This is a genomic window from Microcystis sp. 49638_E5, assembly GCF_021300285.1.
GTDB lineage: Bacteria > Cyanobacteriota > Cyanobacteriia > Cyanobacteriales > Microcystaceae > Microcystis > Microcystis aeruginosa_C.
Genome location: NZ_JAJTDH010000011.1, coordinates 56268 through 97773 on the forward strand (window position 1 = coordinate 56268; position 41506 = coordinate 97773).

37 protein-coding genes and 3 pseudogenes (1 of these 40 running past the window's edge) are annotated in these 41506 nt (G+C 40.9%); 18 read left to right on the top strand and 22 right to left on the bottom strand.

Going from position 1 to position 41506, the window contains the following annotated elements:
- Positions 1-241 carry the 3' portion of a putative toxin-antitoxin system toxin component, PIN family gene (locus LW728_RS05145; protein WP_287765536.1) on the top strand. Its footprint begins 119 nt before the window's first position, so only the last 241 of its 360 coding nucleotides appear in the window; its start codon lies off the left edge, out of view; the stop codon is at positions 239-241.
- A 408-nt stretch (positions 242-649) separates the two neighbouring features.
- Here the strand turns inward: LW728_RS05145 and LW728_RS05150 are convergent, their stop codons facing one another.
- A complete protein-coding gene (locus LW728_RS05150) occupies positions 650-3025 on the bottom strand; it encodes an ATP-binding response regulator (protein ID WP_287765538.1) in 2376 nt (791 codons plus the stop codon).
- A gap of 384 nt (positions 3026-3409) precedes the next feature.
- Here LW728_RS05150 and LW728_RS05155 point away from each other — a divergent pair, with 384 nt between their 5' ends.
- From LW728_RS05155 to kaiC, 3 genes are all read left to right on the top strand, one after another.
- On the top strand, positions 3410-4339 hold the full coding sequence (locus LW728_RS05155) for a circadian clock protein KaiA (protein ID WP_287765540.1): 930 nt from the start codon (positions 3410-3412) through the stop codon (positions 4337-4339).
- A 56-nt stretch (positions 4340-4395) separates the two neighbouring features.
- A complete protein-coding gene (gene kaiB, locus LW728_RS05160; RefSeq protein ID WP_002800410.1) occupies positions 4396-4710 on the top strand; it encodes a circadian clock protein KaiB in 315 nt (104 codons plus the stop codon).
- Between the two features lie 193 nt (positions 4711-4903).
- On the top strand, positions 4904-6466 hold the full coding sequence (gene kaiC, locus LW728_RS05165) for a circadian clock protein KaiC (protein ID WP_002800411.1): 1563 nt from the start codon (positions 4904-4906) through the stop codon (positions 6464-6466).
- A 408-nt stretch (positions 6467-6874) separates the two neighbouring features.
- On the opposite strand, the gene LW728_RS05170 is transcribed toward kaiC, so the two are convergent.
- From LW728_RS05170 to LW728_RS05195, 6 genes are all read right to left on the bottom strand, one after another.
- Positions 6875-7870 (bottom strand): lysylphosphatidylglycerol synthase transmembrane domain-containing protein, encoded by a 996-nt coding sequence (locus LW728_RS05170; protein WP_287765542.1) that lies wholly within the window; start codon positions 7868-7870, stop codon positions 6875-6877.
- 247 nt (positions 7871-8117) lie between these two features.
- A complete protein-coding gene (locus tag LW728_RS05175; protein WP_287765544.1) occupies positions 8118-9218 on the bottom strand; it encodes a sulfotransferase family protein in 1101 nt (366 codons plus the stop codon).
- Positions 9219-9223: 5 nt separating this feature from the next.
- Positions 9224-10612, bottom strand: coding sequence for an aspartate aminotransferase family protein (locus tag LW728_RS05180; protein WP_002800414.1), 1389 nt, complete (start codon positions 10610-10612; stop codon positions 9224-9226).
- Positions 10613-11038: 426 nt separating this feature from the next.
- A complete protein-coding gene (locus tag LW728_RS05185; protein ID WP_002800416.1) occupies positions 11039-11272 on the bottom strand; it encodes a photosystem I reaction center subunit IV in 234 nt (77 codons plus the stop codon).
- A 79-nt stretch (positions 11273-11351) separates the two neighbouring features.
- Positions 11352-11981: a DUF6391 domain-containing protein gene (locus tag LW728_RS05190; RefSeq protein WP_287665962.1), complete on the bottom strand. Its 630-nt coding sequence runs from the start codon at positions 11979-11981 to the stop codon at positions 11352-11354.
- A 442-nt stretch (positions 11982-12423) separates the two neighbouring features.
- Entirely contained in the window at positions 12424-13125 is a 702-nt protein-coding gene (locus LW728_RS05195; RefSeq protein ID WP_287765546.1) for a 16S rRNA (uracil(1498)-N(3))-methyltransferase, read from the bottom strand.
- A gap of 268 nt (positions 13126-13393) precedes the next feature.
- Here LW728_RS05195 and LW728_RS05200 point away from each other — a divergent pair, with 268 nt between their 5' ends.
- The 5 genes from LW728_RS05200 to LW728_RS05220 all read left to right on the top strand — a co-directional run bounded on the left by LW728_RS05200 (position 13394) and on the right by LW728_RS05220 (position 18378).
- Positions 13394-13720 carry a hypothetical protein gene (locus LW728_RS05200; RefSeq protein ID WP_002734273.1) on the top strand — a complete coding sequence of 109 codons (327 nt, stop codon included), beginning with the start codon at positions 13394-13396 and terminating at the stop codon, positions 13718-13720.
- A 1-nt stretch (position 13721) separates the two neighbouring features.
- The gene (locus LW728_RS05205; RefSeq protein ID WP_287765548.1) at positions 13722-15773 is read left to right on the top strand and encodes a DEAD/DEAH box helicase family protein; all 2052 of its coding nucleotides are present in this window, start codon (positions 13722-13724) and stop codon (positions 15771-15773) included.
- Between the two features lie 80 nt (positions 15774-15853).
- Complete coding sequence (locus LW728_RS05210) at positions 15854-16021, top strand: hypothetical protein (protein WP_192846025.1); 168 nt, start codon at positions 15854-15856, stop codon at positions 16019-16021.
- Between the two features lie 9 nt (positions 16022-16030).
- Positions 16031-17971 carry an AAA family ATPase gene (locus tag LW728_RS05215; protein WP_287765550.1) on the top strand — a complete coding sequence of 647 codons (1941 nt, stop codon included), beginning with the start codon at positions 16031-16033 and terminating at the stop codon, positions 17969-17971.
- Positions 17971-18378, top strand: coding sequence for a hypothetical protein (locus LW728_RS05220; protein ID WP_004160914.1), 408 nt, complete (start codon positions 17971-17973; stop codon positions 18376-18378). The genes LW728_RS05215 and LW728_RS05220 overlap by 1 nt, the downstream gene beginning before the upstream one ends.
- A gap of 42 nt (positions 18379-18420) precedes the next feature.
- Here LW728_RS05220 and LW728_RS05225 read toward each other — a convergent pair whose 3' ends face one another.
- From LW728_RS05225 to secA, 11 genes are all read right to left on the bottom strand, one after another.
- A complete protein-coding gene (locus tag LW728_RS05225) occupies positions 18421-18672 on the bottom strand; it encodes a hypothetical protein (protein WP_002800425.1) in 252 nt (83 codons plus the stop codon).
- A 4-nt stretch (positions 18673-18676) separates the two neighbouring features.
- Positions 18677-19435, bottom strand: a complete 759-nt coding sequence (locus LW728_RS05230) for a hypothetical protein (RefSeq protein WP_287765552.1) — start codon at positions 19433-19435, stop codon at positions 18677-18679.
- A 30-nt stretch (positions 19436-19465) separates the two neighbouring features.
- On the bottom strand, positions 19466-19858 hold the full coding sequence (locus LW728_RS05235; RefSeq protein ID WP_287665976.1) for a Mo-dependent nitrogenase C-terminal domain-containing protein: 393 nt from the start codon (positions 19856-19858) through the stop codon (positions 19466-19468).
- A 670-nt stretch (positions 19859-20528) separates the two neighbouring features.
- Positions 20529-22286: an arginine--tRNA ligase gene (argS, locus tag LW728_RS05240; protein ID WP_287765554.1), complete on the bottom strand. Its 1758-nt coding sequence runs from the start codon at positions 22284-22286 to the stop codon at positions 20529-20531.
- Positions 22287-22378: 92 nt separating this feature from the next.
- Positions 22379-22765, bottom strand: coding sequence for a type II toxin-antitoxin system VapC family toxin (locus LW728_RS05245; protein WP_043997655.1), 387 nt, complete (start codon positions 22763-22765; stop codon positions 22379-22381).
- Entirely contained in the window at positions 22765-22992 is a 228-nt protein-coding gene (gene vapB, locus LW728_RS05250) for a type II toxin-antitoxin system VapB family antitoxin (RefSeq protein WP_002800430.1), read from the bottom strand. Before vapB ends, LW728_RS05245 begins: the two co-directional genes overlap by 1 nt.
- A 41-nt stretch (positions 22993-23033) precedes the next feature.
- Positions 23034-23513 carry a 2-C-methyl-D-erythritol 2,4-cyclodiphosphate synthase gene (ispF, locus tag LW728_RS05255; protein WP_002800432.1) on the bottom strand — a complete coding sequence of 160 codons (480 nt, stop codon included), beginning with the start codon at positions 23511-23513 and terminating at the stop codon, positions 23034-23036.
- A 548-nt stretch (positions 23514-24061) separates the two neighbouring features.
- Positions 24062-24673 (bottom strand): DUF4276 family protein, encoded by a 612-nt coding sequence (locus LW728_RS05260; protein ID WP_002799501.1) that lies wholly within the window; start codon positions 24671-24673, stop codon positions 24062-24064.
- Between the two features lie 24 nt (positions 24674-24697).
- The gene (locus LW728_RS05265) at positions 24698-25885 is read right to left on the bottom strand and encodes an AAA family ATPase (RefSeq protein WP_287665984.1); all 1188 of its coding nucleotides are present in this window, start codon (positions 25883-25885) and stop codon (positions 24698-24700) included.
- Positions 25886-26060: 175 nt separating this feature from the next.
- Positions 26061-26198: a hypothetical protein gene (locus LW728_RS05270; RefSeq protein WP_284526030.1), complete on the bottom strand. Its 138-nt coding sequence runs from the start codon at positions 26196-26198 to the stop codon at positions 26061-26063.
- Between the two features lie 297 nt (positions 26199-26495).
- Entirely contained in the window at positions 26496-29312 is a 2817-nt protein-coding gene (gene secA / locus LW728_RS05275) for a preprotein translocase subunit SecA (protein ID WP_287665992.1), read from the bottom strand.
- Between the two features lie 222 nt (positions 29313-29534).
- Between secA and LW728_RS05280 the strand changes: the two genes are divergently transcribed.
- The 3 genes and pseudogenes from LW728_RS05280 to LW728_RS23345 form a co-directional block, all read left to right on the top strand.
- Positions 29535-30524, top strand: a complete 990-nt coding sequence (locus LW728_RS05280; RefSeq protein ID WP_287665995.1) for an ImmA/IrrE family metallo-endopeptidase — start codon at positions 29535-29537, stop codon at positions 30522-30524.
- A gap of 2 nt (positions 30525-30526) precedes the next feature.
- On the top strand, positions 30527-31183 hold the full coding sequence (locus tag LW728_RS05285; protein ID WP_287765557.1) for a hypothetical protein: 657 nt from the start codon (positions 30527-30529) through the stop codon (positions 31181-31183).
- Between the two features lie 64 nt (positions 31184-31247).
- A pseudogene (locus LW728_RS23345) lies at positions 31248-31355 on the top strand (PIN-like domain-containing protein); the annotation flags it as partial.
- A gap of 112 nt (positions 31356-31467) precedes the next feature.
- On the opposite strand, the gene LW728_RS05290 reads toward LW728_RS23345, so the two are convergent.
- The gene (locus LW728_RS05290) at positions 31468-34665 is read right to left on the bottom strand and encodes a type ISP restriction/modification enzyme (RefSeq protein WP_287765559.1); all 3198 of its coding nucleotides are present in this window, start codon (positions 34663-34665) and stop codon (positions 31468-31470) included.
- Positions 34666-34840: 175 nt separating this feature from the next.
- Here LW728_RS05290 and LW728_RS05295 point away from each other — a divergent pair, with 175 nt between their 5' ends.
- The 5 genes and pseudogenes from LW728_RS05295 to LW728_RS05315 all read left to right on the top strand — a co-directional run bounded on the left by LW728_RS05295 (position 34841) and on the right by LW728_RS05315 (position 38296).
- Positions 34841-35557, top strand: a complete 717-nt coding sequence (locus LW728_RS05295; protein ID WP_002760746.1) for a DUF433 domain-containing protein — start codon at positions 34841-34843, stop codon at positions 35555-35557.
- Positions 35554-35976, top strand: a pseudogene (locus tag LW728_RS05300) (PIN-like domain-containing protein). The gene LW728_RS05295 and the pseudogene LW728_RS05300 overlap by 4 nt, the downstream one beginning before the upstream one ends.
- A 253-nt stretch (positions 35977-36229) precedes the next feature.
- On the top strand, positions 36230-36466 hold the full coding sequence (rpmB, locus tag LW728_RS05305) for a 50S ribosomal protein L28 (RefSeq protein WP_002732080.1): 237 nt from the start codon (positions 36230-36232) through the stop codon (positions 36464-36466).
- A gap of 144 nt (positions 36467-36610) precedes the next feature.
- On the top strand, positions 36611-36877 hold the full coding sequence (psaK, locus tag LW728_RS05310; protein WP_002734065.1) for a photosystem I reaction center subunit PsaK: 267 nt from the start codon (positions 36611-36613) through the stop codon (positions 36875-36877).
- 282 nt (positions 36878-37159) lie between these two features.
- Complete coding sequence (locus LW728_RS05315) at positions 37160-38296, top strand: amino acid ABC transporter permease (RefSeq protein ID WP_287670426.1); 1137 nt, start codon at positions 37160-37162, stop codon at positions 38294-38296.
- Between the two features lie 57 nt (positions 38297-38353).
- On the opposite strand, the gene LW728_RS05320 is transcribed toward LW728_RS05315, so the two are convergent.
- Positions 38354-38599, bottom strand: coding sequence for a ssr2422 family thylakoid membrane protein (locus LW728_RS05320; RefSeq protein WP_002800439.1), 246 nt, complete (start codon positions 38597-38599; stop codon positions 38354-38356).
- A gap of 58 nt (positions 38600-38657) precedes the next feature.
- On the bottom strand, positions 38658-39833 hold the full coding sequence (locus LW728_RS05325; RefSeq protein WP_287765561.1) for a DUF4336 domain-containing protein: 1176 nt from the start codon (positions 39831-39833) through the stop codon (positions 38658-38660).
- 58 nt (positions 39834-39891) lie between these two features.
- Between LW728_RS05325 and LW728_RS05330 the strand changes: the two genes are divergently transcribed.
- Positions 39892-41154 (top strand): YcjF family protein, encoded by a 1263-nt coding sequence (locus tag LW728_RS05330; RefSeq protein ID WP_287765562.1) that lies wholly within the window; start codon positions 39892-39894, stop codon positions 41152-41154.
- A gap of 62 nt (positions 41155-41216) precedes the next feature.
- Here the strand turns inward: LW728_RS05330 and LW728_RS05335 are convergent.
- Positions 41217-41393, bottom strand: a pseudogene (locus LW728_RS05335) (IS630-like element ISMae25 family transposase); the annotation flags it as partial.
- Positions 41394-41506: the final 113 nt, after the last annotated feature.

Below are 41506 nucleotides of genomic sequence, written 5' to 3' on the forward strand. Positions count from 1 at the left end.
GATTAACCTTGTTACCAAAAGACCAAAATTACAAAAGCATTTTTCCCAAAGAAAAGTTCAAGAGTTACTTGAGCTTTTAAACATAATTGGGTTATGTATTGAGACTAAATCAAAAATTAATATCTGTAGAAACGCTAAAGATAACTACCTTTTAGCCTTAGCCAAAGATAGTCAAGCTGACTTTTTAATTACAGGCGATCAAGATTTATTAATTTTGCAACAATTTGGAATAACTAAATAAGACTTCTAGACTTTTTGTCAATCAAAAAGTACCAAATATGGGAGTGATCGGGTGGAAAATTCAGGGACTTTTTCCCTGAAAATTAGGTAATTGACCCCCTCAAAATCGGTAAAACCCTACACCCCACACCCCACACCCCACACCCTACCCCCACGAAAAACTTTTTCAGCAAGCCCTAATTAAATTATGATCGCGCCGTAACGCACCATCTTAATTTGTAGGGTGCGTTAATGTTCTCGGTTCTTCTCTTTTTCTCACCTAACGGCTGGTCGATTTTTTTGAGAAAATTGAGTTAATAATCTCTAGGTTGAGTTAAGGTTTGTAGTTACGCTTTAGCGCCAACTTCTGGGGAAAATCGGGCTAGAGCATCGACATTGCTTGTATTCCCAAGACTTGCCTGACTTGCCTTTACTGTTCTTTGTGGCGAGAAAAAGCCAGATCAGCAGTCTCGATTACCTTTAATAGCTGTTCGATGCGGTTTTCCGTTGGGGGGGCCAAACAGGGAAAAACGACTAAACCGGGGATTTGATTAGCCACCTCGGTGACAGCCACATCAAGGGTGACTAGGGGTAAATTAGCTAGGGTTTCCGACTTGCTCAAGGTTTGCAGATAAGAGTATAAATCTTCTGCGATCGAACTATCAATTAAGATAGCGTCCACCTCCCAGACAGTAGCTAAAAGTTCCGCCTGTTCGCAACTATCGGCCTCGATAAAACGATAATTTTCCCGAACTAATTGATTATTCCAAATCCAGCTAAAGGAAGATAAATCGGAGAAATTGGGGGCATAATGACCGTGTAAACGCAGCAGAGTCGGAGCAGTGCGCTGTTTTCGGCTAGGAACAGGGGAAACGGTCAGATTTAGGCAAGCTTGCAGAGCTGCCGAGGTGATCGGCGGAACCAGAAAACTATCGGCCCCTTGCTGTTGACTGCGGTTGCGATCGGAATCGGCGGCGGTGACAATAACTTTTATATCTTTGGTTTGGGGATGGGATTTCAGCAGCGTTAACACATCCCAACCGGACAAGAGGGGTAGATTGGGATTGAGAAAAACACAACGGGGTTTTAACTGACGGGCTTTTTCGATCGCCTCAGTGCCGCTACGGGCGATAATGGCTTTTAATCCCAATTCACTTAAGCGATCGACAAACTGTTCGATAACTTGGGGATTAGCTTCCACCACTAACACCAGACGCTGGGGAGTGGCGGACTCTTGGTCTGCACCTTGGGGATGAACTGGCAGCAGTAAAGTGAATTGACTGCCTTCCTGGGCCTTGGAGACAAAGGATAGATCACCACCGTGACAGCGTGCCAATTTTTGGCTGAGGACTAAACCTAAACCCGCACCCTCAAATTGACGGGTGAAAGGACTTTCTAGCTGTTGGAATTTCTGAAAAATCAGATGCTGGGATTCTTCTGGAATACCGATCCCCGTATCCCAGACGGTAAAAGCCAGCCAATTTTCCCAACGATTAACTTTAATGCCCAAATTACCGCCATCAATGGTGAATTTTACCGCATTATCTAACAAATGCACTAACATCTGTTGCAAACGGGCTTCATCGGCCAGAACATAATCTAACCCGGATTCGATGTCAAGACGATAGCTGCTGGGGAGATCGAGACGTTGGGGATACTTATCGACGATGATATCGTAAACCCGTTGACAGAGGCGATCGATTTTGACTCTAGTGAAAGTTAATTGTAGTTGTCCTGTCTCTAGGCGGGTTAAATCGAGGAGATCATTGACCAAAGCCATCAACTGGCGACCGCTGCGATAGATTAAATCGGCATATTTGGACTGTCGGGGGTTAAGTTCACCGATTTTTTGTTCCCGCAGCAGACTGGAGAGACCGATCACGGCGGTGAGGGGCGATTTAAACTCATGGCTGACACAGGCGAGAAATTCATCCTTAAGACGATTTAAATGGACTAGATCGGCATTTTTAACCGCTAATTCCTGACAATATTGCTGTTGTTCGGTGATATCGGTGGCTAACAGTAACCACAGTCCTGAAGCTTTCTCGATCAAGGGATAATTATCCGTTAAATTTAACGGCACGGACAACAGGCGCCAAGTCTTGGTTAAACCCGATGTCACTGTTTCTAGACGTTGGGGAAACAGGGGGGGAGTGGGGGATGGGAGGGTTAAGGGGTCATTAACTAAAGCAAAGGGAGAGTTATCGATATTAGCGGGGAAAGCTGCCCCGATTTGTTGACACCAAGCCTGATTTTGGTATAAAATTCCCGCTTCTGGACTGTAGAGCAGCAGCGGCAGCGGTAATTGTTCCAGAAATTTCAGAGGACGATCGCTGCGGGGGGGGGGAATGCGATCGCTGATGCGGGGCTGCGGAGGGGGATCATCGAGAATCGAGCGCCCGAGACAAAATTGGAGAAGTTTGCCCGTGTCTAGGCGTCCTAACAGTTTGCCCTGAGCATCCACTAAAATGGGGGCTAGGGCGATCGCTTCTCCCGTCAGGGTTGTCAGAAACTCACTCACGGCCATGCGAGCGTCAAGAGGGATAATCGGGCGCAGCCAACCGCTCAGATCCAGACAGTTGGAGGAGGGGTTTCTAGTTTCGGGGTGCTGTTGCTGATAGAGGAGGTAAGCGATCAGGGCTTGACTCTCAATCAGTCCTAGGGGACAATACCTCTCATCCACCACCACGATCGCTTCTGGATTGCCCCTGTTAATTAAATCTAAAAGACTGGCCCTGTCAATAATTAATTCACAGGTAGTAACGGATTGATTAAAGTGATGGAGGCTGAGGGTAACGCTAGGCATGGGGATAATACTAAATCCGTTGAGTATAGGCTACATATCAGGACAGGCAAAAGGCACTCATGCACAAGGCAAAAGAGAAATAGATAATCAGTCTTTGATAACTGGATTTAGTATAATTGGGTGGGCGGTGGCGGTAACTTTAGGGCATAATTAACAAACTGATGGCCAAACTATTAGTAGTCCTAGAACTTGAATCTACCTTGATTATGACGCTCGCTGATCTAGACAGCCTCCCCATTGATTACAATTAACTACAATACCCACTGCCAAAAAGCAAAGTTAACTTTAACTTCGCCGATCTGATGGCGAGGGGGTTGTCTTCTCGACAGAGAAAGTCTAACCTATAGTTTGTTATTTTCTATCTACCTTGCGGGTGAGAAAACGTTGCCTCCGAGACTGACTATTTATGCTTTTGTCCCAACGGACCCACCCTTGACGGGAGTGAGTTCACCCCTGGGGCTGGTTAATTCTTTGACGGCTTTATTGGCTAATGAACGCTATAATCTAACCCTAGGGTCGTCTTCTAGCGAATTACTGGCTAATATCGAGGCACAGAAGGAAAAAATCGATTGTTTGCTGGTGGTCTTTCACCCTTCCCTACAGCCGACTTTTAATCAACTCTACGAAGGGGGGATTTTGCTGCCAGTAGTGATCATTGTCGCTGACAAGAACATCACTGCCGAGACGAATGACTCTCCCACCTGTCTCTATCATAGTGCCGAATTACAAATTACCGTCAACGAATTAGACAGCATCACCTCCGTCATCGACCAAGCGATCGCTAGATTTCTCCATTTAGCTCCTAATTGCTCTTTTTCCGAGCGTACCACGATTGTTAACCAACCAAATCCCGTGGCAAATAATCACAGTTTTCTCCTCCTACAACAGCGCCGTTTAGCGGAAAAATTAAAAGAAAGACTCGGCTATTTAGGTGTTTACTACAAACGCAACCCGCAGCTATTTTATCGCAATCTTGCCCCGGAGGAAAAAAAAGAATTACTGCGGGAAGTAAGAGCAGATTATCGGGAGATTATTTTAAATTACTTCCAACAGGATTATCCGATTAATCAAGCGATCGATGAGTTGGTTAATAATGTCTTTTTTACCGATCTCTCAGTGTCGCAAATTCTGGAAATTCACATGGAGTTAATGGATGAATTTTCCCAACAGTTAAAATTAGAAGGCAGAAGTGAGGAAATTCTCCTAGATTATCGTCTCGCTCTCATTGATATCCTTGCTCACCTAGGGGAAATGTACCGTCGTTCCATACCTCGCGAGGATATCCCTTATGATTTATTATTGGGAATAGACTAAAATATCCCAGACAAATAGCGATGAACTCATATCCCCAGCCCCTTTGATCCTAACCTATGAGCGTCTTTAAAAAAACCTATGTTTTAAAACTGTACGTCGCCGGGAACACCCCCAACTCCGTGCGAGCCTTAAAAACCCTGAAAAATATCCTAGAAGAGGAATTTCAGGGAGTTTATGCGCTCAAGGTGATTGACGTGCTGAAAAACCCGCAACTAGCGGAGGAAGACAAGATTCTCGCCACTCCTACCCTTGCGAAAGTCCTCCCTCCCCCAGTGCGGAAAATTATCGGTGATTTGTCCGATCGAGAGAAGGTTCTAATCGGGTTAGACTTACTGTACGAGGAAATTCGCGAACGAGAAAATGATGGCTAGGCCTTCGGCAATAGGTGATTAGACGGGTTATATTTATTGAAGGAGAAATGATCGGGGCGTAATCTAGTACGTCTATGGGAAAGTCAAGAGTCAATGGCAATCAAGATAGTGTAAAGTGTCTAGTCAGTCCCGATATGTTTCTGTGGAAAAATTAGATAAAAATCCTACTCTTTAAATACTCGCTGGATAAATAATGACTCAATCTAACTCTAATAGCCAAGCAAATCCACCGATTAAACCGAAAGGTGTTCGCAAAATTAGAACCCTAATTGAAGGCTTTGATGAGATCACTCACGGTGGTTTACCCATGGGGCGAACTACCTTAGTGAGTGGCACTTCTGGCACGGGAAAAACCCTGCTTGCCGTTCAATTTCTCTACCACGGGATCAAGTATTTTGACTATCCGGGCCTGTTTGTTACTTTTGAAGAATCTCCCACCGATATCATCCAAAATGCCTATAGTTTTGGTTGGGATTTAGAAGAATTAATTGACCAGGGTAAGTTATTTATTCTCGATGCTTCTCCGGATCCGGAAGGTCAAGAGGTGGTGGGTAGTTTTGATCTTTCGGCCCTGATCGAGCGCATTCAATACGCAATTACCAAATATAAAGCAAAACTGGTATCAATTGACTCTGTAACTGCTGTTTTTCAGCAGTACGAAGCGGTGTCAGTGGTGCGGCGGGAAATTTTTCGGCTCGTCGCCAGGTTAAAATTATTAGGAGTGACTTCAATTATGACCACGGAACGTATCGAAGAATACGGAGCGGTGGCGCGTTTTGGTGTAGAGGAATTTGTCTCTGATAATGTGGTAATTATGCGGAACGTGCTAGAGGGAGAAAGGCGACGCAGAACCGCGGAAATCCTCAAATTACGGGGAACAACCCACATGAAGGGGGAATATCCCTTTACTATCACCAATGATGGCATTAATATCTTCCCCCTCGGAGCCATGCGTTTAACTCAGCGCTCTTCTAATGTCCGCATTTCTTCGGGAGTAAAAACCCTCGATGATATGTGTGGAGGCGGTTTTTTCAAGGATTCGATTATTTTGGCCACAGGAGCAACCGGTACGGGTAAAACTCTCTTAGTCAGTAAATTTCTAGAAGAAGGCTGTAGGCGCGGTGAGCGGGCGATTTTGTTCGCTTATGAAGAATCTCGCGCCCAATTGTCCCGAAATGCCTCTTCTTGGGGGATCGATTTTGAGGAGATGGAACGCAAGGGATTATTAAAATTATTGTGTTCTTACCCCGAATCGGCGGGATTAGAAGACCATTTACAGATGATTAAGTCGGAAATCTCGGAATTTAAACCCTCTCGTATTGCTATTGATTCTCTATCGGCACTCGCGCGGGGGGTGACAAATAATGCTTTTCGGCAATTTGTGATCGGGGTGACAGGATACGCCAAACAGGAGGAAATTACGGGATTTTTCACCAATACCACCGACCAATTTATGGGAGCGCACTCGATCACCGAATCCCATATTTCTACGATTACCGACACGATTTTAATGTTGCAGTATGTGGAAATTCGCGGCGAAATGTCGCGAGCGATTAACGTCTTTAAGATGCGCGGTTCTTGGCACGATAAAGGGATTCGTGAATATACTATCAGTCAGGATGGGGCGGATATCAAGGATTCTTTCCGCAATTACGAGCGGATTATTAGTGGTTCTCCGACTAAAATTAGCGTCGATGAAAAGACTGAATTATCGCGGATTGTTCGCAATGTGCGCGAAAAATTACAGGATGAATAATCGGCAGTTGACTGATTGAGATTATTTTGAAGGGCGATCGGGTAAAGTTGGTCTTAGGGAAAATAACCACCAGATCAACAAACCTAAGATAATCTAGAGAATATCTTTAACCAGGCGAATTTTTAAAAACTGTGCTTTCTAGATTTTTTGTCCTCAATCCAGACTTTTGGGGGGTTCTACCCCCCAAACCCCCCGTTGGGGGCGTGGCGCCGCCCCCAAACCCCCGCGCATTAGCTTTTCGGTGGGATGCTTACACGCAGTTGTTCATATATTTGTACTAATTTAAAAGTTACTGATAATACTAAATCTGGTTATTAAAGACTGATTATTTATTCCCCTTTTTGCATGAGTACATGAGTGCTTCTCCTGATATGTTACCTATACTCAACGGATTTAGTATGATTGAGATTATTTTGAAGGGCGATCGGGTAAAGTTGGTCTTAGGGAAAATAACCACCAGATCAACAAACCTAAGATAATCCAGAGAATATCTTTAACCCGGCGAATTACAGAAATCGCTAAACCTAATTCTAGACTACCGGTTAAAGAAGCACCCAGCAGCACTAAAGAACCTTCTAAAGTACCGATATTAGCGGGAATAAAAAAGGTTCCAGCGCGCACTAATTGGGCAACGGAATCAAATAACCAAGCATCGGCAAAAGTGATCGGATGTTGGAGAAGTTGCATTAAAACATAGATTTCTAAAACTCCGAGGGGCCAATTGAGAAAACCGACGATCAAGCCATTTCTAAATAGGGGCAGATTCCGGTAAAATTCCCCTAAACGATCATCGACACTGCGAAGATTTTCTAAAGGTTTAGCTAGGCGATCGCATAAAAAAGAATGACCTAATCGATTAACTATTCGGGAGGATAAACGGAATCGCTGAATCAAGAAAAATATCAGGATACAACTGGAGAATATAGCGAGACTTAATCCGGTAAAAGTTTTAAAAGAATTAGAAAATTTTGGGGAAGCGAGGAGCAGAAAAAAACCGATAATTGCAAAGAAGACAAGGGAAGCAGTATTTAATGTCTTGGTCAGAATAATCGAGGCACTGGTTTCTTTATAGCTAATCTGATAGTGAGTTTTTAACATCACTGCTTTAAAACCTTCTCCTCCCAAAGAAGCGAAGGGAGTCACGCGATTAAAGGCTGCCCCTACCATGTAAATTAATAATAGGCGAATTGTCCATCGAGGTTGGATAGGAATGCTTTTAAAAGTTAGTTGCCAAGTAAAAACATCGGTGAGGAATTCTAGGAAATAAAAAATAATCACTACTGTCATTCCCCACCAACTGACTAGGGTGATTTGTTGCCAAACTTCTTGTAGATTGGTTTGGCGTAAAATTACCCCTAGTAAAACAAAACCTAAACCCAGAAAGATAAATTTAAGATATTTCATACTAAATTGTGAATTGTGAATTGTGAATTGTGAATTGTGAATTATGAATTATGAATTATGAATTATGAATTATGAATTATGAATTATGAATTATGAATTATGAATTATGAATTATGAATTATGAATTATGAATTATGAATTATGAATTATGTTATGAATTATGAATTATGAATTATGAATTATGAATTATGAATTATGAATTATGAATTGTGACTGATAACTGGTAACTGATAACTGAAAAAGCTGATCACTGAAAATAATTCCAACGTTGAATAAATGGGAGCCAATGGGATTCGACTAACTCGATCGCTTTTGCATCTGGGGGATAATTATTTTTTTTATATCCTTGCAGACTGGCGATATATTTCTCAAAGCGAGGCCTGGATATTTTTAAGTCGGGAAGTTGCAGTTGATTGTAAATTTTCTCGATTTGTGCTAGGGGGTCTTTTTCTAAATCTTCAAAACGAATTTCTACAAAACTATCGGCGGGTAAATCGGCACTATCTCGCAGGAGAGAATTAAGCATTGAGGGATAACTTTTCAGAATTACCTGCTCGATTTCATCCGTGGATAAATTATCGTAGGATTGTAGTGCTAGTTCCGGTAGGATGCGGGTAAAAAAGTGACGGGTTGAGGGAAAAACTAGATAGGGATTGCGGTAGATATGAATAAATTTAGCATCGGGCCAGATAGCTCGCAATTTGGCAATATGTGCCGTATAAACGGGGTTTTTGATTAGTAATTGTTTGCCTTTTTGATGTATGGAAACTTTTTTTAATAGATGAGTATGCCAACGCTGCCAAGTGGCGATTTCTTTCTCGCTGCAGCCTTGAAAAAAAACCCCTCGCTGGAAATGATACTGAAAACGTTGGGGAAAGTATAAACCATGGTAGTAGGAAAGGGGGATCATGCTGGCTAGGGCGATCGAGTCTTCTTGGGGGGAATCGGGAGTAACGGCGACGTTATCCACATGGCGATCGCTAGGTAGGGCCAATTCTAGCAGCGGTTGAAATAAGCGGACGATGCCGAGGATATCCCAGGGTAATCCCACCGCTAGGGGCGAAATATAGCCAAAATGCTCCGATTGACCGAGTAAATTGTGGAGATGGGTCGTGCCGCTGCGCCAATAGCCGACAATAAAAATGGGTGCTTTTACCTGTACGCCGCGCTCATAAAACCCTGTCATTAAAATTCGTTCTAGGGTAGAAAAAGGCAGTCGCGCCAGGGTAACTGCCAGCGCCAGGGTTGCTGGGGCCAAATTGGGGCGATTAATGCCGCCATTGGTCAAAAACAAACGAAGGAGAGTGCTAAGGTTGCTACCGCAGAGGGGATGAAACAAACTGGACATATTAACTATTTTTTAGCGGTTTTTTGGCGGATAGCTTGGCTGGCCAAGGTTTTACCGAATTCCCAAGCGGCCCCTGGGAAGCGGTGTGCATCAGCCACCACATCTTTAACGGCGGTGACAAGCCAACGGCAATCCTCATCGGAGAGGGTGAGGGGGGGGATAAACTTGATGATATTCATGCCGTGGCCGGAAACCTGCGAGAGAATTTGATGGCGGGTAAAGAGGGGAACGACGATTAACTGGGAAAATAGCCCTTTATTGGCGGTTTCTAGCATTTTCCAGGCGGCTTTTAGTGACCAACTGCTCGGCTCGGCAAATTCCAAGGCGATCATCATCCCCAATCCCCGCACTTCCTGCAAACATTCGTACTGATCTACGAGGGGCCGTAGTTCTGCGATAATTTGTTGACCGATTACGGCCGATCGCTCGACTAATTTTTCCTCTTCAATCACCTGTAAAGTGGCAATACCGGCGGCCATGGCCAGATTATTTTTACCAAAAGTGCTACCGTGAACCACAGAACGATCCATGCGATCGAATACTCGATCGAAGATCCAGCGACGACAGAGAACCGCTCCCACTGGCACAAAACCGCCCGAAAGAGCCTTGGCAACACATAAAATGTCCGGTTCTACCCCCCAATGTTCCACTGCCCAAATTTTGCCAGTCCGGCCCAAACCGGTCTGCACTTCATCGGCCACAAAAAGAGTGCCGTAACGACGACAAAGGGCAGCCGCTGCGGGGAGATAGTTCGGTTCGGGAATTCTCACTCCGTGACCTTGGATCGGTTCGGTAATAAAAGCCGCTACTTCTTGGTTAATTAGAGCTTTTTCGAGCGCAGCCAGATCGCCGAAGGGAATTTCCTCAAAATCGGCGACAAAAGGCCCAAATCCCTGGCGATAATGGGGATCGCCGGTGGCGGAAAGGGAACCCATGGTTAACCCGTGGTAGCCTCCCTGACAGTAAACAATTTTGCTGCGTCCGGTGGCGTAGCGGCTGAATTTAATGGCAGCCTCGACGGTTTCTGTGCCGGAATTAGCAAAGAAAACTCGTTCTAATCCGGGAGGTGCGATCGCTGCTAACCGTTCGGCCAGCAATCCCGCTAGGATAGAAGCATCCAATTGGACTAAATTGGGTAATGCTGCCGTCAATACCTCCTGTAAAGCTTGCACGATCTTGGGGTGATTGCGTCCGAGGGCGAAAACACCAAAACCACTCAGTAAGTCCAGATACTTTTCCCCCTGATTGTCGAATAGGTACGGACCTTGGGCTTTAACGTAGTGGCGATCATAGCCGATCGTTTTTAGTACCCTAACCATCTGGGGGTTTAGGTATTGTTCGTGGAGGGCAAAGTTTTCTTCTAGTCTTTTTTCTATCAGTTCTAAAATGCTCATAAATTCCAGATTTGATTACTGAAAAACTATTTTTCAAACACCTCAAAACCGATTATGTCCATAGCACATTATCATGATTTTTGGTTACTTAATATTATAAATTATTCAATATATTTTGTCAAGCATTTAAGAACTTATCTAGAATAATTAAACTAATTAACTCTTGTGGGCTAAAGGTTAAAGCAAATTTTAAATAATTTATTATTCAGTTTTTATATGGTAGGGGCGCATCGCGTGCGCCCAAAATGTAATATCAGTAAACTGATTACTGATAACTGATAACTTATAACTTATAACTTATAACTTATAACTGATAACTGATAACTGATTACTGATAACTGATTACTGACAGCTATAAAAAAACCGACCAACAAGAGAGAATTCCTGTCAGTCAGTCGGTGATGATAGGCTGAATTTTAGTCAGCTTTATTTCTTAGCGGGGGCAGCCTTAACGAGTTCCAATTCACTTTCAGCGAAGTTATTGGTATTCAGTCCACCGGCGCTACCACTAAAACCGTGGTAGTTAACAGTGTTAAAACGGACGATAACGGGATAGAGGATACCACTTTTATCAACACTGGCTACGGTTCCCACATCGTTGTACCAGTAAGACTCTTTCCGTTTGACTCTAACTTCGGCTCCGCGTTCGATTCCAGGCATAGCTGTTGTTTTTTTTTAAGGGTTTAGTTAACAGGTTACAATCAGAGCGAGTTTGCCGAAAGGGTTTTTACTTTAAGTTTTATTGCAAATCTTGCCACTCTGTTTGGACAAAATGCCCCGAACGTCCCCATAGGTCTGCCTTTGGTGCAATGTTAACGATTGTTAAGTTAAAAGGAATGGCTGTGGTCAGGTATTTTTGGGCCGACATTCCCACATCTGGCCCGATTTGAAAAGCGGTGGCAGTGGCTAAACCTAAGCCTAATAACTGAGAAATCGGACCTCTGGGGAAGATAAGATGAGTTCCTAAGACTAAGCCGGCGGTTAAGGCTAAAGTTACCGATAAATTGGTGCCACAACGCGGATGTAATGCCAATTGCCCCTCGCCATTTTTGAGACGATGGAGCGCCTGTTTGGCCGCAATTTGCAGTTCATTTGTATTAACCTGTCCGTAGAGATAAAAACCCCTATCGGTGGAGAGTCCTCCCAGGGCCTCGTTATCTGCTTGGGAATGGTCAAAAGGCGATTGACGACGGGCAGCCATTTCGCTTAATACCCAGACGGTGGCGTGTTCCAAGGCGTGAACCTGTCGCAGGGTCAGAAATTCTTTGAAACCGGGGATAAAGCCGATTTGTGCCAGTAAATCGCTGTCTTGCTGGGGCGAGGGGTTAAACCAGTCAAAAGAGGGGTTAGAAGGGCTACTAGAGGTCATAAAGTTGCGGTAGGGGGAGTTTTTTCGGGGAAGATGAGGGTGCTATAGGGTTGCAAGGCGGTGTCCCAGTAGGTGTCTTTAATGGGGATTGACCAGGGTGGTTTCGGCAAAAAAGGGAAAATCTGACCACAGGGTAACTGCTGCTAGTTCTTGCTTTAGGTAAGGTTGGCTGAATAAATCTAAAAACCTTGTTGGATAAGACTTCTAGACTTTTTTGAATTCCAAAAGTGCCAGGCATGGGAGTGAGCAGGGGGAAAATCCCTGGACTTTTTCCCTGAAAATTGGGTAATTGACCCCCTGAAAATCGGTAAAACCCTACACCCTACACCCTACACCCCACACCCTGCCTCCACGAAAAACTTTTTGCCGCAAACCCTAAGTAAGAAGCGAAATGATTCCAGTTATCTGGATTGCTGGTCTTGGTCATAGAAACTGTAGTCAATTAGCTGTCTAAATAGGCGTTAATGATAGCAAGAGCCACTAAGGGAGCTGTAATTGTTCTCAAAATGCGTTTTCCCAGTGATACAGGTAGAAAATCAGCGGCGAGCGCTTGTTCTATTTCTGCCTCCGTCCATCCCCCTTCCGGTCCGATGGCCATGGTTATCTCGGTTGATGTTTGCAATTGAGCAAGTAGCGGGGCCACTGTTCTACGGGTAACACCAATATAACAAGTTGTCTGTGGGTTAGCTCCCCGCTTAAGGATGGCTAAAAATGATTGTGGTTCTTCGATAATGGGAATAATCTGTCTTTCTGATTGTTCTACAGCTTCCCGGGCAATTTTTCGCCAACGGTCGATTTTTTGAGGACTAGGATTAACTAAACCGCGTTCTGTCAGCAGCGGGATAATCCGATAAACTCCTAATTCGGTGGCAGCGCGAACGATATCATCAAAGCCATTTTTGGGAATTGCTACCATTAAATTCACTTGTACTGGTAGTTCGCTAGTTTCGTTTATCGCTTCTAAAAGATGGGCCGAATTATCAATTATTTCTGCTAACCACGCTTGTCCTTGTCCATTGAGGGCAATAAAACGTTCATGGGATTTTAAACGAACAACTTTTTTAAGATAATGACTTTGTTCGGGTGTTAAGGCAATTAACCCGTTTTCTAGGGTATTAAAATCAAGAAGAAGACGGTAATACAAGGCGGTTTAGTCTATATTACTATTGTGTTCAGAATCACTGTCAGCTATCTATTTTAGCTTTTATGGTGTTTTTGTATGGGGTAGATGGCTCTTCTGGTTTCTGTGTGGAAACGAGGTCTATACTGATAGTTTCTTCGACAAAATAGTCCTAAAAGTGTTACCCGATAAGCATTTCACGATTCCATAAGCAAAAATTATCACACAAAGTCGAGAAGAGCCGGTAGATTAGCCTAAAATCTTGATCATTAACAAACACGGGAATTGATTAATGAATTTACTAGGCATCGTTTTATACTCTTTTATGGGGGTGCTGTTGTTGGGGTTAGCTGTAGCTATCTGGTGGTTAGTCGATACCGTATCTTTATCCCCCACTAAACCGAAAAGAGCTACTTCTAAAAATAATCGTCAAAATTTGCCAATCAGTCAGCCTAAACTTTTCTACTTAGAAAGAGAACTTTTAACCCTCGTGAATGGAGATAAAGCTTTAGCGACTCGATTGCTTTTAAATATTAGATTGAGAAATCCCCAACGCAGTAAAAGCTGGTGTTATGAAAAAGTTATTTATGATCTAAAACGAGATCGAGGAGGAATTTAAATTGCCACTACAACAATTAGACTTATTAGAAGAATACCGTAGTGATCGCCATAATCTCATTGCCGATTTTTATCTACCTTGTTTAGCACAATCTACCCTCTATTGTCGAGCAGTCGGCTTTTTTTCTAGTTCTTCCCTTGTCTCTCTAGCTAAAGGATTAACCGCTTTAATTCGCGGAGGTGGAAAAATGCGTTTAATTGCTTCTCCCTATCTCTCGAGAGAGGATATAGAGGCGATTACTCAGGGATTAAAGCAAAGGGAAGAAGTGATTACTAAATCTTTGTTATCAGTTCTAGAAATTGACTTAGACGAAATTACTAAAAATCGTTTTGCCTGTTTAGCGTGGCTATTAAGTCAAGGAGTCTTAGAAATTAAATTAGCCATTCCCAAAAACTTAGTTAATTTTGGCTTATATCATGAAAAGTTAGGACTATTTATTGATGCTTTTGAAAATGCGATCGCTTTTACTGGTTCTGCGAATGAAAGTCACAGCAGTTTACAGGATAATTTCGAGTGTATCGATATTTTTCGCTCTTGGCAATCTCAGGAACAGCTAAGAGTTCAGAGAAAAATTGATAATTTTGAAAAACTCTGGCACAATCAAACTCCCCATCTAGATATTTGGGATTTTCCCGCAGCAGCAGCCCAATCTCTCTTAAAATTTCGTCCTGATTTTCCACCCACTACCGAACCCGATAGCAGTAGCAAAAAAACTTTTAAAGTTGCCGCCGATACCAGCAAATATCAGTTATCCTCTCCCCTAAAAATAACACCCCAGCCCCGTCAAATTGAGGCAATAAGTGCATGGAAACAAGCCAAATATCAGGGGATACTTGCCATGGCAACAGGAGCGGGAAAAACGATTACAGCCCTGGCTGCCGCTAGTGGTTTATCAAGGTTAGAATTAATTGTTATCGGTGTACCTACTAAAGAATTAGTCCAGCAGTGGGTGAAAGAATTAAACTGTCGAACTACCTATGCTTTTCCTGTGGTAGCGATGGGTAATTCTCGTGCTTGGCGTGAGGTTTTATTTCGCAAATTACGGTTAATTAATCATCAAGAATTGCCCTCTCAGAGATATCCTGTAATTGTGGTGGGAACCTATGGAGAGTTGGCTAAAAATACCGTTAGTGATTTAATTACTGATGCGGGAGGTTTGCCAAAAGAATCTTTATTAATTGCCGATGAAGTTCACGCTACTGGTGCGGGAGTTTATCAGCGTCTTTTACGGGATGATTTTAGTTATCGTTTGGGTTTATCAGCAACTCCTTTGCGTGCCTACGATGAACTCGGTACGGAAAAAGTTTTAGATTATTTTGGGGGAATTGTCTATGAATACGGGTTAGAGTTAGCTATTCAGCAGGGTATTTTGTGCGAGTACGATTATCACGTTTATGTCACCTATCTCGCAGAAGAAGAACAGGAAAAATATTGTCAGTTAACTGCAAAAATTGCTCGCTTATTTACTCAAGAAGACAGTAAAGCAGTGAATTGTTTATTAATTCAACGGGCGCAATTAATTAAAGCAGCGGGGGCAAAATTAACTATAATTGATCGTATTCTGGCTGAACACACCTTAGAACAAACATTAATTTATTGTGCCGATATTGCCCAAGCAACTGCTATTAGTACCCGATTGGCGCGTCAGGGAAAAAGAGTCGCTCGCTATAGTTCCTTAGACAGCGATCGAGTTATGTTATTATCACAGTTATCTTCGGGAAATCTTGACGCATTAGTGGCGGTAAAATGTCTCGATGAGGGAGTTGATATCCCACAAGTCAGTCAGGGAATTATCCTCGCTGCTGATGCTTCTCCTCGTCAATTTATTCAACGTCGCGGCAGAATTCTCCGGGCAGCCGTGGCAAAGAAGAAAGCGACTTTAATCGATGTCTTGGTGGTTCCTCCTTGGGGCGATGGTGAGGTAAAATTAATTGCATCGGAGATCAAAAGAGTTATTGATTTTGCCCGGGCAGCCAGCAATCAAGCTACAGTTATCAACAGATTAGTCCAAGAATTAAGTTACTATGGCTTTACCTACTCAGATCTGTTATAAAATTTATCCTCATCAAGGTATCTCTTGGCAAATAAGCATTAAGACTTGACAATACCCACTCCCCAACCCCCAGAAAATCCATGGATATAACTGCTAAAATTGAAGAACTGGCACAAAAATATGAGATACCTCCCCAACTGCTGGGGGAAGCCATGGCTTTAGAAGTAGAAAAAATTACTCTCAAAAATCGGCGGCTATCACCTAAAATTGTCGAACTTATCGAAAAATATACCGACTCCTCACAATAAATAAACTCTATGACTTTGAGACTGAAACAAATTCGCTTAACTAATTGGAAATGTTACCCTAGTCAAAATATTACTTTTAACCTGCATCCCGACAGAAAAATTCAGATTATTTTTGGTAATAATGGCCACGGTAAAACTTCTCTGATGACGGCGATTTTATGGTGTCTATATGGGGGAGATATTGTATCTAAAGAGACTCTGAAAACCTATTTTTATCGAGGTAAGGATGATTCTTCACCGGCAAAAGAAATGCGGGTAGAATTAAATTTTACTAGAAACGAGAAAAATTACTTTATCAGTCGCACAGCGAAATTAAAAGTTAATGGTAGCACTTCTTATCCCAGCGTAGAGGAAGCATTATTTTATGAAGATGGAACCATGAGAAGTAACTCTAGGGAATATATCGAAGCATTGCTTCCTAAATCTATTCGAGATTTTTTCTGTTTTGATGGCTTAAAAATTGAACAATATACCCAGATAACCCAAACTAAAGAAGCAAAAGAAGCAATTGAAAAAGTTTTGGGTATCCCTGAATTAAGAAATCTGCGCGATGATACAGAAAAAGCCTTACAAGAATTAGAAAACCGTTTCAATAAAGCAGAGGGAACCAGTCAAGCTTTAAAAGATAAGAGAAAACAATTGCGAGAATTAGAAGGAGACATTGAACTTAAAAAAGGTCAGCTTAAAAATGCTAAAGATGAGGAAAAAAATGCTAAAATTATCCATCATGATGCTCAAGAAAAAGCCGCACAGATTGAAGGTTTACGAGAAAAACAAGAGGAAATTCATAACTTAGAGAAAAAGCGTATCGGTTTACAAACTCAGTTAAATAACCTACAAAAGTCTATCGATTCTTGGTTAAAAAAAGCTTCGATACCTTTGCTGATTAACTTTGTGCAGGAAATGGCTGACGATTTGCAAGTTACTAGCTTAAAAAGCACTTATAAAACTAATTCTACAGCAGTTTTAAAAGCAATACTTGACGATGAAAGCTGTCTATGTGGTCGTTGTTTAGATCAAAATTCTCGTGACTTTATCCTGCAACAAATTGCCGAACTAGAGTCCTTAGAAGTGGACAACGCCACCAGAATAGAAAAAGACCAACTTAGAATTTATTTACAGGGAATTATCCGAGATAATGCCAAATTTAGCAATTATAGTCAATTGCTTTTACAAAGAGATCGTTTAGAAGAAGAAATCGAAGAAATTAATCAACATATTAAACAGCTAAAACAGGAAACCACGGGAACCAATCAAGAATCAGCTAATGAGATTTGGCGAAAAGTTGGCGAATCTGGTAAAAATGTTGAGATGATCCAAGAAAAGATCGAACGCTTGCAAAAGGAAATTGAAATCAAAGAAAAGCAATTAGAACATTTACGCAAAGAAGTGGAAATTTTAGCTAGTGAAAATAAAACCACATTGATGTTATCTAATCAGGTTAAAATGGCCAGAGGTTTAAAAAATGCCACTAACGAATTAATCGAATGGAATATCGATAATTCCCAAAAAATGATTAATCAAGTAACCAGCGATCGCTATTTACAAGTAACCAACAAACCAGAGGAATATAGAGGAGTAGAAATCACTCCCGAATACACTTTAGGAATCCGTACCATCACGGGAAAATTATTAAATCCCGATGTCTTAAGTGCGGGAGAAAAGGAAGCTTTAGCTTTTGCTTTTATCACTGGTTTAAATCAAATAACCGATAATTGTGTTCCCCTAATTATGGATACACCTTTTGGAAATTTAGATGAAGAACATCGAGAAAATATTATTAACTCTCTCTCTAATTTAAACTCCCAAGTAGTTATTTTAGCAACGGATCGCGATCTACCCGATCGACTTTTAAATCTCTTGCTTCCCTACACTACCGATATTTTAAAAATACACCGTTTGGCTGCCGATGAAGATGCTTCCGTGATTGAAGTGATGGAGAGTTACTAATGCAGAGAATCGATCCCAGTTTGAAGATTTATGCCTCGGAAACTTCCAGAAATTATCTACAGGTACTAAAAGATAATAAAACCTTTGAGCGCATGGTAGATGCTTATTTATTCGCCGCTGCTTTTGCCATTAAACAAGACTTCAGTATCTACGGAACCACTTTGAGCAATCGACAAGATTTAATTGCTATTAGCCAAATCGATCCGGAAGTTATTTTAGCTTTAACTGCCGGAATTTATATTATCTGTAAAAAGAATTCCTATCCTCAACCCAGCGATGGCAAAGAAGTTTTAGATAAGATCTGTCAATACGCAGAAGTGGGATTAAGGGAATTAAAAGAACGCTGGCAAGGCAAAGTCAGCAATCAAATTCAAGCTGATATTGAGAGAATTATCAATAATCTCTAAAATTCTCTCCATCTAACTATCTTTTTTAGCGATAACGACAAATTAGATTCTTTCCACACTGCCAAAAAAGACGGGTTCCACACGAATAGCAACGATACTAGCCGGACGTAAAACCATATATTCCCCTTGGATATTTCTGATCGGAACATTGATAAAATCCTGGGAATCGGCTTTCGGAATTAATTCGTTACTGTACCACTTTTGAAATTCTTGGATGGTCAAAAAACGGACTTCCTCGCGATGTCCACTGCTTAAGAACAAATGTACAGCGTACTCGTCAGCTTTTCTACTCATTTTTTTAACTAATCAGATTGAATTTTTGTAATAAAGTTGCCATTAAAGGCGGAAAAGTGAGACGCAATTCGCTAGGATCCGAGAAAATTAATTTTTGGTAGCTTGGCAGGTCAAAAGCTAGTTTACCCTTTAATTCCGCCCGATTTTGATAGGTTAGCAGAATTTGTCCGCCCTGTTTACAAGCGATCGCATAACCTAATTCTACACCCACTAGGGGACTAGGCAGTAATTCCGTTTCCTTTTGGCTAATCGCCGTAGCATCGGCAATAAATAATAAACTTTTGCGAATTTGGCGTAATTGACTATCACTCAATCTGGTGACATTGCCCTCAGTTCGGGGCGTTTCTTCGATGGTTAAGGGCAAACGGGAGCGTTTATTGAGATTTTCGACGGTTTCGGTCAAAACTGTTTTTAAAGCGGTGCTAGAGTCCTTAAATTGGCTTTGGGAGCTAAAATAAATGACGGGATCCAACCAGGCGCTGAGGTCCTGTTTAGTAAAGTAAATTTCTTGGGAAATCAGGTCAATATTCGAGATGACGTAACCGCCACTACCTTCGAGGTAAAATTCCACCCTTTCCCCTTCTAGATAGCGTTGGAACCAGACAGAACCTTGTATCGTCAGGCTATCATCGAGAAAATCGGCCCTTAAACCCGATTTTAAGAGACTATTGCGACTTAAGCGCAAGTCGTGGGGACGTTTGATAACCTCGCGGATAGGTTCGTATTTGTCCAGATACCAAGCTTTCAGAGCGATGATGGCCATAGGTGTGGCGATTAAAGACACTCTCCCATTTTAGCAGTAAGCACCGATATCCTCTCCACATTCATCGGCTAGGTAAGAAAGAGCGCGAAATCTTAACATCATTAGGTTTTCGTAGAGGGGATTTAGCTTGCAAAGGGGCGGAATCTCTAGAATTGTCCAGCTAAATAGGGTAATTTTCCGCGCAAAGGGACATTGAGCCGGAATTAGACGACAAATCCGATGAGCTAGTGCAGGTGTATTAATCTCTAGGCGATCAATTCGTTGCCGCAGGGGTTGCCATAAATCCCATTTTGGTTGCGGTGACGGGTTTTTCCGATTGCCTTTCGACCAAGGGGCGATCCAATTAGACAAAATTATTTTATTTGTGGTATAATCTGATACATCAGCATCAGCCATAGCCTTACCTTCTATTGATTGACTCATAAGGTTCTATCTGAGATTACGAGAGGACGAATACTCTTTCCCGAAAATCCTCTAGGATGTTCGGATAGTTGGCCGCTTTAAAGATAACATCTCTGGGATAAAATTACTCGTTAAGACTACACAGGAACGCTGGGGATGCGGAGAGGAAATTTGAACTTTTGTACTAATTCCCTGTCTCCGAGTTATCACCTGAAAGCTAATAGGCAACAGACGACAATAAGATAACGTCACCAGTGAGTTTAACTAGATTAATCTCTAAGCTTCGCCCAAAGATATTGGCTCTGATTAGAGCTATTTCTAGGTTAGCAAAAACTCAGGTTTTTTCACGTCAGCATAGTACACTTTTTCTGGGTATAAAATAGCACCCAGTTTTGTCAAAGATACGCAATGCAAGGGGTGGGATGTGGGAATTATCAATTATGAATTATGAATTATGAATTGGGTAGTTGGCTCTCTTAGGTTTGGTGGGCAAAATGTATTCTAAGATACAGTCCTGCTGGCGGTCGCAACGCGCTCGCTACGCGAGACCGAGTGGAAGGAACCACAAAGACACAAAGGACACAAAGATTGATCGATCATAGAGTAAGTTAAACTTATCACACAGAACCTAGAAGAGCCAGGAGTTTTTTGCTGTGAACTGATAACTGATAACTGATAACTGATAACTGATTTACATTCTTTCCAAAACGGGAATTCCTAGCAGAGATAAGCCTAATTTTAGGGTTCTTGCCGTTAAATCACACAAGACTAAACGAGAGGTTTTAATCGGTTCTGCCGCTTTCAGAACGGGACAATTCTCGTAGAAACGATTATACTTTTTACTTAGTTCGTAAAGATAATCACATAAACGATTGGGTAATAAATCTTCTTCCACGGCACTAATTACTTCCGGAAATTGCAGTAATTGTTTAGCCAGAATTAATTCGCTTTCATCCTTGAGAATTAGCGATGAATTGGCACTTAAATCCTGAAAATTAATACCACCTTCGCGACTGATACTCTGGACCCTAGCGTAAGCGTACAGCATATAGGGGGCGGTGTTGCCTTGCAGATTGAGCATTTTGTCGTAACTGAAAACGTAGTTACTATTGCGATTTTGGCTGAGATCGGCGTATTTAACGGCACTTAAACCGACAGTTTCGGCAGTCTTAGCGATAAAATCGCTGGTTTCTTCTCTTTCCTCGCTTGCCAGTCTTTTTTCTAAGTCAGCTAGGGAACAGGCAATCGCTTGATCGAGTAATTCTTGTAATTTTACCGTCTCCCCGGAACGAGTTTTTAATTTTTTACCATCTTCCCCTAAAACTAATCCAAAAGCGACGTGAACCACTGCCACATTATCGGGTAAAAATCCCGCTTTTTTAGCCACCTGAAATACTTGGGCAAAATGGTTAGCTTGTCCAGCATCGGTAACATAAATTATTCTTGCGGCTTTATCTTGCCGCACTCGATAACAAATTGCCGCTAAATCGGTGGTAGCGTAATTATAACCGCCGTCGGATTTCTTGACAATTAGGGGCAAAGGCTCCCCCTCTTTGTTGGTAAAACCATCGAGAAAGACGCATAAAGCGCCGTTGTCTTCTGTTAGCAATCCCTGTTGATCTAATTGTCTGATTACTGTCTCAAGGTAGGGATTATAAAAAGATTCCCCCCTTTCGGTTAGTTTTATATCGAGAATATCATAGATTTTCTGAAATTCCCGTCGTGATTGTTGACAAAGTAACTGCCATGCTTGACGACTTTGAGGATCACCCGACTGTAATTTTACTACGGCTTGGCGGGCAGTTTCTTTAAAGTTTTCGTCTTCATCAAAACGAATTTTAGCCTTTTTATAAAAGCTAACTAAATCCCCTAAATCGAGAGCATCTGCTTGGGTTAAAGCACTAGGATAAGCTTCTTGTAGATAGGTGATTAACATCCCGAATTGAGTCCCCCAATCCCCGACGTGATTAAGACGAATTACTTGATGATGACGAAATTCCAAAATCCGAGCAATACAATCACCGATTATAGTCGATCGCAAGTGACCGACGTGCATTTCTTTGGCAATATTGGGACTGGAAAAATCGACAATAATTTTTTGACTGGGGTTAGCAGCGGCAACTCCTAAACGGTTGTCAGTAATTAGGTCTTTTAATTGGGTTTCTAGATAACTGGGTTTAAGGGTAAGATTGATAAAACCGGGTCCAGCAATTTCGGGGGGTTGACAGAGATCATCTATCTCTAGATTTTTTAGTAAAGTTGTCGCCACTTCTCGGGGTTTTTGTTTTAATTCTTTGGCTAAAGAGAGGGAAATATTACATTGATAATCGCCAAAACGGGGGTTACTAGCGGCGACAATTAGGGGATCGGTAGCGGCGAAGTTTTCCCCAAAGGATTTAACTAGGGATTGGGAAAAACGCTCTTTTATTTGTTGGATAATGGCAGTCATAGAGAGAATTTAGCAATGAATGTTAGAAATCTATGGGTAATGAGGAAATTTATCTTGCTCTCATCTTGAATAAAATTGAGCCGGACGGGGTATTATGTCCATTTTCTTGGTACATTATAAGCATCAAATTTAGTATCTTTACTAATTAGAATTAGTGATTTGTTTAGAGACTGAGCAATTAGCATTCTATCAAATGGATCACGGTGATGCAAGGGTAAAGTACAAATTTTTAGAGTATCAGAAAATGATATAGACAGTAAGGTTATATCTGATGCTTCTAGTTTAGTTTCAATGGTTTCATAACTTTTTTGTAGGACTAACTTACCTAAATTTAACTTAATCGCGATTTCCCAGAGACTAACAATACTGACATAAACTTCAGGAGCAAAATCAATTTCCTCCCGAAGATTATTAGGTAAGTTAGGATCGTTTTCAGTTAACCAGATGAAAGTATGGGTGTCCAGAAGAAAAGATGTCATCACATATATTCCTGAAAATCTTCCAAAGACTCATCAAAGTCATCGGACAAAGGTAAGGTAAATGTACCTTGTAAAATTCCTGAACGACGTTTTCTAAGAGAAGGTTTCTCTATAATAGCATCTGATTGATAATTGGCCATCAAATATTCAGCATAGTGAAGCAGCTCTATTTTTAAGAACTCTGGCATTGTTTCGACAGTTTCTAAGATTTTTGTGTCTATATTCATAGGTTTGGGATACTTAATTTGAGCTAATTCTTACTAATTACTTATTCCTTAACCAATAAAACCACGGCATAAACTGCGATACCTTCTTCTCGTCCCACCGGTCCTAATTGTTCGTTAGTAGTGGCTTTAATTCCCACCTGGTCCGGATTAATCTTGAGAGTTGCTGCTAACTTGGCTCGCATCGCACTGAGGTGGGGTTTCATTTTCGGTTTTTCGGCGACAATTACCGAATCAATATTATTAATCCGCCAACCTTTATCGATAATTAACTGATTAACTTGCTCTAATAATTTTAAACTATTCGCCCCTTGCCATTGTGGGTCTGTGGGGGGAAAATAATGACCGATATCGCCTAAACTAAGCGCACCCAGCATGGCATCCATAATAGCGTGGGTTAAGACATCGGCATCACTGTGACCCAATAAACCGACAGTATGGGCAATCTCTACTCCTCCTAAAATTAAAGGTCTTCCTGTTACCAATCGGTGGATATCGTAGCCGTTACCAATACGAATATTCATAGAGCAGTACCTTTGAAGTTATATTAATTATCTTATCGCAAAGGGAACAGGAAACGGGGAAATATTTTCCCTCACTTGTCCTTATTAGCTAATTAGCTAGGAAGGATGAACTATTCTGCTGAAGTTTTTCCTAATACAATGAAAGCTTATACTAAATTAATTTTTGATAGTATCATTAACTGCTAATCCAACTTTAAAAACCCACTTCTCACTTGCCACTCTATACTTGTTAAATAAGATTTAGTATAACTCGATCGCTGTTAAAATTGCGGTAGAATCAGGAGAGGGTTGGGTTTCATGCTTCAAACCAACCTACGTTCTTTTTCAATAAGATTTATAGCGTTTTTCAGTCTGCTAAGGTACAAAAGTTATGGGTTTTAGGCACTCATGCAAAAGGGAAGAAAAATAGGTGTACCTTACTAGCTTAGGAAACGCTATAGTTAAACACCGAATTTTGAACAATTATGCAACAATTTATTCAACAGTTAAAAATCGATTTATCCTTGACAGTGATCTAGCAGTTTCATCATTTACTTTCCTAAATATCCTTAGCTAATCATCGCCAATAAACCTTGATAAAAAATCTGAAAACTAGGAGAACAATTATGAGCAGGAGTCATAAATTGAGAAATTTCTCGGGCTGCTTTCACTTTTTCTAAACCTCCTCGATGATACCCAGCTTTTTGAAGTATCTTTTCTAAGTTTTCCCAAGTTCCGCCCGTAATTTCATCGGGTTTTCTGTATTTTGCTTGCTGTCCCACATTAGTAGAAACTTTGGGATAGGCTGAGACTATAGCCTGAATATCACCAAAAAACCAAGCTTCTAGTTCTTCTATAGCAATTCTATTTAACACCTGAAATGTTTTTTTATCTTCACTAATCGTTTTGGTGATCAGTCCTGTTTGTTGGGCAATATTTTCTAACTTTTCTTTGAGCATTTGACAATCTTCATTGTCTCTATCTACAAGAATAATGATTCGATAATCATCGGGTATCCAGCATTGATAGCCTTTTAATCGCTCCGGTAGTTTTTTGATTAAATCGGATTTACCTCGAAAGGCATGAATTTTATAGGTGACATTCTCAAATAATATTTTAGGTAAAATTTGATTTAAACATTCTTGGGTAGAAAATTCTTCAACTAAAAATTCAAGATGCACTTTTTCCCTCCTTTGCTATTAAACTTAAATGCTAGGATTACCCACATCAAAATAGTCCTCCATCCATAATTGACCCAACAAAGCACCATTTTGAATAAATTCCTTAACTCCTTGCATTGCTGAAGTACGTTTAGCTTGAGTAAAACCATTTTCATCTCGATAAAGTACCCAAACCTCCTCTGGTTTCAAACCATCTACAAAAAAGGGAGAATGAGTTGTTACCATTAATTGTGTACTTGCGGTCGCTGCCCGACATTCTTCTGCTAATTCAGGTAATAAACGGGGATGAAGATGATTTTCTGGTTCTTCTATTCCCAGTACTTGCGGAGGGCTTGGATCGTATAATATAGTTAAATAAGCCAACATTTTTAAAGTGCCATCGGAGGCAAATTTGGAAAGAATTGGCTCTTGAAAAGGTGCGTCTTTAATTTGAAGTAAAAGCTGTCCATTCGGCATAATAGATGCTTCGACTTTTTCTAATCTAGGAATTCGACGAGAAAGGGTTTGTAAAATAGATTTTAATCGTTGAGGATGATCTTCTTTTAAATATTGAATAACATTAGGTAAATTGTCACCAGTTGGCGATAATCTTTCTTGCGCTCCTGCTTCTGGTTGAGTGCGAGTATTATCTGCGGTTAAGTAGGAAAGATACCAACTTGTGATAAAACGACGCAAAGCACTAACCCGGGGATGTTTGGCCAATTGTCCGAGGGTACTAACAGCTAAAAATTCTGAGGAGTCTAATCGTTCATAAATTCGTTCATCTTCTTCTTGGGGATTTTCTCCACTAATCACTATTCCTTCCCCTTCTTTAAAGTTTAAAAAGCGATAAGGTTTGCCCCTCGCTCCTTGTCTCCACTGTAACCATTCTTCGGCAACATAAGGGCGATTGTTAGCTTCATTAATAGCCAAATGATAGGTAATTAAAGGTGATGCCAATTTTTCTCGATATTTTAATTCGATAATGATGTAACCTTCTTGTCCTCTGGTTCTTAATTCTTTAAATCTTCCCCGTCTGTCCCAAGCTTTTTTTAAACCAACAGTAAAACATTCAGAGAGGAAAGCAAAGACATCAAATATGGTAGATTTTCCGCTCCCATTAGGACCGAGAAAAACGGTTAAAGGAGCAATGCTTTTTAATTCTAAGTCCTGTAAAGCTCGGTAATTTTGCACGCGCAGATTTTCGATTCGAGGTATAGAGTTTTTAGACATTGATTGTTGCTCTCTGCTGCTTTTAGCTCGTCTTGTCCCAGATTAGCTGTTAATTTTCCCAGTTCCCGCAAAAAACTGGTCAATTTTTAGTAATCTCGCTCTTCTGGACTGGTTATAGCAAATTAGCTCTCCTGATTCTACCGCAATTTTAACAGCGATCAAGTTATACTAAATCTTATTTAACAAGAACGTAGGTTGGGCTTCGGCCGTGAGCTTTTGCCGAACGGTTGAAGCATGAAACCCAACGCTCTCCCGATTCTACCGCACTCCGAGTTTTTTCTTGGGGATAATCTCCTAACTTCTGACTATCCACTGCCGATTACCGCAAAGGATAGCCATTTATTCTATCAGATTGAGAAGATATTAAATATGATAACACTTGTGATTATGTTTTTCACTGCCTTGCTGGCAGTTACGGATTTTACTTACCAAGTTTTGATTCATTTTCCCATACAAATCATCAATTTTTTGGGGTCGTTGTTGTCCTATGGAGTAATCGGACTGATAATTTTTGTCCTAGTGTGGATTGTGGGTGACTGATTTCTCGGTAGAAAAAAATGAGAGAATCAGCCTTAGCCAATTCTCCCGAATTTAAGCCAACTTTTAGTTTTTACTGTTCACTAGCCACTGCTTGGGGTTGTCCTTGCGGTTGGAATTGGAACAGGGAATAAACCACGTTACGACGGATATCAATCATCATTTCTAAAAACATCTCGTAGCCTTCCTGTTTATACTCAATCAGAGGGTCTTTTTGACCGTAACCGCGTAAACCAATCGACTCGCGTAAAGCTTCCATAGCTTGCAGGTGTTCGCGCCATAACATATCGATTTGTTGCAGGATAAAATAACGTTCGGCATCGCGCATTAAACCGGCGCGAATATTATCCACTTGACGTTCTTTAATTTCGTAGGCTTTGCGAACTTCTTCGTGTAGGAACATCTTGATATCATTAACACTCATATCCTCGACATCTTTAGCGGTAATATCTGCCAACAGATAGACGAATTCCTGAGATTTACTAATCAGTTTTTCCAAATCCCATTCTTCCGCCGGCAGTTCGGGATTAACATAAGCCATGACGATTTCATCCATGGTTTTTTCGGCGTATTGCAGCACCTGTTCTTTTAGGTCCATCCCCTCCAAAACCCGACGACGTTCGGCATAAATAGCGCGTCGTTGATTATTCATCACCTCGTCGTATTCAAACACCTGTTTCCTGGCATCATAATAGAAGGTTTCCACTTTTCTTTGCGCTCCTTCCAAGGAACGAGTTAACATTCCCGACTCAATGGGCATATCTTCTTCCACCCGGAAGGCATCCATTAAACCGGCCACGCGGTCGCCCCCAAAAATCCGCAATAAATTGTCTTCTAGGCTTAAAAAGAAGCGTGTAGAACCGGGGTCGCCCTGTCTGCCCGCCCGGCCTCGCAATTGGTTGTCAATACGGCGGGATTCGTGGCGTTCCGTCCCGATAACGTGCAGTCCGCCTCTTTCTACTACTTCATCGTGTTCTTTACCCGTGTAATCTTCATAGGTTTTGCGAATTAATTTATAGACTTCACGTAACTTTTGAATAACTTGGTCATCCGTGGGGGCTTTTTCGGCTGCGATGGCGATTTTTTCTTCTACTTCTAATTCGAGTAAACTTTGAGTTCCGTGGGTATCAACGGCAAATTTAACCGCTTCTTTCAGGGCATTTTCTACCTCTTTCGGTAACTCGGTGGGAAAAATTTCCGCCGAGGCACGCCAGTTTTTTTTCTTCTTACCCGGGGCGAATCCTTGCGGGCGATTGCGTTCTCCTAAACTGGGTAAACTAAAGGCCAGATTGTCATCCTCGGGCATAACTAATTTGGGCATTAAATACTCGCGAATTTTCAATCGGGCCATATAATCGGAGTTACCACCGAGGATGATATCGGTTCCCCGTCCCGCCATGTTTGTGGCAATAGTTACGGCTCCGGCCCGGCCTGCTTGGGCGACGATTTCCGATTCCCTTTCCACGTTTTCCGGACGAGCATTAAGTAAGTTATGGGGAATCTTTCTTTCCTGTAATAATAGCGAAAGCACTTCTGATTTTTCCACACTGGTGGTACCGACTAAAACCGGGCGACCCTGTTCGTGCATTTGTTGACATTCTTCGGCGACGGCGTTCCATTTTGCCTGTTCATTTTTATAGACCACATCGGCTAAATCTTGCCGACGAGAAACGCGATTAGTGGGAATAATTGTTACTTGCAGGTTATAGACTTTTTCTAGTTCCGTTTCTTCGGTTTTGGCCGTCCCGGTCATGCCAGATAATTTCGGATAGAGTAGGAAAAAGTTTTGATAGGTAATCGTGGCTAAGGTTTGGGTTTCCTGTTGAATTTCTACCCCTTCCTTAGCCTCCACTGCCTGATGTAAACCATCGCCCCAACGTCGCCCCGGTAATACCCGTCCCGTGAACTCATCAACGATAACAATTTCACCACTGCGGACGATATAGTTAACGTCTTTTTTCTGGAGTTCTTTGGCACGAATAGCGTTAGAAATATAGTGCGCCCAGGGATTTTCTTGGTCGTATAAATCGGTAACTTCTAATAGTTCTTCCGCTCTTTTAAAGCCTTCATCGGTCATTAAAACGTTACGGTCTTTTTCGTTAACTTCGTAGTCTCCCGGTCCGTCTTCTACTTCTTGGCGCACTAATTGTTTGGCGATTTCGGCGGCGAGAATATATTTTTCTGTGGGTCGATCAATCGCTCCTGATATAATTAATGGGGTTCTCGCTTCATCAATAAGAATGGAGTCCACTTCGTCGATAACGCAGTAGTTAAAGGGTCTTTGGACAACTTCCCCCATCACTGTAGCCATGTTATCGCGCAGATAATCAAAGCCGAGTTCGCTGTTAGTGGTGTAGGTGATGTCACAGGCATAATTTTTCTTTCTTTCTTCCGGACTCATGCCGGATTGAATTAGTCCCACACTTAACCCTAAAAAGCGGTGTACCTGCCCCATCCATTCCGCGTCACGACGGGCGAGATAATCGTTAACGGTGACGACGTGAACCCCTTTTCCGGTCAATCCATTCAAATAAGCGGGGAGTGTGGCAACTAGGGTTTTTCCTTCCCCGGTTTTCATCTCGGCGATTTGTCCTTTGTGGAGTACCATTCCCCCCAATAACTGCACGTCAAAGTGACGCATCCCTAAGACTCGGATTCCCGCTTCCCGGACAATGGCGAAAGCTTCGGGGAGGATTTCCTCGAGAATCTCCTCTCTTTCGTCATAATTTCTTGCTTTGTCCAATCTTTCCTTAAATTCGCTGGTTTTGCTCCTTAATTCCTCATCGGACAGGTTTTTAATGTCTTCTTCCAGCAGGTTGATTTCGGTGACGAGGGGCTGAAATTTTTTAATTTTGCGGGCGTTAGGGTCTCCGAGTAGGGCTTTTAACATAGCAGTTTTTATTCTCTCGCTTCGATTGGCTCTTGATCTGTGGTGTTAACAATTGTATCACTCTCGTTGGGAGTAGAGAGTCATTTATCGGTGAAAAGGGACTCTTGCCAGTGGGCAAAAATTAAGTTAGAGATGGTATCTTAGAGAAAAGAATATGCTCATCTACTTTGATTCCCTAAAACCTTAAAAAACTTAGTATTGCCGACAAAGGAGGGTGAAACCATGACAGAAAGCCTTACCATGGCAGCCCTCTACGGGAAACTCTCAAAAATCGGACTTAAAAAAAATTATGTCCGAAAAAATGGCTTGCCCAGTTGGTGGGATGATGAACTCAATGATAAACCCGTTGCGGTCCTAGAAGGGGCAGGTTATATCGCCAAAAACCTCAATCTTGACCTCTCATCCTTATTAACCCCTCAAGAAAAGGTCAAATTTAATCGACCTCCCCATACTAAATTTAAACAGCACAATAGCCAGAATAACCAACATCCCCATCTAGCACAAGCTTTAGCGAGTCGTTTTGCTGAGTTAATTTCCTTGGGGGTTGAAGTTAATTATACCCCTTTATCTAAGGATGCTAAAACCATCAGGAAAGACATCTTAAGTCACTGGCCAAAGGTTGACTTGACCTCTCTTTTAGACTATTGTTGGTCTCAGGGAATAGCGGTGGGATACTTTGATCATTTTCCTAACAAAACTAAGAAATTTGCTGGATTAATTCAATGGCATTCCACTTGTCCTGTAATTATTCTTAGTTCAAAATATCAACAGTCGGCAAGACTCGCTTTTGACTTAGCGCACGAGTTAGGACATTTAGCATTAGCACATCTAAAAGATGGGGTATTAGTTGATGAAGAGATTAAATTTGATAATGATAGCGAAGAAAAAGAAGCTAATCAATTTGCCACTAAATTACTCCTAGGTGATTATGATAACTGCCTTGGGGATGGGAAATTCCCAAATACTGAAAAATTCAGTAAATATGTTCAAGAACATTTTATCTCTCATCATCCGGATATTGACATAGGTGCAATTATTCTGAACTATGGATGGCATAACAACTACTTTGCTTTACCCATGGCTACTTTAAAAGTATTAGAACCCAACCCAAATGGCAATAAGATTATTAATGAATATTTGGCCAATCAGTTAGACTGGGATAAATTTGATGACGAAACCTACGAGTATCTAGAAAAGGTGTTAGGAGTTTAACCTTGATAGGTTCTGTTTATTGTTTGGATAATGACATTATCCTAAAATTGTCCACCTATAGCTTATTTGAGAAAACCCTCAATACCTTTGGAGTTGAAATTAATCAAGTTAAAATTCTTGAGACATTTAAATATAAATTTAAAAGGGAACCGCAACAAAAAAGGAAGAGAAACCCTGTTAAATATAACCTAGAGGATGCTTTATTTGTGGTTGAAGCCTGCGATAAAATATCAATCAATAATATCAATCAAGAGGATTTTATTCAATTACAGAAAATCGAAGGAATAGATATAGGTGAGGCTATTCTCATCAGTTATGTTAGCTACTTGAATAAACAAAATAATTTAAGCTATTTACTCACGGGAGATAAACGCTGCTTGAAAAATTTAAATGTTCCTGAAACTAATCAGATTACTGGCTATCTTCAAGGTAAAATATGGTGTTTAGAACAATTAATTTTAAAAGACATTGAAATTTATGGATTTCAGTGTATTCAAGAGAAAATTTATCCCGTTTGCGATTGTGACACTAATCTTAAATTTATATTCGGTTATAGCAGAGAATCAGCGGAGCAGGAAGTCAGAGAAGCGTTAAAAACTGAAATTAGGGAATTAAGAAAAGAAACCGGAAACTTACTTTATCCCTACCCTCCAGGATAGCAAAATTAGCTAAAATGAAACGATAGCCGATAATCTCATCCCAACAACTTCACCAAAATATTAACAAGGATGGATAGTATTAACTAAAGATGTAAACATTGGTAGAAATATTTTAGAAGTTCAACAGATAGCTCGTTATCAGGCTCAAGTATTTGTTCTAGTTTCTGGTAATACTAAATCTGGTTATTAAAAACTGATTATTTATTCTCCCTTTTGCCTTTTGCCTCTCCCAATATGTAGCCTATACTCAACGGATTTAGTGTTAATCTTCTCTCACCGGTGGCTTAACTAAAGGGGAAACCACCATATTTATGGATAATTATATCTATAGTTTCCATAATTGCGATCGATTCTCCCAAAATGGAGATAATTTGTTGATAATGTTCTAGGTCATCGTAGCTAAGGTGGCGACCTTTGCGGTCTTTTAGCCACTTCTGACACACTTGATAACCGCCGATATAAAAGTTCCAAATTTGAGGCGGAATCCCCGCAAAATACTGGTCAGAATTAATCGAAATTTGTTGTTTATTTTCGTCATATTTCACCTGTTCTACTAGATTAGAACCCGCCACGGGATAGCTACTAATTTCTTTTCCCGTTGCTTTCATTAGGTGTAAATGTACTAATCTGTCACCTTTTTTGACTAATTCCCAGAATAATTCTTGATTACTGGTTAGGGGAACACGAGGAAAGTCTATTTTTAAAAATTCGGCGTAACGTTGGCGATATTGGGGAGAGTGAAAGACAGCATAGATATAGTTAAAAATGTCTTCTGGTCCAAAGGTTTTCTTTTTGTCTCCTTTGCCATCACTGATAAATTCTAAGTCAAGTTTTGCCGAAAGTTCCTTAATAAATTCAGGCGCTAGATTGGGACGGCGACCATTTGGCGAGTTGGTTGCTTCTGTTTCAAATAGGGTTGGGGTATTGGTTGGGTAAAGATAAAGGGGAAAAATATTAACTCCACCTCTTCTAAAAATATTAGTATCAATGGCATTCTCAAAAACAGTAATCAAGGCCCATTCAGGATCATTAACCGCAATTCCTTGGCGACCTATACCTATACTAATGTTATTCTTATTCATCGTATGCTGAATTATTTCATGCCTCAACCGATTTACTAAAGCATCATGATGATAATAAGGTCTAATATCAAGAGGTCTATATAAACATTGAGTGAAATAAGATTGCCAATTAGATTCAGATGTAAAAGATTTTCTCTTTTGATTTAAATTCCAATCTAAACTGTCTTCCAACTTATATTTATTTTTTATTTCTGAATCATTTATAAGTGTATTTCTAAAGTCATTGATTCGCTCGATTAATTTAGATTTATCAAAATCATAGACAAAGTGATCTCTATGGGTTTTGATGCCAGAACCCTTTGTCAACATGATTGTATCAAGTTCCCAATATTTTTGATATTCATCAGATGAGACTTTGCTCTGAGGATTAAATAGGTAAAAATCTGATTTGGGATTTATAATTTCCCATTCAGTTGAACTAATATCATTTTCATCTAACCAATAATACTTACCTCCAACTAACTCCTTATGCTCTTTCACCTCTCTAACCCCCCACAAATCAGCATGATAAACCTTGGCTAAATCTTGCTGACTATCTTGATACTTAATAAAAAACGCAATCGCTACCCCTTGCTGAATATCAAACACATTTTGATCTGGTGAACCGTCGGGACAAACTTCTTTTTTCTTACTATTCCCATGCAAATCTAAAACATAAATCTCATCAAAAGTCTGCATCAAATTTTGACGCATTCCCCGAAAAGTTGGGTTATCCAAATAACCATGATTTGTAATTAACGCCACAACTCCATAACCAGTTTCCGCTACCCGATACTGAGCAAAGCGAATAAACTTCACATAATCATCTAATAAACCTTTAGGGTTTCTCTCTCCCAATGGTTTTCCATCTAATTGATAATAATCCTTAACCAAATTCACAATCCAAGGGTCAGTATTCATCGACTGATAGGAATAGGGAGGATTGCCTAAAATAACCATAACTGGCATTTCTTGCTTAACATCTTTTGCCGCAGCTGCTTCATCGCGAATGCGATTTAAAAACCCATCAGCAGGGGGAATTTGAAAAGCTTCCTGTAGGGTGTTAGTGAGATAGATTCCCAAGCGTTCATCGGCACTAAAATCATAGCCTAATTCCTGAAGTTGTAAACCTAATTTCATGTGTGCTACGGTGTAGGGAGCCATCAGTAATTCAAACCCAAAGAGACGGGGTAATAAATGTTTACTAACATAACTAGACCACATCCCTTTCTGTTGACGAAAACTATCATAGATATGGTCGATAACAGAGTGTAAAAAAGTGCCTGTTCCCACAGCAGGATCGAGGATTAAAACTTGGTGAACTTCCTGAGTTTCTTGGCTATTATTAGGATTTTTAATAGTAATTTTTTTGGCATCGGCCAAACCTTTAGGAATCTGAAACTTATTTTTTAGAATATAGTCCACACTGCGAACCATGTAAGAAACCACGGGTTCAGGGGTATAATAAACCCCCCTAGACTCACGCATTTTACTATCGTATTCGGCTAAAAAAGTCTCATAAAAGTGAACCACAGGATCCTGCTTGCGCGTGCGTTTTCCAAAGCTGCTAAGAATCCCCTCCATGTCCGTTTGTTGTAAAATATTGGCTAGAGTATCCACGGCCCAAGTAATCCGCTCATCTAATTCTGTACCAGCAATTTGATGAAAAATTCCCCGCAAAAAAGGGTTAGTTTTCGGTAGTCGAAATGCTGCCGTTTCCCTGGAAAAAGAACTTATTTGATCCGTATTACAGCGCGCTGCAAATAAACCATAACAGATTGTTTGTGCATACATATCCGCGAACTGTGCTTCATTGAGATCACTAATTAAAACTCGTTGAAAAGATTGCAATTGTTGCCGCAACATTCCCCCGCAATCTTGATCTTTTAAAGCTTGACCGATTGCATCTCGAATTAACTGCGCTAAAGCGGCCATTTTTTTGGCTAATTCTCGCGGTGTTGTTATCTGAATAACTTTTGAGAGGAAAAATTGACAGAACAATTGTTCTACTTGTAAAATCCCCTGGGAATCAGGTTTAATTTGCTTTTTTTGATTAAGACTTGCCACGGCAGCTGATAGACGCAATTCTCCCGATACATACCAACGAAATTCTAAATGATCGGTGATAATTAAATTACCCAAAGCCTGTAAATAACGTTTTATTTGGGGAGTATTTTCAACCTTTTTGAGAGAAGTTCCGATATCTTTTGCTTCCAGATGACCAATTTCTACCATACCCTGATTAATCACAAAATCCGGAGCGCCACAAGCAATCCTTTTGGGTTCATTGAGAGCTTGTAGGTTATTATTTAGGGATTCAATTAATTTTTTTAAAGCAGGACGATAACTGTGTTCTGTGGCGTTACCCTGTTGATAAATGCCTGTGATTTCCTCTAGATATTTTGGCAGTGAATTACTCATTATCGTTGCGACATACAAACGTTCTTCTATAGATAAAATATAACCTCATTTAGCCCCCAATGTCCACTGAGATGCCCTCATCCTGCTTTATCCCTATCCTCAAGGATACCAAAATTAGCTAAAATGAAATAATAGGCGATAATCTCATCCTAACAACTTCACCAAAATATTAACGATGGTCAAAGCATCATCTCCCTTATCTCTAGAGCATCTCTATCATGTTCCCACCTACACTATAGCCGATACTGCGCGCTATCTCCATATTCCTTTGCCCACTCTGAGAACGTGGGTACGAGGACGCACCTACCCCACAAAAAAAGGACAAAAAGAGTTTTTACCCCTCATTCAACGACCTAATCCGAATATTCCGCAACTTTCCTTTACTAACTTAGTGGAAGCGCACGTTTTAAGAGTTATTCGCAAAGTTCATAACATCCCTCTCGATAAAGTTAGACTTGCCCTAGACTATATTAGTGAACAATTTAACACCGATCATCCTCTAGTTCAAAAACAATTTAGTACCGATGGAACTGACCTTTTTATTGAACAATTTGAACATTTAATTAATGCCTCCCGCTCGGGACAATTGACGATGAAACAATTCTTAAATAATCTCTTAACTCGTATTGAATGGGATGAACAAGATATCGCCACACGGCTTTTTCCCACTATCGACATAAATGGGGAAGACTTCAGCAATAAAGTCCTAAAGATAGACCCTAATATTTCCTTCGGAAAACCCGTGATCACAGGAACAGGAATTCCCACTAAAGTTGTCACAGAACTTTATGATGCGGGGGACTCTATAGAAGATATTGCCAATGATTATAATTGTCAACCTTGGCAAATTGAAAAAGCGATTTTATTCGAGTGCAATTGGCAAGCGGCATGACCTATCAATACACCTATTTTATAGACCGCGCTTTAGGAAAGTCTATCGGTGAAGCTTTGCAAGAAATAGGGGTTAAAATTGAATTTCATCATGCCCATTTTGCCCCAGATGCACCGGATACAGATTGGCTACCTATTGTTAGTCAAAGAGGATGGATAGTATTAACTAAAGATGTAAACATTGGTAGAAATATTTTAGAAGTTCAACAGATAGCCCGTTATCAGGCTCAAGTATTTGTTCTAGTTTCTGGCAACTTACCTCGTCAAACTATGATTAATATTTTTGTCGAAACAATCGATAAAATCGAAAGAATAAACCAAGATAATTAAGCTCCTTTTATCGCCAAAATATACCAAAATTTTCAAGTCAAATTGTGGAAAAATAAAAATGAATTAACCAGAATACTAGAAACTATGTAAAACTTATTAAAATATTTTTTATTCAGTAAAAAATTACAGCTAAATTTGTTGACAATATTCTCACCATTACCTCTGATGCAATTGTCGAAATTGTCTGAGCAGTGAACTGGTTCAATCAACTTCTTAATCCCCCCACTTGCTGTTAAATTTATCTCCGTTCACTTCACCCAGGGGAAGGGGGGACTTCTGGCGAGATTTGAGTTAAACTAGAAAGGTTGACTATTGACAAACATCGATCGCACAGGAGTAAATTATGTCTAGAGTCTGTACTATGACGGGGAAAAAGGCCAATAACGCCTATGCGGTGTCCCACTCCCACCGTCGCACCAAAAAATTACAAGAAGCTAACCTACAATGGAAAAGAGTTTGGTGGTCGGAAGGCAACCGTTGGGTAAAACTACGCATCTCTACCAAAGCTATCAAAACCATTGAAAAGAAAGGATTAGCCGTCTTCGCTAGAGAAGTAGGCTTAAACTTGAATTTGTACTAAGCGAGTAGTTCATAAGTAGAGACGAATCGGCTGTATGGTTGACTCCTCTGCTTTTGATTATTAAGTATTGCAACAGGCCGTGATGTGGGGTGAAAACTACCTTTAAGATTAAAAACTTAAAACGACCTGTTCAGGAGAATTTCAATGTACTCAACCCTATTAATGGCCGCCACCGCCGTGCAAGGTTCCAGCGAATGGAGTCCCAAAGTGGCGATTGTCATGATTATCTGCAATATTCTCGCTATTGCTTTCGGTAAAGCGACTATTAAACAACAAAATGTCGGTCCTGCTTTACCTTCCCCCGCTTTATTCGGTGGTATGGGATTAGGCGCTTTACTGGGTACTACCAGTTTTGGTCATGTCCTCGGCGCCGGTGTCATCCTCGGTCTTTCCCGTCTGGGAGTTATCTAAATATGTTTTGATTTTCTCAATCGGTGGCCAAAAGTCACCGATTTCTTTTGTGAAAAATTCTGGACTATATAAGTAGGTAGGTGTTAAAAATTATCAGATGCCCCCCTTATTAAGGGGGGATTAAAGGGGGGACTAAGGGGGGATCGGCACCCCCCTTATCAAGGGGGGCAGGGGGGATCGGCACCCCCCTTATCAAGGGTAGGGTTGATTCATGAATCAACCCTACCTTATCAAGGGGGGATATAGGGGGGATTTAATTAGAACCACTTACTTATAATAAATATGACCTTACCTCAAAAAAATTCTTTTTGGTACGATGAGCGATTTCAGAAGATTTTTCTACAGGTAATTATCCTGCTAATTGTCTGCCTAATTTTCTGGTTTTTTGGCCGCAATTTAGTGATTAATTTCCAACGCCTACGCTTAAGTTTTGGCTTTGGCTTTCTCTTTGATCCTGACCGACCAGCCTCTTTTGCGATTGGTGACTCTCCTATTGCCTACAGTCCCACCGATACCTATTTTCGCGCTCTTTTGGTGGGATTAGTTAATTCCCTCCGCATTATGATTACTGGCATATTTTTGGCGATTAGTCTGGGAATAGTCATCGGGTTAGGTCGCTTGTCGGATAATTGGTTAATTCGTCAGTTGGCAACAATTTATGTGGAAACTATTCGCAATACTCCTTTATTATTACAATTATTTTTCTGGTATTTTGCTGTATTTCTGAAACTGCCGAAAGTTGAGGACTCTCTAGAGTTTTTTGGCAGGGTATTTTTAAATAACTCAGGAGTCTATTTACCTTTTCCCGCTAATAGTTTCAGGACATGGTTAGCCTTAGCTATCATTGCTTTAGGAATAATTATCTCAGTATTTTTATGTCTAAAAAATAAACTTAGTTTATGTCTAACTAGCCTACTAATCCTAGTTATAATTCCTCTAATCTGGGGTTTACAATGGCAAAGTCCCCAAGTTAATCCTCTTAATCAAAATATTGACTTTGGTTTACATCTTTCTTCTGAGTTTGCTACTCTCTTAATCGGTTTAACTGTTTATACAGCTGCCTTTATTGCGGAAACGGTACGGGGGGGGATTCAATCGGTTAATCGGGGACAATGGGAAGCAGCTAAAGCCTTGGGATTAAAACCTTTATTAGTGATGAGATTAGTAATTTTTCCCCAAGCTTTGCCAGTGATTATTCCTCCTTTAACTAATGAATGTTTAAACCTGGTTAAAAACTCTAGTTTAGCGATCGCTATTGGTTATAATGATATTTATGCTATCTCTAGTACCATCGCTAATCAGACGGGAAAATCTGTAGAGATGTTAATAGTAGTTATGGCCACCTATTTATTCTTTAATCTGGTGATTTCTCTGGCTATGAATCAATTAAATCAACGGGTAAAAATTCAGGAAAGATAGGGTGTGTTAGCAAGCGCCTAACGCACCGAATCGCACCAGAATTTAGCGATAAAGTAACTAATGAGCATTAGCAGAATATAAAGCGGTGATAATTGCTGTCACCGCAGGACTAAGACTAGATAAAACCACCACAGAAGCGGTGGCAATGATGATAGTAGTAGCCATTCTCACCATACCATCTGTACCTTTTTGATAGGCATCAAATTTATAATCTAAGCGGTCAACTTTTTGACCAAGTTCTTCTCGCAATTGAATCAACGCCGCTCTGATGTCATCATTACTGGGATTTTCGGGAATTTGCATGACCTTGATTAGCAATCAACTAACAACCGCCTATATTATAGCAGTTCTTAGCCATAAATTACAATTTTTTATCAGGAGGAGGAGTCAATCGCCAGCGCACTAAAAAACTATCAATACTTTCTAAACATTCCAAGTCATCTTTAGGTAAATAAGGATTTTTTGACAAGAAAGAAAAAGCCTGGTGACACTCTTGACTATCAGCTTGAATCGGACTAGCAAAATGACAAGGAATAACCTGTTTAATCGGCCATTGGCAAATTCTATCAACCCATTGACTCACCTCGTCAGTATTGCGATTAAGAATCAAAGTTTGCAAAATTGGCGCTACTATTAACCTCCCCTCGCGACGCAAATTTAAAAAAGTCTTTTGCCAATCATCACCCCATTGAAAAGGGAATAAACCAAAATAGGCTTTTTTACTCCTTTCCTGAGCAGTAAAAGCATCTCTGAACACCTTAATCCAATTGGGAACAGCTAAAACAGGAGGTTGAAAATAAAGAGCAAAAAGACAAATTCTCTGCCAACCCCGACGGCGATTTTCTGGGGTATCCTCTACCAGATCCTTAGCACTATTTTTAGCGTGAAACAGCAGCGGATAGGGGTCTAATTCTAAAATAGCGGGGGGATTTTCTGGGATAGAAATAATGCCATCAGTCAGCAGCAGAGTTTGAGAGTAGTGATGAAAAAAAGCCACTTCCGAGAAGTATCCCACATTCAGATCAATTGCGGGTAAAATTTCATAACTAAAATCTTTTCCAAAAGGAGTGGTTGCCGAGTCAGCAGGTAAAATTTCTGTTCGTTTTGCCGGTAAACCCAACCAACTCAAAGGTAAATTAAGAGGAAAACTCCATTGATTAGGAGCAACATAAACTATAGCCTTAGGAAAATAACGGGCAAAAGGACCGACAAAAACCTTATGTTCAATGCCAGAAATCGTCGGTAAAATAATATATTTAACTTCCCCGTGTTCACTTTCCAACTCACGCATTAAGCGAATACATTCAGGAGTCGGGGCCACTGGTGCATAAACAAATAAACCCCCGGATGCTAACTTAATTACCGTCATGCGAATCGGCACAACCACATAGAAAATACCCTGCAATTGCTCAAATGTCCAGAGCGTATCTTTCACCACTTCTTGGCGAATTGTCCGTCTTTGACCGTAGGGATAAAGTGGTACAATTGGCCAAAAAGGCCATGATAAATCTTGCGGACTAATTGCGGCTTTTGTCATCGTCTGATTCTATCGCTGAAAATCTCTATTTTAGTTATCATAAACCCTTCTAATCCCCATGACTGATAAACTGCCCATTGATTCTTTGGTCAATACTTGGAATAGTCTCACGGGGGAAGTGATGAAAAGACTCCCCATCGACCAGTTGACTAATACTGTCCTGCAATGGTTTAGTGTTAGTGACACTCAAGTGGCGGAAATTTTAGAAAAAGTCCGTCAAGAATTACCCACCACCGAGGCGCTGTTAATCGGCAAACCGCAAACGGGAAAAAGTTCGATTATTCGGGGAATAACGGGAGTTTCGGCGGAAATCGTCGGGCAAGGTTTCCGTCCCCACACCCAAAACACCCAGCGCTACACCTACCCCGCGGAAGACTTACCCCTGTTGATTTTTACCGATACGGTGGGGTTAGGGGATGCCTATCAACACACAGACAGGGTAATCGCGGAATTATTAGCAGATTTAGCCGAAAACACGGGACGCGCCCAAGTTTTTATCGTGACGGTAAAAATTGATGATTTTGCCACCGATAGCCTTCTGGAAATTACCAGACAACTGCGGCAAAAATACCCTAAAATCCCCTGTTTACTGGCTGTAACCTGCCTTCATCAGCTTTATACTCCTAATACCGCCGATCATCCCCCTTATCCTCCCGATTGCGAGAATATCAATCGCGCCTATCAAGAAATTAAAGAAACTTTTAAGGATTTATATGACAATTCTGTGCTAATAGACTTTACCCTAGAGGAAGACGGTTACAACCCCGTTTTTTACGGTTTAGAGGCATTTAGAGACAATTTAGCTGATTTATTGCCAAAAGCCGAGGCTAACACCATCCACCAACTTTTAGATCGGGAAACCAGCAATAAATTAGGCAATCTCTATCGGGACGTGGCCCGACGCTATATGTTAGCCTTTTCCGTCATAGCGGCAACCTTGGCGGCGATTCCCTTACCCTTAGCGACTATGCCCGTGTTAACCGCCCTACAAGTGTCAATGGTGGGGGTTTTAGGCAAATTATACGGTCAAGTCTTAACCCCATCCCAAGCCGGTGGAGTCGTCAGTGCGATCGCTGGCGGCTTTTTGGCCCAGGCCATCGGTCGGGAATTGGTGAAATTTATCCCCGGTTTTGGCAGTGTCATCGCCGCTTCTTGGTCCGCTGCCTATACCTGGGCCCTAGGAGAGGGCGCTTGTGTCTATTTTGGCGATTTAATGGGGGGTAAAAAACCCGATCCTAAGAGGATTCAAAGGGTTATGAAAGAGGCTTTTTCTGCTGCCCAAGAAAGATTTAAAAATGTCGCTACGCGAGGAGATAATTGATCGGTATTCAAAGAATATAGTCATTTCACATAAATCTGATCCACTCTAGTGGATTGTTTCAGCTAATTTGGTGCAATAGATTCTCCCGATTCCTCCTCCTCAAAAACTGGATAAAGATGTTTCAGCTTGACCCTAGCATCGCTGGTCGTAAACGTCCATATTACTGTAGATGCAGTCTGATTACGTTCTTTTTGCCAGGTTTCTATCTCCCTTTTTAGTTCTTCCTTGCTAGAAATCCTGGCTCTTCGGGAATTGTTATGCAAATAATTAACTTAAAATAAAATTCGATGAGAGCGCCTACGCTCAAAAGTATCTGAAATCCATATAGGGAAGGACTTAAGGCATCAACAGG

What these genes read in the sequence shown, in the direction of transcription:
- argS (WP_287765554.1), bottom strand. Translation starts at nt 22,286, where the DNA reads ATGACTGCCATTATCCAACAAATAAAAGAGCGTTTTTCCCAATCCCTA.
- kaiC (WP_002800411.1), top strand. Translation starts at nt 4,904, where the DNA reads ATGACTCAATCTAACTCTAATAGCCAAGCAAATCCACCGATTAAACCG.
- LW728_RS05150 (WP_287765538.1), bottom strand. Translation starts at nt 3,025, where the DNA reads ATGCCTAGCGTTACCCTCAGCCTCCATCACTTTAATCAATCCGTTACT.
- kaiB (WP_002800410.1), top strand. Translation starts at nt 4,396, where the DNA reads ATGAGCGTCTTTAAAAAAACCTATGTTTTAAAACTGTACGTCGCCGGG.
- LW728_RS05190 (WP_287665962.1), bottom strand. Translation starts at nt 11,981, where the DNA reads ATGACCTCTAGTAGCCCTTCTAACCCCTCTTTTGACTGGTTTAACCCC.
- LW728_RS05230 (WP_287765552.1), bottom strand. Translation starts at nt 19,435, where the DNA reads ATGGCCATCATCGCTCTGAAAGCTTGGTATCTGGACAAATACGAACCT.
- rpmB (WP_002732080.1), top strand. Translation starts at nt 36,230, where the DNA reads ATGTCTAGAGTCTGTACTATGACGGGGAAAAAGGCCAATAACGCCTAT.
- ispF (WP_002800432.1), bottom strand. Translation starts at nt 23,513, where the DNA reads ATGAATATTCGTATTGGTAACGGCTACGATATCCACCGATTGGTAACA.
- LW728_RS05210 (WP_192846025.1), top strand. Translation starts at nt 15,854, where the DNA reads ATGGATATAACTGCTAAAATTGAAGAACTGGCACAAAAATATGAGATA.
- LW728_RS05245 (WP_043997655.1), bottom strand. Translation starts at nt 22,765, where the DNA reads ATGACATCTTTTCTTCTGGACACCCATACTTTCATCTGGTTAACTGAA.
- LW728_RS05320 (WP_002800439.1), bottom strand. Translation starts at nt 38,599, where the DNA reads ATGCAAATTCCCGAAAATCCCAGTAATGATGACATCAGAGCGGCGTTG.
- LW728_RS05295 (WP_002760746.1), top strand. Translation starts at nt 34,841, where the DNA reads ATGGTCAAAGCATCATCTCCCTTATCTCTAGAGCATCTCTATCATGTT.
- secA (WP_287665992.1), bottom strand. Translation starts at nt 29,312, where the DNA reads ATGTTAAAAGCCCTACTCGGAGACCCTAACGCCCGCAAAATTAAAAAA.
- LW728_RS05215 (WP_287765550.1), top strand. Translation starts at nt 16,031, where the DNA reads ATGACTTTGAGACTGAAACAAATTCGCTTAACTAATTGGAAATGTTAC.
- LW728_RS05185 (WP_002800416.1), bottom strand. Translation starts at nt 11,272, where the DNA reads ATGCCTGGAATCGAACGCGGAGCCGAAGTTAGAGTCAAACGGAAAGAG.
- LW728_RS05280 (WP_287665995.1), top strand. Translation starts at nt 29,535, where the DNA reads ATGACAGAAAGCCTTACCATGGCAGCCCTCTACGGGAAACTCTCAAAA.
- LW728_RS05235 (WP_287665976.1), bottom strand. Translation starts at nt 19,858, where the DNA reads ATGAGTCAATCAATAGAAGGTAAGGCTATGGCTGATGCTGATGTATCA.
- LW728_RS05170 (WP_287765542.1), bottom strand. Translation starts at nt 7,870, where the DNA reads ATGAAATATCTTAAATTTATCTTTCTGGGTTTAGGTTTTGTTTTACTA.
- LW728_RS05200 (WP_002734273.1), top strand. Translation starts at nt 13,394, where the DNA reads ATGAATTTACTAGGCATCGTTTTATACTCTTTTATGGGGGTGCTGTTG.
- psaK (WP_002734065.1), top strand. Translation starts at nt 36,611, where the DNA reads ATGTACTCAACCCTATTAATGGCCGCCACCGCCGTGCAAGGTTCCAGC.
- LW728_RS05265 (WP_287665984.1), bottom strand. Translation starts at nt 25,885, where the DNA reads ATGTCTAAAAACTCTATACCTCGAATCGAAAATCTGCGCGTGCAAAAT.
- LW728_RS05315 (WP_287670426.1), top strand. Translation starts at nt 37,160, where the DNA reads ATGACCTTACCTCAAAAAAATTCTTTTTGGTACGATGAGCGATTTCAG.
- LW728_RS05290 (WP_287765559.1), bottom strand. Translation starts at nt 34,665, where the DNA reads ATGAGTAATTCACTGCCAAAATATCTAGAGGAAATCACAGGCATTTAT.
- LW728_RS05220 (WP_004160914.1), top strand. Translation starts at nt 17,971, where the DNA reads ATGCAGAGAATCGATCCCAGTTTGAAGATTTATGCCTCGGAAACTTCC.
- LW728_RS05225 (WP_002800425.1), bottom strand. Translation starts at nt 18,672, where the DNA reads ATGAGTAGAAAAGCTGACGAGTACGCTGTACATTTGTTCTTAAGCAGT.
- LW728_RS05175 (WP_287765544.1), bottom strand. Translation starts at nt 9,218, where the DNA reads ATGTCCAGTTTGTTTCATCCCCTCTGCGGTAGCAACCTTAGCACTCTC.
- LW728_RS05180 (WP_002800414.1), bottom strand. Translation starts at nt 10,612, where the DNA reads ATGAGCATTTTAGAACTGATAGAAAAAAGACTAGAAGAAAACTTTGCC.
- LW728_RS05325 (WP_287765561.1), bottom strand. Translation starts at nt 39,833, where the DNA reads ATGACAAAAGCCGCAATTAGTCCGCAAGATTTATCATGGCCTTTTTGG.
- vapB (WP_002800430.1), bottom strand. Translation starts at nt 22,992, where the DNA reads ATGAATATAGACACAAAAATCTTAGAAACTGTCGAAACAATGCCAGAG.
- LW728_RS05330 (WP_287765562.1), top strand. Translation starts at nt 39,892, where the DNA reads ATGACTGATAAACTGCCCATTGATTCTTTGGTCAATACTTGGAATAGT.